Below are 50613 nucleotides of genomic sequence, written 5' to 3' on the forward strand. Positions count from 1 at the left end.
ATCATTTAGGTCGTACTGCTTCTCATAGAAGTGCTATGTTATCTAACATGGCTTGCTCTTTGATCAAGCACAAAAGAATCACTACGACTGTTGCAAAGGCGAAAGCTTTGAAGAAGTTTGTTGAGCCTTTGATTACCAAGTCTAAAGAAGACACTACGAACTCTCGTCGTGTTGTATTTAGCAATTTGCAAGATAAGATTGCGGTAACAGAATTGTTCAAGGAAATCTCTGTTAAGATTGCTGATCGTCCGGGTGGTTATACTCGTATCATCAAGACTGGTAACCGTTTGGGTGACAATGCTGAAATGTGCTTCATTGAGTTGGTTGACTACAATGAAAACATGGCAAAAGAAAAAGTTGCTAAGAAAGCTACTCGTACTCGTCGTTCTAAGAAGAATGTCGAAGCTGCTCCTGCTGCTGTTGAAGCACCTGCAACTGAAGCTCCGAAAGCTGAAGAACCAAAAGCAGAATCAGCAGAATAATTTAATAATTATTCTTATAGATATAAAAAAGGCTATTCCGAATGGGCTAGCCTTTTTTGTTGGGAGCTTGTTTGCTAATACTAAGATAAATTAAAAGATATCCCGAATGAACTTTTCATAAGTAGAATCTGTTATATTTGCAGAAGAATATGGCAAAATTTGTAAAGGTAATATTGTTTCTGTTGCTGACAGTTGCCCTTCACGGGATCGCAGGCAATGTTTTCACTGAAAAAACAGTGGGACAGGCAGAGAATGATATCACATATTCAGTAATACAACATGGGCAGATTAGTACTCCTGAGTTTCCTTGTTCGCCTGTAGCCGAATTGACAAATTTGCAAAGTCATCAAATATCTGTGACACGTATCCAGCGTGTGCAACTTGGTGAGTACTTCACTACATTGAAGAATCTGCTGCAATGCTGTGCTGAGCGTGATAATTCCCTTTCACAACATTTGGGGCGGATCTATGACACTACAACTTCCTATTATTGCCAGCCTTCGAGTGAATACTATGTATTTACTTTAAGGCATATCATTATTTAGCCGTTTATTTATTGGTATTATTTCTTTTATGATTACTAGTGTATATGTATGCTGGTTGTCTTTCTTATCTTTATATTTTTACTAATAAATTAAACTTTATATTATGGCAACTACTCAAGCTATTGATGCTACTATATTTGCATCTTCACATCCCGATATCGCTAAACGTACCAGTGTTTCCGGAGTTTTAATCTCTTCTGTAATGTTATTGGTCGGTATTTTGGCCTTTGGTTCTACCTTTGAGTTGGAAGACAAGTCTTCTACAATTAGTATGGCTTTAATGGTACTTGGAACAGGATTGTTCCTGATGGGTATTTTCCGTCTTTTCTGGAAATCCAAGGAAGTTGTGTATTTACCTACTGGAAGTGTAACTAAAGAACACTGCATATTCTTTGATTTGAAGCATATGGACTCTTTGACGAATCTAGTCAATTCTGGTTCATTTTCAGCCGGAACAGCTATTAAAAGCGCGTCAAGTGGTAATATACGTATGGACGTGATACTTTCTGAAGACAAGAAGTTCGCAGCCGTACAATTGTTCCAGTTTGTGCCTTATAATTATCAGCCGATAACATCTGTGCAATATTTTACAAATGATGGAGCTTCCGCTGTGGTAGCTTTTCTATCAAGATGTAAGCAGAATACGATATAAAATAGAACTTTAATTTTCATGCATAAGATGGGGGGAGTCGTCAACAACGGCTATCCCCATTTTTTTCATCAAGAAACAGGCATTCATATTTTGGGCGACTCCGTCTCTCATTTGGTAAGAAAAGGTAAGTTCGTTATTTGTTATATCTGCTTCGAAACAATAGTTCCGGATATTCTGCGGGAAGGAGTCTATTAAAGTCCCTAACAAAAGATCATGAGTAGCGATAATACCATTAGCGTTCATATTCATGAATTGCTTGATGAGAGCGAAAGAACCTTTTTGCTTATCCATGGAGTTCGTCCCTTTCAGAATCTCGTCGAGGATAATAAAAAGCTCTTCCCTTGCTTCCAGTTTATCTATGATTAGTTTTAACCGTTTCAGTTCGGCAAAGAAATAAGATTCGTTATCGGTCAATGAATCACTGGTGCGGAGACTGGTGACGAGGCGTGCCGGATATATCTCCATTCGGTCAGCCCAAACGGGGGCGCCTATGCATGCTAAGAGATAATTCACACCTACTGTACGTAAGTAAGTACTTTTACCTGCCATATTTGCTCCGGTGATAATAATGAAGAAAGGACGTTTGTCGATATCTATTCCATTGCGTACGCATTTGTTACGCCCCATTAAAGGGTGACCGAGCGCTTTGGCTTGCAGATGGAAAGACTGTGAGGAAATCTCAGGATAAATATATCCGGGATGATTGTATGCGAATGTAGCTAGGGAACAGTAAGCATCTATTTCCCCAATCGTCTCTATCCAGCGTGGAAGATTGCCGGCATGTATTTCTTTCCATTGTTCAATTCTCATTACTTGACGTAGTTCCCAAAATATAAGACCGTTGAGTATGCTGCTTATCAGCAGATTATTCCGTTGGTCAAGAGCATTCATTAATTTGGAAAGCTGCCGGACTGCCTGAGAAGCAGTTTGATTTTGATTGGTAAGTTTCGTCTTTAATTGTTTCAATACAAGACTTTGCATTTCTTTTTTCTCCGTAAGAAGAATCTGATCGGCATATGTGGAGAGAATTTGCAGCTTTTCACCATAGGTCGTTTGCAGTTTGGTGATTCCTTTGGAAAAGATAGAACTGAATATTACAAAGCTTATAAATGCACCACCGGCAACGCTGGCAGGTAAAATGTTCCCAAAAGCAAGGCTTATACATATGAGATTGATGATACTTACTATTGTCGGGATGATACGTAATAATGTATGTTTCCGGTAATAACTCGGACTGTCGGCCCATTCTTTGATTTCAGCAGTATCAGCAGGATTTCCTTTATACAATAATCCAAGCAAACGGATTTGCTGTCGGTATTCCAGTTCTGTTGACAATTCGCGAATAGCTTCTTGACGTTGCTTGATAGCTTCCTTAGCTTCCAAATGGGTATTGAACCAGTTGGCGAGATGCTGTTTGCCGACAGGCGTTGACGTCCGATTAATATATTGGAAGAGAGAACGTTCTCCAAATATGTCCAGATCGAATGTATAGAGATGTCCGGGATCAATATACTCCTCACCAGCATCAAAATCAGAGAAATCATATTGAATGGCTTTCAATTCCTGTTCATTGATTACTATTTTCTTCTTTAGAAAATCCTTCCGTTGAAACCAAAAATTGTGGCGTTTTACCAGCCAAATAAATAAGATAAAAGGTAGGGCAGCAAATACAGAAATATACAGCCATCCGTCAGACCAAAAGACGATGGCACCAGCTATGGCACCAACGAATAAAATCAATCGCAAAAGACTGATATAATAGATACGTTTCCGGGCATCTTGTAATGCCAATTCTGCTTCTTGAATGACTTGTTGATATATAGCAATAATCTGTTCCAGTTTTTCCATGATAAATTCAATACTTTTTCGCAAAGGTAATATAATTCGTAACGGTCAAGATAAGAGCTTGTTTTAGTCGGGAGCAAATTTACCGTTTATTAACGGGTGACGATTGAAATATAGATTCAGCAATAATCATTCGTATATCTCTTCTGATAATGTATGTAGAGTAAGAGTAACGGGGGCAGGAAAGTAAATGTTGGTATCCTGTTCCTTTTTTCGATCTTTTTGTATTTCTCCTTGCATTTCTCCGCTAAAATTTATAACTTTCCACACTAAAATGAGTTTAGGCAGGAAAGAAGGGTGGTCTATGAAGAAAGGATGTATCTTATTGTTGTTGATGAGCGTGGTTAGCTTTCCGTTAATTGCGCAGAATATTATTTATTCCAACTTAAAAGAGTTGCTTGCTCAGGATGGCGATACCGTTGCTGTGTTGCGGGTAGAAAAGCGTTCCCGGAATCAGATAGTGCTGTCAGGCGGGGCCGATTATCGGATAACGGCAGGTAGTGATGAGTCTATGGGGAGACGGTTGAAAAAACGCTGTTTTGCCGTGCGTGATGAAAAAGGAAATTTATATTTGAATTGTCGTAAGTTGCGATATAAAAAGCTGCGTTTTGGAGCTTGGTATGCTCCGGCTGTTCAATTGGATAAGAAAATCTATTTCTGTGCCATGCCTTTAGGTTCCGTTGTCGGTGGAAATTTCGTAGAAGAAGATGATGTTAAGTTGGGTGGAAATATCGGTGATGCCATTGCAGCTTCAAGTTTGGTCACAAAACGCGTCTGCTATGAATTGAATACAGAGACAGGAAAGGTTGAATTTCTAGACAAAAACAAGATGCTTGGATTATTGAAAAAATATCCCGAACTGAAACAAGCCTATTTAAAAGATGCTAGTCCGGAAGCGAAACATACTTTTAAATATTTGCTGGAATTGCAGGATAAACAGGAATAATAACTTTCTGATAATAAAATCTTTGTTTTTCTTGCCTTTTATCTCCTTTTTTTCTATCTTGCGAAGAGTTATACGACGGTGTTACTTACAGTTTGTAATCCTTAATCTGTTTTATTATGAAAATAACTCTTGGCAACACGCTCCCATCTTATCCGGGGTTTGTAGAAGGTATCCGGAGAGCTCCCGACCGTGGTTATACACTTACCCCGGCTCAGACAGTTACAGCATTGAAAAACGCATTGCGTTATATCCCCTCTGAATGGCATGAACAATTAGCTGCTGAATTTATGGAGGAACTGCGTACTCGAGGCCGGATTTATGGATACCGCTTTCGTCCTGAAGGTGATTTGAAAGCAAAGCCGATAGACGAGTATCGCGGTCGTTGCCTGGAAGGTAAAGCCTTTCAGGTGATGATTGATAATAATCTCAGTTTTGATATAGCTCTATATCCTTACGAACTTGTCACATATGGTGAAACCGGACAAGTCTGCCAGAACTGGATGCAATATCGCCTGATAAAACAATATTTGGAAGAACTGACTCAAGAACAAACTCTGGTGATTGAATCCGGTCATCCCTTAGGACTTTTTCATTCCCGTCCTGACGCCCCCCGTGTTATTATAACCAACTCTATGATGATAGGCCAATTCGACAATCAGCACGATTGGCATATTGCTGCCCAAATGGGAGTTGCCAATTACGGTCAGATGACAGCTGGCGGTTGGATGTATATCGGTCCTCAGGGAATTGTTCATGGTACATTCAATACATTACTCAATGCCGGGCGCTTGAAACTCGGCATACCGCAAGATAAAGATTTGCGGGGACATCTGTTTGTATCTTCCGGTTTGGGTGGAATGAGCGGAGCCCAACCTAAAGCCGCAGAGATAGCCGGAGCAGCTTCCATTATTGCCGAAGTAGATAGTTCCCGTATCGAAACACGCTATCGTCAGGGATGGGTGGCACATATCACGGAGGACGTGGCAGAAGCCTATCGGATGGCAAACGAAGCGATGCAACGTTGCGAACCCTGTTCAATAGCCTATCACGGAAATGTAGTCGATCTGCTCGAATACGCCGAACAGAGAAATATCCTCATCGAACTATTATCTGATCAAACTTCTTGCCATGCCGTATACGAAGGCGGTTATTGTCCTGTCGGACTGACTTTTGAAGAACGTACGCAACTTCTTCATGAGTCTCCCGAACAATTCCGGCAGTTGGTAGATGCATCTCTGTATCGTCATTTTGAAGTTATTAAAAAGCTGGTAGCTCGGGGAACCTATTTCTTCGATTATGGAAACTCCTTTATGAAAGCGATCTATGATGCCGGAGTAAAAGAAATATCTCGCAACGGTGTGGATGAGAAAGATGGTTTCATTTGGCCGAGCTATGTGGAAGACATTATGGGACCTCAACTCTTTGATTACGGTTACGGTCCTTTTCGTTGGGTTTGCCTGAGTGGGAAACATGAAGATCTGATAAAAACAGACCATGCAGCCATGGAATGTATCGATGTCAATCGGCGTGGACAGGATTTAGATAATTATAATTGGATACGAGATGCGGAAAAGAACCAACTGGTAGTAGGAACTCAGGCACGTATCCTTTATCAGGATGCTGTGGGAAGGATGAATATCGCACTCCGTTTCAATGAAATGGTTCGCCGTGGAGAAGTAGGTCCCATCATGTTAGGTCGGGATCACCATGATGTGAGTGGAACAGATTCTCCTTTCCGGGAAACATCGAATATAAAAGATGGAAGCAATGTGATGGCGGATATGGCTGTGCAGTGCTTTGCCGGCAACTGTGCCCGTGGAATGAGCCTTGTAGCTTTGCACAATGGCGGTGGAGTCGGTATTGGAAAAGCGATCAACGGTGGCTTTGGTATGGTATGTGATGGCAGTGAGCGAGTAGATGAAATACTCCGTTCCGCCATGCTTTGGGATGTAATGGGGGGAGTAGCACGCCGTTCCTGGGCTCGCAATCCGCATGCGATAGAAACTAGTGAATCATTTAACGAATCTCATGCCGGAGACTATCAAATAACCATGCCATATCTGGCAGATGAAGAATTAATAGAGAAAGTTGTCGCGCAAAATGCGATTCTTTGAGATGTAACCATAAGATAGATATTTATTATGAGCTGGAACAAAATCATTGAATGTGTCCCCAATTTTAGTGAAGGGCGTGATTTGGAGAAAATTGATAAAATAGTAGCTTCTTTCCGTGGAAAAGCAGGCGTAAAACTACTTGATTATAGTAACGATGAGGATCATAACCGTTTGGTCGTCACTCTTGTCGGCGAACCTGAAGCTTTGCGTGACGCAGTGGTCGAAGCTGTTGGCGTTGCCGTCCGTCTGATAGACCTGAATCATCATAGCGGGCAACACCCCCGTATGGGAGCAGTGGACGTTGTCCCTTTCATCCCGATTAAAAACACTACGATGGAAGAAGCAATCACCCTGTCGAAAGAAGTTGCTGCCCGTGTAGCCGAGTTATACAACCTTCCTGTCTTCCTGTATGAAAAGTCTGCCACTGCACCGCACCGGGAGAATCTGGCTGCCGTTCGCAAAGGCGAATTTGAAGGAATGGCTGAGAAAATAAAACTTCCCGAATGGCAACCGGATTTCGGTCCCGCCGAACGTCATCCCACCGCGGGAACCGTAGCCATCGGAGCCCGTATGCCGCTTGTCGCTTATAACATCAATTTGAGCACGGATAATCTTGAAATAGCTACTAAGATAGCCAAGAATATCCGCCATATCAATGGCGGGTTCCGCTATGTCAAAGCGATGGGAGTGGAGTTGAAAGAGCGGAACATAACTCAGGTATCCATCAATATGACCGACTACACCCGTACCGCACTCTATCGTGTCTTCGAATTAGTCCGTATCGAAGCTCGCCGCTATGGTGTCACGATTGTCGGCAGTGAGATAATCGGTCTTGTTCCGATGGAAGCCCTGATCGACACAGCTTCCTACTACCTCGGACTGGAAAACTTCTCGATGCAACAAGTCTTGGAAGCGCGCATCATGGAATAACTAAAAGTAACTATATGAGTGAAAACCTGATTATATTCAATGCCCGTATTGTCACCCCTATCGGCTTTTCTGCCCGTAGAGGTGAAGAGATGTCGCAATTGCAAATCATAGAAAACGGGACTGTGGAAGTAACCAAAGGAATCATCACCTATGTCGGTGAAAACCGTGGTGAAGACCGCGATGGCTACTATCAGAACTACTGGCATTACAACGCTCGCGGCCATTGTCTGCTACCCGGCTTTGTCGATTCCCATACCCATTTCGTATTCGGCGGAGAACGTTCCGAAGAATTCTCATGGCGTCTGAAAGGTGAAAGCTATATGTCCATTATGGAACGTGGCGGCGGTATTGCCAGTACCGTCAAAGCAACGCGGGAAATGAATTTCTTGAGACTTCGTTCGGCGGCCGAAACATTTCTGAAAAAGATGAGCACGATGGGAGTGACTACAGTAGAGGGAAAAAGTGGCTATGGTCTGGACCGTGAAACCGAACTGTTACAACTCAAAATAATGCGTAGCCTGAATAATGACGAGCATAAACGTGTCGACATCGTTTCCACTTTCCTTGGAGCCCATGCTCTTCCAAAAGAATATAAAGGAAGAAGTGATGCCTATATCGACTTTCTGATTCACGAAATGCTTCCTGTCGTCCGTGCAAACGCACTCGCCGAATGTTGTGATGTCTTTTGTGAACAAGGCGTTTTCTCCATCGAACAATCCCGTCGCCTACTCCAAGCTGCCAAAGACCAAGGTTTTCTGCTGAAACTTCATGCAGACGAAATAGTTTCTTTCGGTGGAGCAGAATTAGCCGCCGAATTGGGAGCTTTATCCGCTGACCATCTGTTGCACGCTTCCGATGCCGGTATTCGTGCAATGGCTGATACTGGCGTAGTGGCCACTCTGTTACCTTTGACAGCTTTTGCCCTAAAAGAACCTTATGCACGTGGACGTGAAATGATTGATGCCGGCTGTGCCGTAGCTCTTGCTACCGACCTGAATCCGGGCAGTTGCTTCTCCGGCTCCATCCCTTTAACCATCGCCCTTGCATGCATCTACATGAAACTGAGTGTGGAAGAAACCATCACTGCCCTGACCTTGAACGGTGCTGCTGCCCTTCAGCGAGCCGACTGTATCGGCAGTATTGAAGTCGGCAAACAAGGCGATTTTGTTGTCCTGAATTCCGGAGACTATCACATCCTGCCTTACTATATAGGAATGAACAGCGTAATAATGACTATAAAAGGTGGTATGTTATATCCTGCCAATTAATAACTAACTAAAAAATAGAATACCATGTTAGCAGATTTAACCGTAAAAGATTTCTTAGATAAAGTGGCTGGCAGTGACCCTGTGCCCGGTGGTGGTAGTATTGCTGCGTTAAGTGGTGCATTAGCTTCCGCCCTTTCCACAATGGTAACTAGGTTGACCGTAGGTAAGAAAGGCTATGAAATCAGCGAAGAACTAATGCAGCACGCACAAACAATCACTCTCCGCCTGTTAGGCGAATTTATCGCACTTATCGATAAAGACTCCGAAGCCTACAATGCAGTATTTGCTTGCTTCAAACTTCCCAAAACAACCGATGAAGAAAAAGCCGTCCGAAGTGCTGCTATTCAGGAAGCAACCAAACAAGCTGCTCTCATCCCTTTGGAAGTAGCCCGGAAAGCCCTTGATATGATGGCAATTATCGCTGATGTAGCCCGTTTCGGCAATCGAAATGCCGTTACCGATGCCTGCGTAGCCATGATGTCCGCTCGTTCTGCCGTTTTAGGTGCTTTGTTGAATGTTCGTATCAACCTCGGTTCGCTCAAAGACCGGGAATTTGTCATCCAACTGCAAGCTGAAGCCGATAAGATAGAGCAGGCTGCTTGTCAGAAAGAAAAAGAAATACTGGATGCCGTTAATCAAGATTTGCGCGTATGAGTAAGAATGTATACCATGTCGGTTCCGGTGAATTAACCTTCGAAATCATCGAACGGATTATTAACGAGAACTTAAAACTGGAATTAGCTCCCGAAGCCAAGCTACGTATTCAGAAATGCCGTGACTACCTTGATTGTAAGATAGCTTCTTCCGAAGAGCCCCTGTATGGCATAACAACAGGTTTCGGTTCTTTATGTACCAAGAACATCTCTTCCGGCGAGCTGGGTACACTCCAAGAAAACCTGATAAAGAGTCATGCTTGCAGCGTAGGCGAAGAAATCCGCCCGGTCATTATCAAACTGATGTTGTTGTTGAAAGCTCACGCCCTCTCTCTCGGACATAGTGGCGTACAAGTTATCACAGTACAGCGTATTCTCGATTTCTTCAATAATGACGTCATGCCTATCGTTTATGACCGCGGTTCTCTCGGAGCATCCGGAGATCTCGCCCCGCTGGCTAATCTCTTCCTTCCCCTGATTGGTGTCGGTGATGTCTATTATAAAGGAAAGAAATGTGAGGCTATCAGCGTTCTCGACGAATTTGGTTGGGAACCTGTCAAACTGATGAGTAAAGAAGGGCTTGCATTGCTGAACGGCACACAATTCATGAGTGCCAACGGTGTATTCGCCATGCTCAAAGCTTTCCGCATCTCGAAGAAAGCCGACCTCATCGCCGCCCTTTCCCTCGAAGCTTTTGACGGCCGGATCGACCCGTTTATGGACTGTATCCAACAAATCCGCCCCCATCAGGGACAGATTGAGACAGGCGAAGCTTTCCGTAAACTACTGGCCGGCAGTGAACTTATCGAACGTCATAAAGAACATGTGCAGGATCCTTATTCTTTCCGGTGCATCCCTCAGGTGCATGGCGCCACGAAAGATGCGATTCGTTACGTTGCTTCTGTCCTGTTGACAGAAATCAACTCTGTCACAGACAATCCCACCATCTTTCCTGACGAAGACCGGATTATCTCAGGCGGAAACTTCCATGGGCAACCGCTTGCCATCTCTTATGATTTTCTTGCTATTGCTTTGGCCGAACTGGGAAACATCTCCGAGCGCCGCGTCTCCCAACTGATAATGGGACTTCGCGGACTGCCTGAATTTCTGGTAGCCAATCCCGGCCTGAACTCCGGTTTCATGATTCCGCAATATGCCGCCGCTTCGATGGTCAGCCAGAATAAAATGTACTGTTATGCCGCATCAAGCGATTCCATTGTCTCTTCCAACGGACAGGAAGATCACGTGAGTATGGGCGCCAATGCCGCCACCAAACTCTATAAAATAATGGATAACCTTGAACATATTCTTGCCATTGAACTGATGAACGCTGCACAAGGTATCGACTTCCGTCGTCCGCTGAAAACGTCTCCCGTTCTGGAGCGTTTCCTTCATGCTTACAGGAAAGAAGTGCCCTTTGTGAAAGATGACATTGTGATGTACAAGGAGATACATAAAACAGTTGCCTTCCTGAAAAGGAATCAAATAGAATATTAACCATAAACCCATCCCTTTTTCTATTTTCGTTAATATGGGCGACTGTTATTGCCGGGTAAGCGTCGATTTTTATCGGCGTTTATCCGGCATTTATCGGTCAGAACCCTTCTGATAGCGATAAAACTTTACTCCATATTCTTTTACTTCCTACCTTTGCCGTGTATTTGTTCCATATTACCTCTTAACACTTGTTTTCATATGAGTCCATTGAATGATAATAATTCTCAAATGGACTATAAATACGTGGAAACTTAATTTGTTAATTGAGTTTTCTATTTATCTTTGTTCCGTTTTTCCTCTGTAAATGAAGATAAAACGAAAACTGCATTAAAACAATAAAGAAGAACGAACGATGACAGAGCATGGAAAAGACGCTTCCCAAAGAGCAGAATTAAGAGAACGAATCGTGGTGACGGCAATGGAAGCTTTCAGAACGAAAGGTATCAGGAGTATTACAATGGACGATATTGCGGCAGCATTAGGTATATCCAAACGTACGCTCTACGAAGTCTTTGCGGATAAGGAGTCGTTGTTGAGAGAATGCATATTGAAGGCACAGGCAGACAGAGACAGGTATTTGCAGCAGGTATATGAGGAATCGCACAATGTGCTGGAAGTGATACTTGCAGTGTTTCAGAAAAGCATTGAAGTGTTTCATCAGACGAATAAACGTTTTTTTGAGGACATCAAGAAATATCCGAAGGTATACGAGATAATGAGAGCCCGGCAGGACAGTGATTCGGTGAAAACAATGTCCTTCTTTAAGGTGGGGGTAGACCAGGGTATTTTTCGTTCAGATGTGAATTTTGCTATTGTCAATATGTTGGTACGTGAGCAGTTTGACGTATTGCTGAATACCGATGTTTGCAATGAATATCCTTTTATAGAAGTGTACGAGTCTATTATGTTTACCTATATTCGTGGCATTTCTACAGAGAAAGGAGCAAAGGTATTAGAAGATTTTATACAAGAATATCGTAAGAACCGCATGGGCGAAAAGCAAGAGTGAGGTTCTGTTGACAAACAATTAAAGATTTAATTAGAAACCAGTTTATGAACAAAATGAAAAGACCGACAGGTAAGAAGATTCTTCTGATGGCTGTAGTGTTCTGTGCGTTTGGCTTTGCAAAAGCTCAGGAGACTCAGGTGGCGGGGAATACGCTGACCTTAACCTTAGACAAAGCCTTGGAAATTGCCTTGGATGAGAATCCGACAATGAAAGTGGCGGCAGAAGAGATTGCTTTGAAGAAAGTAGCCGGTAAGGAAGCATGGCAAAGTCTGTTGCCCGAAGCCAGCATCGCCGGCTCTGTGGATCATACAATCAAGGCAGCCGAAATGAAATTGAATGATATGTCGTTCAAGATGGGACAGGACGGTACGAACACCGCCAATGCCGGATTGAGCATAAATCTGCCTTTGTTTGTGCCGGGTGTGTACCGTGCCATGTCAATGACAAAGACAGATATCGAACTTGCAGTAGAGAAGTCGCGCGCTTCCAAACTGGATTTGGTGAATCAGGTAAGTAAAGCCTACTATCAGTTGATGCTTGCACAAGACAGTTACGAAGTACTTCAAGGCAGTTACAAACTGGCAGAAGACAATTATAATGTTGTCAATGCCAAGTATCAGCAGGGGACTGTGAGCGAATATGATAAAATCAGTGCGGAAGTGCAGATGCGCAGCATCAAACCGAACCTGATTTCGGCAGCCAACGCAGTGACTTTGGCTAAGTTGCAGCTCAAAGTGTTGATGGGCATTACTGCCGATGTGGAGATTAAGATTAATGATAGTCTGACTAATTACGAGATGGTTATGTTTGCCAACCAATTGAAGGAAGAGAACGTAAATCTGAACAACAATACCACTATGAAACAGTTGGACTTGAACATGAAGTTATTAGAGAAGAACGTCAAGTCTTTGAAAACAAACTTTATGCCGACTCTTTCGATGAGTTTCTCCTACAACTATCAATCCTTGTATAATCCGAATATCAACTTCTTCGATTATAATTGGAGCAACAGTTCGAGCCTGATGTTCAATCTCAGCATTCCTTTGTATAAGGCAAGCAACTTTACGAAAGTAAAATCCGCCCGTATTCAGATGCGCCAGCTTGATTGGAACCGTATCGATACGGAAAGACAGTTGAATATGCAGATTGTCAGTTGCCGTAACAATATGGCTGCTAACACAGAGCAGGTAGTCAGCAATAAAGAAAATATAATGCAGGCTAAGAAAGCGGTGGTGATTGCCGAAAAACGTTATGATGTAGGTAAAGGTACGGTGCTTGAACTCAACAGTTCTCAAGTGGCACTGACGCAAGCCCAACTCACTTACAATCAGTCAATATATGATTATCTGGTTGCTAAGGCAGACCTCGACCAGATTTTAGGAAAAGAATAAAGATAGACAACTAAAAAATTACAACTAAGGAATATGAAAAAAGGTATCCAATTAGTAGCCCTGCTGTTAGCTGTGTTTATGGGCTCATGTACAGGTGGAAAAGACAAAGCTACTGTGGAACACGTGGACGCGAAACCCATCGTGAAACTGGCAGAGGTAAAAGCTCGTCCCGTAGAGCAGATACAAGATTATACGGCAACGGTAGAAGCAGAAGTGAAAAACAATATCGCTCCTTCATCTCCCGTACGTATCGACAAGATCTTTGTAGAGGTGGGCGACCGCGTATCCAAAGGACAGAAATTAGTGCAGATGGATGCAGCTAACCTGAATCAGACAAAGTTGCAACTGGATAATCAGAGAATCGAATTTAACCGTATCGACGAACTTTATAAAGTGGGCGGTGCATCCAAATCAGAATGGGATGCTTCAAAGATGCAACTTGACGTGACAGAGACAGCTTATAAGAATCTGTTGGAGAACACTTCTTTGCTGAGCCCGATTAGTGGTGTAATTACTGCGCGCAACTATGATAACGGTGATATGTACAGTGGGGGAGAGCCGGTATTGGTCGTAGAACAAATTACTCCGGTGAAACTCCTTATCAATGTATCCGAAACCTACTTTACAAAAGTGAAGAAAGGTGCGCCGGTAGACGTGAAACTGGATGTATATGGTGATGAAGTATTCACAGGAACCATTAATCTGGTTTATCCTACGATAGACGCTGCTACCCGTACATTCCAGGTAGAAATCAGACTGGACAACAGAGACCAGCGCGTACGTCCTGGAATGTTTGCCCGTGTAACGTTGAACTTCGGTACGGCCGACAACGTGGTTGTTCCCGATCTGGCTATCGTGAAACAGGCAGGTTCCGGTGACCGTTATGTATTCGTTTATAAAGATGGCAAAGTATCTTATAATAAAGTAGAGTTAGGTAGACGTATGGGTGCGGAGTACGAGTTGAAATCCGGTGTACCCGATAATTCTCAGGTTGTAGTTGCCGGCCAGTCACGTTTGGTGAACGGTATGGAAGTGGAAGTTGAGAAATAAGTTTATAATGTGATATAAAACCTATTAAACATGAGTTTATACGAAGGTGCGGTTAAGAAACCGATTATGACCTCGCTCTGCTTCCTCGCAGTAGTGATCTTTGGTCTTTTCTCTTTGTCCAAATTGCCTATCGACTTGTATCCGGACATTGATACAAATACGATTATGGTAATGACCGCTTATCCCGGTGCAAGTGCTTCGGATATAGAAAATAATGTGACTCGCCCGCTCGAAAATACCTTGAATGCGGTGAGTAACTTGAAACATATTACCTCTCGTTCTTCCGAGAATATGTCTTTGATTACGTTGGAGTTCGAGTTTGGTAATGATATTGACGTCCTCACCAATGATGTGCGTGATAAACTCGACATGGTAAGCTCGCAGCTTCCGGATGATGTCGAGAATCCGATTATCTTCAAGTTCAGTACGGACATGATTCCTATCGTGTTGCTTTCCGTGCAGGCTAATGAGAGTCAGTCCGCTCTTTATAAAATATTGGACGACCGCGTGGTTAACCCGCTGGCACGTATTCCGGGAGTAGGAACCGTGTCTATCAGTGGTGCGCCGCAGCGTGAGATTCAGGTGTATTGTGACCCGAACAAACTGGAAGCATACCACTTGACTATCGAAACAATCAGTTCTATTATTGGTGCCGAGAACAAGAATATTCCCGGCGGTAACTTCGATATTGGTAGTGAAACCTACGCGTTGCGTGTAGAAGGAGAGTTTAAAGATTCCCGTCAGTTGGCAGATGTTGTGGTGGGTACAAACAATGGGGCAAACGTCTTTTTGCGGGACGTAGCCCGAATTGTCGATACCGTAGAAGAACGCGCACAGGAAACCTATAATAATGGTGTGCAAGGTGCTATGATTGTTGTTCAGAAACAGTCGGGAGCCAATTCGGTGGAAATCTCCAAGAAGGTGGCGGATGCCTTGCCGAGACTTCAGAAGAACTTGCCGAGTGATGTGAAAATCGGTGTTATCGTTGATACGTCCGATAATATTTTGAATACGATCGACAGTTTGACCGAAACCGTGGCATATGCCTTGTTGTTCGTTGTGATAGTCGTGTTCCTCTTCTTGGGACGCTGGCGTGCGACGCTGATTATCTGTATCACCATTCCACTTTCGTTGATTGCTTCATTCATTTACCTGGCAATCAGTGGAAATACGATTAATATCATCTCGCTTTCGTCTCTTTCTATCGCTATCGGTATGGTGGTGGATGATGCGATTGTGGTACTCGAAAACGTTACGACACATATCGAGCGCGGTTCCGACCCGAAACAGGCGGCTGTGCATGGTACGAATGAGGTGGCTATTTCCGTGATCGCTTCTACGCTGACCATGATTGCCGTATTCTTCCCGCTGACGATGGTGAGTGGTATGTCCGGTGTGCTTTTCAAACAGTTGGGTTGGATGATGTGTGCCATCATGTTTATTTCTACGGTCGCTGCGCTGTCATTGACACCGATGCTCTGTTCCCAGTTGCTTCGTTTGCAGAAGAAACCGTCGAAGATGTTCAAACTCTTCTTTACTCCGATTGAGAAAGTACTGGACGGGCTCGATGCCGGGTATGCGAAGATGCTGAATTGGGCGGTACGTCATCGTCCGGTTGTCATCGTGGGATGTATCGCTTTCTTTATTATCAGTTTGCTGTGCGCGAAAGGCATCGGTACGGAATTCTTCCCGGCACAGGATAATGCACGTATTGCCGTGCAACTTGAGTTGCCGATTGGTACACGTAAAGAGATAGCGCAGGAACTTTCGGAAAAACTGACCAATCAATGGTTGACGAAGTATAAGGACATTATGAAAGTCTGTAACTACACAGTAGGTCAGGCCGACTCGGATAATACATGGGCTTCCATGCAGGACAACGGTTCTCATATTATCTCATTCAATATCAGCTTGGTAGACCCGGGCGACCGTAATATCAGTCTGGAAAAGGTCTGTGATGAGATGCGTGAAGATTTGAAAGCCTATCCGGAATTCAGCAAGGCACAGGTAATCCTCGGAGGTAGTAACACAGGTATGTCCGCTCAGGCGAGCGCTGACTTTGAGGTTTACGGATACGATATGACCATGACCGATAGCGTGGCAGCCCGTCTGAAACGCGAACTGCTGAAAGTGAAAGGAGTAACCGAGGTCAATATCAGCCGTAGCGATTACCAACCGGAATATCAAGTCGACTTCGACCGTGAGAAACTGGCTATGCACGGACTGAACCTGTCGACAGCCGGTAATTATTTGCGCAACCGTATCAACGGTGCAGTCGCTTCCAAATACCGTGAAGACGGAGACGAGTATGATATCAAGGTGCGCTATGCTCCCGAGTACCGTACAAGTCTGGAAAGTTTGGAGAATATCCTTATCTACAATGCCCAGGGACAGGCTGTCCGTGTGAAAGATGTCGGAAAAGTAGTCGAACGTTTCGCGCCGCCTACCATTGAGCGTAAAGACCGTGAACGTATCGTGACCGTTTCTGCCGTTATCTCCGGCGCCCCGTTGGGCGACGTGGTAGCTGCCGGTAACAAGGTCATTGACAAGATGGATCTTCCGGGCGAAGTAACCATTCAGATTTCCGGTTCGTACGAAGACCAGCAGGATTCGTTCCGTGATTTGGGAACACTCGGTATCTTGATTGTTATCCTTGTATTCATCGTAATGGCGGCGCAGTTCGAGTCATTGACCTATCCGTTCATTATCATGTTCTCCCTGCCGTTTGCATTTAGTGGTGTATTGATGGCACTGTTCTTCACGGGCAGCACATTGAGCGTCATGAGTTTGCTGGGAGGTATCATGTTGATTGGTATTGTGGTGAAGAACGGTATTGTGCTTATCGACTACATCACCCTTTGTCGTGAGCGTGGACTGGCAGTCATCAACTCTGTGGTGACATCCGGCAAGAGCCGTCTCCGTCCGGTATTGATGACCACGGCTACCACCGTTCTCGGTATGATTCCGATGGCTATCGGTGGCGGACAGGGTTCTGAGATGTGGAGTCCGATGGCGATTGCCGTAATTGGTGGTCTGACGGTATCTACCGTGTTGACATTGATTCTGATTCCTACCTTGTACTGTGTATTTGCGGGAACAGGTATCAAGAACCGCCGTCGTAAACTTCGCCATCAACGCGAACTGGACGTTTATTTTCAGGAGAATAAAAGCACCATTATTAAGAAATAACAGAAAAGAAATATGAAATCAGTATTGATCACATTCGACCAGGCTTATTACGAACGAATCATGGCGTTGCTCGACCGTTTGGGTTGCCGTGGTTTCACATACCTTGAAAAGGTACAGGGACGTGGCTCGAAGACGGGTACTCCGCATTTCGGCAGTCATGCCTGGCCAAGTATGTGTTCGGCTATCATCACTGTAGTCGAAGACCATAAAGTAGATCCGTTGCTTGACACCCTGCATCGGATGGACATGGAAACGGAACAATTAGGCTTGCGCGCATTTGTGTGGAACATTGAGCGAACCATTTGATGACCGGTCTGCCGGATAAATAAACGGAAAGGAGAATCTAATAAATAATGTAGATTCTCCTTTCTTTTTATGGCTTTTATCTATCTTTGCGGTCGTTTTGGGATTTAGGAACATTATGGAGATTATAAAGAATTATTTGAAATATTCGTTGTGGTTTGTGCTGGTTGTGTTTGCAGCCCTGTTGGGGCTGCACTGGCTTCCGGTCATCATCATTGACGGGCACACGATGAGGCGTGTAGACCTTTTAAGTGACCTTCGTTATCCGGACACGGACGCAGCCGTAGCGGATTCGGACAGCATTCCTCTGCCACCCGTAGTAAAGCCGGTTTTTGTAGATACTTGCCGTGCAGGTATGACCTGTATTGAAGATTACAGCGACTCCACCCGTCGTGGCATGGCTCCTTTTTATGAAGCTCTCGACCGTCTCTCTTCCGGGGCTTCCGGCTCCGATGACCGCTTGGTACGTATTGCCGTATTCGGCGACTCCTTTATTGAAGCGGATATTTTTACCGCCGACCTGCGCGAAATGCTTCAGAAACGATTTGGTGGTTGTGGAGTAGGTTTTGTCACCATCACTTCCATGACAAGCGGTTATCGTCCTACGGTACGGCATCAGTTCGGCGGATGGGCGAGCCACGCAGTGACGGACAGTGTCTACTTCGACAGGAAAAAACAAGGCATCTCCGGTCATTATTTCGTTCCCCGGAATGGAGCTTATGTGGAGTTACGCGGACAGAGCAAATACGCTTCGCTGCTTGATACCTGCCAGCGTGCTTCTATCTTCTTTTATAATAAAGATTCCGTTCATCTCTCTGCCCGTGTGAACAAAGGAGACAACAGAAATTATGCACTGGCACCTTCCGGCGGTTTACAGGAAATTCAAGTAAACGGACGTATCGGCTCCATCCGCTGGACGGTAAACCGTACTGACTCCACGCTTTTCTATGGTCTGGCAATGGATGGAAAGCAAGGTATCATTCTCGATAACTTCTCGTTGCGTGGCAGTTCCGGGCTTTCCCTGCGTGGCATTCCGCAACAAATGCTGAAAGAGTTTAATCGCCAGCGCCCCTACGACTTGATAATTCTTGAATACGGTCTGAACGTCGCTACCGAACGCGGACGTAACTACGATAACTATCAAAAAGGACTGCTGACAGCTATCGAACATCTGAAAACGTGTTTCCCCCAAGCCGGAATCCTGCTGTTGAGTGTCGGCGACCGTGACTATAAGAACGAGAACGGCGACTTTCGCACCATGCCGGGCGTCAAGAACCTGATTCGTTATCAACAGAATATTGCCGCCGAAAGCGGTATCGCTTTTTGGAATATGTTCGAAGCAATGGGCGGCGAGGGCAGTATGGCGAAACTGGTTCATGCCAAACCGTCTATGGCAAACTACGACTATACGCATATAAACTTCCGGGGTGGCAAACATCTGGCAGGGCTGCTTTATGAGACATTGATATACGGTAAGAAACAATATGACAGGAGAAGAGATTATGAGAAAGAATAACCTACTGTCTGTCTTTATGCTTATGCTGGCAGGAATTCTTATTGTTCCTTGTTCTCTTTCAAAGATAACAGCACAAGACCGTATCCCTGCCTGCCCGCCATTAGGCAAGACTTTAAAAAAAATCAAACCTTTGCGGGAAATGACCTGGACAAACGATACCATTTCCGCGCAAGTCTCTTTCCCGACAGTTTTCCGCGAAACCGGACGAAATGAGATTATCGACAGTATAGGTTTGTTGTCTCCCGTTTTTGAACATCTCCGCCAGGTGCGTGCCGGATTGTCCGAAGATACGGTTCGTATCGTTCATATCGGTGACAGCCATGTGCGCGGGCATATCTATCCGCAGACTACCGGAGCCCGTCTGGCCGAGACTTTCGGTGCTGTCTCTTATATTGATAAAGGAGTGAACGGAGCTACCTGTCTCACTTTTACCCATCCTGACCGTATTGCCGAAATCGTGGCCTTGAAACCCGAAATGCTGATTCTTTCTTTCGGAACGAATGAAAGTCATAACCGGCGTTATAATATCAATGTGCATTACAACCAAATGGATGAACTTGTCAAGCTTCTGCGCGACAGTCTCCCCAATGTACCTGTTCTTCTCACTACTCCGCCGGGTTCGTATGAAAGTTTCCGGCAAAGAAAGCGCAGGCGTACTTATGCCATTAATCCCCGTACGGTGACAGCCGCAGAAACGATCCGTCGCTATGCAAGGAATAACCGCCTGCTGGTGTGGGATATGTATGATGTAGTCGGTGGCAAACGCCGTGCCTGCACCAACTGGACGGAAGCCAAGCTGATGCGTCCCGATCATGTGCATTATTTACCCGAAGGATACATCCTTCAGGGGAATTTATTATACCAGGCCTTAATCAAAGCATATAACGATTATGTTTCCCATTGATATAGATTTCAGTAGACTAAAAGAGGTATTTACCTACGACCCGCAAGCGCCGATGATATTCAGCAGTGGTATCTTTCTTTGGCTGTTTGCTGCTTTTATGGTAGTGTACGTGTTGTTGCAACATAAATATACCGCCCGTATCTTGTTTGTCACCCTTTTTTCCTATTATTTCTACTATAAGAGTAGTGGCACTTACTTTTTTCTGCTTGCCATAGTCACTGTTGCCGACTTTTTTCTTGCACAACTTATGGCTCGTACCGGGGGACATTGGAAACGTAAAGGATTGGTAACTTTGAGTCTGGGGATTAATCTGGGACTTCTTGCGTATTTTAAATACACCAATTTCCTGGGCGGAGTCATTGCATCGCTGATGGGAGGGGAGTTTACGGCACTCGACATCTTTCTGCCTGTCGGCATCTCTTTCTTTACTTTCCAATCATTGAGTTATACCATCGATGTCTACCGGAAAGATATAAAACCACTGACCAACCTGCTGGACTATGCTTTCTATGTATCTTTCTTTCCGCAGTTGGTTGCAGGGCCTATCGTTCGTGCACGCGACTTTATCCCGCAGATACGGAAACCCCTCTTTGTCTCGCAGGAGATGTTCGGGCGAGGCATCTTCCTGATTTTCTCCGGCTTGTTCAAGAAAGCGATTATTTCCGATTATATCAGCGTCAACTTTGTAGAACGTATCTTCGATAATCCTACTCTCTATTCGGGAGTCGAGAATCTGATGGGACTTTATGGGTATGCTTTGCAGATTTACTGCGACTTCTCAGGATATAGTGACATGGCTATCGGTATTGCTCTGCTGTTGGGTTTCCATTTCAATCTGAATTTCAATTCTCCTTATAAGTCCGCTTCCATAACCGAATTCTGGCGGCGTTGGCATATTTCTCTCTCCAGTTGGCTGAAAGATTATCTGTATATATCCTTAGGCGGAAACCGGAAAGGGAAGTTTCGTCAATACATGAATCTGATAATCACCATGTTTTTAGGCGGATTATGGCACGGGGCATCCTGGAATTTCGTACTTTGGGGGACATTCCACGGTATCGCTTTGGCATTGCACAAAATGTGGATGACAATCACTGGTCGCAGGAAAGGCGAGGAAAGTCACGGCTGGCGTCGTATATTCGGTGTAATCATCACTTTCCATTTCGTATGCTTCTGTTGGATATTCTTCCGTAACGCAGATTTCCAAAACTCGATGGATATGCTGAAACAGATATTCACCACTTTTCGCCCTCAACTATTTCCTCAATTGCTGGAAGGTTACTGGAAGGTCTTTGCATTGATGCTGCTCGGCTTCCTGCTTCATTTTGCACCCGATAGTTGGGAAAATGCGGTATGCCGGGGCGTTATTCGTATGCCGTTTGTAGGAAAAGCGCTGATGATGGTCGTTTTGATTTATGTAGTCATTCAAATGAAGAGTTCGGAGATTCAGCCGTTCATTTACTTCCAGTTCTAAAGTTTCTTTCATGCAGGCTGATCATTTGCTCCATTGACGGGGATTTTAGTTTCCGGTTGCTTGGAACAAAAAGTTTCATATGCGTTTGAAACTAATAGTTTCACACCGAGAAACCAACTGTTTCACACCGAGAAACTAATCGTTTCACACCGAGAAACAAATAGTTTCAAGGCATGAAACAAAAACTTCCTCTAGATGAGTGGATTGGTTAATGTAGGACAACGAGCCATTTCATTGATTAGTTGGGATATTGTTTGGCATATTTTTCCTTTCTTTGTAAGAGGAAATATAAATCGTTAATCATATGGATAATTCATTCACCTATCAACCGGCACCCGACCGTTATGAACGGATGCAGTATAAATATTGCGGCAAGAGCGGATTGCAGTTACCTCTTATCTCTTTGGGATTGTGGCACAATTTCGGCAGTGTGGACGATTTTAGTGTGTCGACTGAGATGATAAAGTATGCTTTCGACCACGGCATCACTCATTTTGATTTGGCAAATAACTACGGTCCTGTTCCCGGAAGTGCGGAAACAAACTTCGGACGGATTCTGAAAGAGAATTTCCAGGGTTATCGGGATGAGATGATCATCTCATCCAAAGCCGGGCATGAAATGTGGGCGGGTCCTTATGGTGGCAATAGTTCCCGTAAAAATCTGATGGCAAGTATTGACCAAAGTCTCCGTCGCACGGGGTTGGAGTATTTTGATATCTTTTATAGCCATCGTTATGACGGAGTAACTCCGGTAGAAGAAACTATCCGGACATTGATTGATATTGTAAAGCAAGGCAAAGCTCTTTATATCGGAATATCCAAATATCCACCCGAACAAGCGCGCGTTGCCTACGAAATGATGGCGGACCCAGGTGTGCCTTGTCTTATCAGCCAGTATCGTTATAGTATGTTCGACCGTGCAGTAGAGGCTGAAACCCTTCCATTGGCTGCCGAATTTGGTTCCGGTTTTATCGCCTTTTCACCTTTGGCGCAAGGCTTGCTGACTGATAAATACTTAAACGGCATTCCGGAAGGCTCACGGGCTGCACGCTCTTCCGGTTTCCTTCAACGTTCGCAAGTAACTCCTGAAAAGATAGAAGTTGTCCGGCAGTTGAATGAAATCGCTCGTCGTCGTGGTCAGACATTGGCAGAAATGGCATTGGCGTGGGTGCTGAAAGATGAACGGATGACTTCGGTGATTGTGGGTGCAAGCTCTGTCAATCAGTTGGCGGACAATCTGAAAGCATTGGAACATTTGGAGTTTACAGCAGAGGAGTTGAAGGAGATAGAACGGATCTTGTAACATACTGCTTAAAAAGTTTTTTATTATCCCAACTACGTATTTAACAGAATATCTGTGTCTTTATTATCAGAACAACCTGAAAAATACCATGCACAAAATTTTGTTAACTACTGTATTGTATAGCATATTGACTATACAAACTCTGGCAGACGAACCTTTAAAAGGTTTTGCTTATGCATCAACAACTGCTCCCAATGGAAACGAATGGGAATCCCCTGAACAATTGGCATTGAACAAGGAGCAGCCGCATGCTTATTTCTTTTCTTTCGCCGATCTTGAGAGTGCTCGGAAAGTACTACCGGAAAACAGTAGATACTGGAAATCTCTGAATGGAGATTGGAAATTCCATTGGGCGCCTGAACCGGATATGCGTCCGAAAGAATTTTATCAGCCAGAATTTGATGTCAGTTCCTGGGATTTGATTTCTGTTCCTTCCAATTGGAATATTTATGGAATTCAGAAAGACGGAAGCCAGAAGTACGGAACCCCTGTTTATGTGAACCAATCAGTTATCTTCGTACAGCATGTCGAAATCGGTGATTGGAAAAATGGAGTAATGCGTATTCCGCCAACTCATTGGACTACTTATAAGCATCGCAACGAAGTCGGCTCTTATCGTCGTGAGTTTGATATCCCGCAAGACTGGGAGGAACGTGAGGTTTTCATCAATTTTGATGGTGTAGACTCTTTCTTCTATCTTTGGATTAATGGCCAATATGTAGGTTTCTCCAAAAACTCCCGTAATACAGCTAGTTTTAATATTACTTCCTACTTGCAAAAAGGTAAAAACGTAGTAGCTGCCGAAGTATATCGTAATTCTGACGGTTCATTTTTGGAAGCTCAGGATATGTTCCGTCTTCCGGGAATCTTTCGCACAGTGTCTCTGCATTCAGTTCCAAAGGTTCACATCCGTGATTTGGTCGCTATTCCCGACTTGGATAAGAATTTGTCGGACGGCTCTTTGACGATTAATGCCGAAATTCGGAATCTTGATAAGAAGATAGCTAAAAACTATAAGATTTATTATTCACTGTATGCCAATAAACTATATTCTGACGAGAATACGCTGGTGGGCGATTGGTTGTCAACGGTCGTTCAAGAAGTTGTACCGGGAAAATCAACAAATGTACAAACTATATTTCAAGTGAAAACGCCTCAGAAGTGGTCGGCTGAGTTTCCCTATTGCTATACATTGGTAGCGGAGTTGAAAGACAAAAAGAACCGGACGGTAGAGACGGTTTCAACAGTTGTCGGTTTTCGTAAGGTGGAAATCAGGGATACGCCGGCTTCGGAAGATGAGTTCGGGTTGGCCGGGCGATATTATTATATTAATGGTAAGACTGTGAAGTTGAAAGGCGTAAATCGTCATGAATCCAGTCCGGCTACAGGACACGCCGTTTCGCGGGAGACAATGGAAAAGGAAATTATGCTGATGAAGCGTGCCAATATTAATCATGTGCGCAACTCCCATTATCCGGACGACCCTTATTGGTATCATCTCTGCAATAAATACGGAATTTATCTGGAAGATGAGGCTAATCTGGAGTCACATGAATTCCGTTATGAAGAAGCTTCTCTCTCTCATCCGATAGAATGGGAGAAAGCTCACATTGCACGTGTAATGGAAATGGTGCATAGTAATGTTAATAATCCGTCTGTTGTGATTTGGTCATTAGGCAATGAGGGCGGTCCGGGAAATAACTTCGTCTCTGCTTATCGGGCGTTGAAGAAGTTTGATGCTTCGCGTCCTGTCCAGTATGAACGAAACAATGATATAGTTGATATGGGGTCCAATCAATACCCTTCCGTAGATTGGGTTAGTGGAGCGGCACAGGGGAAGTATGATATTAAATATCCGTTTCATATTTCCGAGTATGCACATTCAATGGGGAATGCCTGCGGTAATCTGGCCGACTATTGGGAAGCGATTGAATCAACTAATTTTCTGTGCGGAGGTGCTATCTGGGATTGGGTAGACCAGTCTTTATATAACTATGACCCGGCAACCGGAACTCGTTATCTGGCTTATGGCGGTGATTTTGGAGATGTGCCTAATGACGGACAATTTGTTATGAATGGAATCATGTTCGGTGATTTGGAGCCTAAACCTCAATATTATGAAGTAAAGAAAGTATATCAGCATATAGGAGTAAAAGCTGTTGATATACAAAAAGGGATATTGGAAGTTTTTAATAAATACTATTTTAAAGATCTTGCAGACTATCTTGTGACTTGGTCGCTTTATGAGAATGGAAACAAAATAAAATCAGCTATCGTAGACTTGGGAAACCTGGCTCCGCGGACGAAAAAACTTATTACCGTTCCATATGGGAGTCAATATTTGTCAGAACAATCAGAGTATTTTTTGAAGATTCAATTCTGCTTGAAAGAAAAGATGCCTTGGGCAGACAAAGATTATGTGGTAGCGGAAGAACAGTTCCGGATAAAAGAGGCCGGTAACCGTCCGGAGATAAGTAAAGTAGCCTCATTCGGGAAGAACCTGGAACTTTCCGGTGTAAAGTCGGGCGATAATATCGTATCTGTCAAGGGAACCGGATTCGAAGTAGCGTTCGACAAATCTACCGGAAGCATCTATAGCTTGAAATATAATGATGGGTTTGTCATAACAGAAGGGGACGGACCTGAATTAAATGCTTTGAGAGCTTTCGTTAACAATGATAATTGGTTCTTCTCTTCCTGGTTCGAAAACGGTCTGCATAATCTGAGACATAAGGTAATCAGTCATTATATACAAGCGCAGGAAAATGGGGCGGTCATATTATCTTTTGCGGTAGAGTCACAGGCTCCTAATGGTGCGTTTATCGGTGGAGGTATGTATTCCGGCAAGAACCGGATTGAGGAGCGTTCCGATAGACCTTTTGAAAGTGAAGATTTTAAGTTTGTTACGAATCAGATATGGACAGTCTATCAAGATGGCTCTATTGAGTTGGAAGCCAGTATAACTTCCAATCAGCCGAATTTAGTTTTGCCGCGTTTGGGTTATGTGATGAAAGTACCCCGTAAATTTGAAAATTTCACATATTATGGTCGTGGTCCTATTGATAATTATTCCGACCGTAAGAGCAGTCAATTTATAGAAATACATAAAAGTAGGGTTGCCGATGAATTCATTAATTTCCCTAAACCGCAGAATATGGGTAACCATGAAGACGTACGTTGGTGTGCATTGACCGATTCTCAACACAAGGGGGCTGTTTTTATCGCTACCGACCGGTTGTCAGTTTCTGCTTTGCCTTATTCGTCTTTGGATATGGTTTTGGCATCTCATCCATATCAATTACCTGCAGCAGGTGATACGTATTTATATCTGGATTGTGCCGTAACAGGATTAGGGGGAAATAGCTGTGGCCCGATTCCTCTGACGAAAGACTGTGTGTATGCCGGACATCATAATATGGGATTCATCATCCGGCCGTCGGGTGCGGATTTATCCGCTATCGCCTGTGTAGCACCTTCCGGGGAGCTTCCCCTGTCTATAACTCGTGACCGTGTCGGAACAGTGGAGATTACATCCGGTCAGAAAGCAACGGCTATTCAGTATACTGTAAATGGAGGCAAGGTTCAAGAATACGAATCACCGGTTCTTTTGCGTGATGGTGGAACTGTTTCAGCTTGGTATAAACATGCTCCTATGATAAAGAGCAATGCGGTATTCACAAAATTAGAGAGTATTCCGGTGAATGTGATATATGCCAGTAGTCAGGAACCGGGTGAAGGCAATGCTTCTCATCTTGTGGATGGTGATCCGAATACTATTTGGCATACGATGTATTCTGTCACAGTTGCCAAGCATCCACATTGGGTAGATTTGGATGTAGGTGAAATTAAGGAAATAAAGGGCTTTACTTATCTGCCACGTCACGATGTGGACAATGGTAATGTGAAGGATTACACGGTTCATGTAAGTTTGGATGGCAAGAATTGGGGTACTCCTATTCGGGAAGGTACATTTGAGAATAATCTCAATGAAAAGAAAGTCTTGTTTGCCCGGCCGGTAAAGGTTCGTTATATCCGTTTTACTGCTTTGAGTGAGCAGCGGGGACAAGACTATGCTTCCGGAGCTGAAATAACAATTTTGGAGAATTGACAACAAGTTATTGTATAACTGATGAATTATTCTAACCTATTATTATATAACCTTGCCTTTTGAGGCATTTTGAAAAAAAGTGAAATATGAAAAGTACATTTAAACTTTTGACGGTTACCACTGCATTGTGTGCAGTGCTGACTACCACCGGCTTTGCACAGAGTTTTGTACATGAAACGTCTGACGGCTATGTATGGCCTACGGAACCCGCTGTCTTACAGAATCTTGATAAATGGCAGGACCAGAAATTCGGAGTCATTTTCCATTGGGGGATATATTCGGAGCCTGGTATCATGGAGTCCTGGACACTTAGTTCGGAAGATCGTGAATGGATTTCGCGTCCTGATAATATGTCCTATGATGAATACAAAAGGTGGTATTGGGGATTGAAAGATTCGTTTAATCCTACTCAGTTTGCTCCGGAACGTTGGGCGGAGATTATGGAAGATGCAGGAATGAAGTATGTTGTGTTTACAACGAAGCATCATGACGGTTTTTGTATGTACGACAGCAAAGAGACTGATTTTACTATTGCTAAAGGAGCCTTTAAGAATAATCCTCTGAAAGACGTTACTCGTCATGTCTGGGATGCTTTCCGAAAGAAAGATTTTATGATTGGGGCTTATTTTTCTAAACCGGACTGGCACTGTGAGGATTATTGGTGTCCTTATTGGGCAACCCCAGATCGGAATGTGAATTATGATATCAAGAAATATCCGGAGCGTTGGAAGAGATTCTGTGATTATACTGCACGTCAGATTAATGAGTTAATGACGAACTATGGTCATGTAGATATTTTATGGTTGGACGGCGGTTGGGTGTGTGCTCCGGACCAGGATATCAATATGGATGAAATAGCAGATAATGCGCGTCGTGCACAACCGCATTTGTTGGTTGTAGATAGAACTATACCGGGACGGAATGAAAATTATCGTACTCCGGAGCAATCTCTTTTGGAAAAACAAACATTATCTCCTTGGGAAACTTGCATGACTTTGACAAACCACTGGAGTCATGTCGAGGGTTCTCCATGTAAATCTGCCAGCACAATTATTGCTACATTGGTGGAAACTGTGGCAAAGGGAGGAAACTTCCTTTTAGGAGTCGGTCCAACTGCTAAAGGTACAATTGACGATGAAGTGGTTGCTTGCCTTCATCAAATAGGAGCGTGGTTGCGTCCGAATGGTAAGGCTATTTACGGTACACGTCCGACACCTGTTTTTCATGACGGAAATGTTTGGTTTACTGCCGCCAAGGATGGTAAGAACCGTTATGCTATTTATCTGCTACCGGAAAATGGGCAGTTGCCTGAAACGATAGAGTGGACAGGAAATCTGCCAAAAGGTAAAATGATTCTTTTACAGAATGGGCAAAGGATGAAATATAGTATTGAGGGTGAGCGAGTAAAAGTAACTTTACCAAAGGGAATCAAGCAAGAATCACTGGCTATTGCTTTTACGCCTGCGAAATGATGTAGCTGGGAGAGCAAAAGGCAGAAGCGTGAATAAATCGGCGGAGAAGATCGTTTTTCTCCGTCGTTTTTTTATAACTGACAGGACGAATGTACAATTATTTTTTAGGAATTTGCATGGATTTATCTAAAGTATCTTTTTAGACTTTCCGTCAGTCTGCGGATGGCGGTTGTCATGTGTGTGTTGACAGTTCTTTCAGATATATCCAGTGCTTCGCTGATCTGCTTATAGCTCATATGTTCTTCTTTAGCCATACAATAAACGATTCTGGTTTTCTCAGGCAATTGCCGGATAGCTTGCTGCATACTTTCTTCCATATCTTTTTTAAGCAGTTTCTCTTCCGGAGTAAGTTCGTTTCCCGCTATCTCTATTGTAAATTGGTCGATAGAACTTAGATTATCCTGGCGATTCTTTTCCAGGAATGTGATAGCGTGGTTTTTAACCGTTATGAATAAATAAGAATCCCAGTCTTTCACTTCTTTCAGGTTCTCGCGTTTATTCCACAGAGTAAGAAAAACATCAGATAGTACATCTTCGGCTGAAGAAGTCGACTGAACGAAATACAATGCAATGGAATAACACTTTTTAAAATATCGCTTATACATCTTTTCAAAACAGGAAGAGTTTCCTTCACTGATTTGTTGTAATAGATAAGTTATGTCATCTTTCTCTTGAGACATGGCTAACTAATTGGTTATAAAATGATTAAAATGATTTGTTGATATGTAGAAGCGTCTATTAACAAAATTTATCTGCAAAAATAACTTTTTATTTTATTAAAGCTACGTATTTTTAATTTTATTTCTGTCTTTATATATAGAAGCGCTTAATAATACTCAATAAGATGATGAAAGAGAATAGTAATATATGGGACTTGCTTGCTAAGAGGACTGATCATTCCTTGAGCAAAGATGAGGAAAATGCATTAGAACGGCTGTTGAAGGAAGATGCCTCGTTGCATCGTGCTTCCCGGTTAGTGGATGAATCACAGGTGAAAATGGATACTCATTTGCTTGAGGAAACAATGAGTCGGACTTGGGATAAAGTTGAAGCCGGCATGAAAACAGAAAAGAGACATCGTCCGATGTTCATTATCCGTCGTTATGCTGTTGCAGCTTGTATTGCTACTTTATTTGTCTTAGGAGAACTTCTGGGTTATCAGGTATGGAGCAGGCCGGATATGTTGATTGTAATGAATCAGGGAAAAGAAGCCTTGCTCTTTACACTTCCGGACAATTCAAAAGTTTGGTTAGGTGGAGGTTCAAGATTGAAGTATCCGGATAAATTGTCTGCTCGCGATCGGGAAGTATATTTGGAAGGTGAAGCATTTTTTGATGTAAAGAAAGATGGTGGAAGAACTTTTCAGGTAATTACTGATGTAGTGGAAGTAAAGGTACTGGGTACCCGTTTTGATGTGAAGGTATCGAAGTCGGAAAAGATGGCGGAAGTTGTATTGGAGTCCGGTTCCGTTCAATTGAACGAACGCCACGACACAAATAAGGGGGTGATTTTGCGTCCGGGGGAGATGGGACGTGTTAGACAACAGGCCGACATTGAAGTTCATCACGTTGATTTGCAACTTTATACAACCTGGAAAGATAAATATATGAATATAGAATCTCAAAAAATGGAAAATGTGATGTTTATGTTAAGTAAACGCTATCATACAGAGATTCGTATTGAGGGTGAAGATTTGAAAGAGGAAATATTCTCGGGACGTTTTGATATTGAACAAAGCCTGGATGATATTTTTGAAACAATCAATCAAATGACCCCCATTCATTATCAGCAACAACCGGATGGAACTTATTTAGTGACTCCGCAATAAGAAAATAGGCAGCCTAATAGATAATAACTTGAAAAACAATTGCTAACCCTAAAAGAAAGAATGATGAACACTACCTGAAAAAAATGAAGAAAAGGATTGAAAAATTCCCGTTCTCCAATCCTTTAGATTAAAATTAATCTCTAACCTATTATTAATTTTAAATTGCAAATTTATGAAAAATATTTCAATCCCAAAGGGAATGAAGGGCTTTATTTTGCCTTCTTCTTTTTCGGGGAAGATGAGATTTTGCGTCTGGCAAATGTTGTTTTTACTACTTCTTATACCTGTTCAAATTAAGGCGCAACAATCTGAATTACTGACGATAAATGTGAAAAATGTAACGCTGAAGCAGTTTGTGGAGGTTGTACAAAATCAAAGTGCATATTCTTTTCTTTACAAAGATAACCAGGTAAAAGTGAATCGGCCCATTACGGTTTCTGCCAATAAGCAACCGATTAATGCTATCTTGGAGCAGGCTTTTAAAGGAAAAGGGGTTTCTTGGAAAGTGCAAGGAAAGCAAATTCTGTTATTTCCGGCAAAAGAAGAACAGTCAGCAGTTACAAAGAAATCGCATACGATAAAAGGTAATGTTACCACTACTACAGGTGAAGCTATTCCGGGGGCTAGTGTAAAGCTGTTGAATGCTACTACCGGTGTGATTACTGATCTCGATGGATTTTATATGATTACGGTTCCTGGTGGTCAGACAGAATTGGAATATCGCTTTATGGGCTATGAACCCAAAGTAGTAAAGGTTGGAAATCAGACAACAATCAATATCTCTTTGGAAGAATCAACTTCAGCTTTGGAGGAAGTCGTTGTAGTTGGTTATGGTGCTCAGAAGAAAGTAACCATGACAGGGTCGGTGGCTTCAGTAAATATGGGAAGTTTGAAAACTCCGGTAGCCAATTTGAGTAACGCTTTACAAGGAAAAGTTGCTGGTATAATTTCTGTGCAGTCTAGTGGAGAACCGGGTTATGATAATTCTACGTTCACTATTCGTGGTATCAGTACATTTACAGGAAACACTTCACCGTTAGTGATTGTGGACGGTGTGCAGCGCGATGATGTGAACTCTACTTACGGTGGTGCTTACAACAATATTGATCCGGAAGATATTGTAAGTATCTCATTGTTGAAAGATGCTTCTGCTACTGCTGTATATGGTGCTAAGGGTGCTAATGGTGTAATGATTATTACCACGAAACGCGGTACGGTAGGTAAGCCTAAAATATCAATTAAGGCGGAGACTGGCTTTACGAATTTTACGAAAGTGCCTAATATGTTGGATGGGGTAGGTTATATGCAGCTATACAACGAGGCTCGTCGTAATTCGGGACAGAGTGAGGTTTATAGTCGCGGAGATATCTTGAAGACGCAAACCGGCTTGGACCCTTATCTCTATCCGAACGTGGACTGGATTGGTGCTGCTTATAAAGACATGACTTCAGTTTCCAATGTCAATTTGAATATCAGTGGAGGTAGTGACTTGGTGCGTTATTATCTGTCTGCTTCTTTCTATAATCAAGGTGGGCAATATAATGTAAAGAAAGAGAATGGATTCAATCCGAATCTGGATTACAAGCGTTATGATTTTCGTAGTAACATTGACGTAAATATTACTAAGTCTACGCTTTTGCAGATGAATCTGGCTGCTATGATGGTTGATTCACGTTATCCGGGTGTTTCCGCCTCTAGAATCTGGTACGAAGCTTATGCTGCTTCTCCCGTAGCTTTCCCGATACGTTATCCGGATGGACGTTGGGCAGGACCGCCGGCAAATGCTGGTGTCAATCCGATGGACTTGCTCCAGAACTCTGGATATTCGGATACGTTCCGTCCTGCTTTGCAGTCGGTGTTTACATTGAACCAGAAACTGGACTTCATCACAAAGGGACTTTCTGCTTATGTCCGTTTTTCGTTCGACAGTTATAGCGAATTTAATAATAAGCGTACCGGTAGCGTAGACTTGTGGTATACTAACCAGCGTGATGCCAATGGGGAATTGGTATTCAACAAACCCATTAGGGAAGGATCGAATGAATTATGGTATGACCACAGTGATACGGGTGAGCGCGTGATGTATACGGAAGCTAATATTGCCTATGACCGTACCTTTGGTGCTCATAGTGTGAGCGGTATGTTACTTTATAATATGCGTAACCGTATGGTGGCTACGGCCGGCTCTGCAATAGGTGCCATTCCGTATCGTAATCAGGCTATTGCCGGTCGTTTGAGTTATGGCTGGAAAGACCGTTACCTTGCCGAAGTCAACGCTTCCTATACAGGTTCGGAAAACTTCGCTCCCAATCACCGCTTCGGCTTCTTCCCTGCCGCGTCTTTGGGATGGGTTATCTCTAACGAACCGTTCTTTAGGGGAGCTGCCAAGTATATCGACTTATTAAAACTACGTGCATCTTATGGTATTGTAGGTAACGATAATATTGGTGGAACAGGTGACCGTTTTGCATATTTCACTCAATATGGGGGTGGAAATAGTTATGGTTTCGGACCGAATGGTAATAATGTAGGCGGTATCAGGGAAACCTTGTTGGCTTCGGAAAGCCTGACTTGGGAGAAATCCTATAAAACCAATATTGGTATCGAAATGATGTTGGGAGGAAAGTTCAATCTGACACTGGATTATTATAAGGAACGTCGTAAGGACATTTTGATTCAGCGTTCTTCTCTGCCTGCTATGTCCGGTTTCGGAAGTGCTGCTATTTATGCTAACATGGGTGAAATGGACAATCAGGGTATTGATGCTAATATTGAATATCAGACAAGCATTGCTCAGAAAGTAGGTCTTCGTATTTTCGGTAACGCTACTTATAGCAAAAACAAAATCGTATTCAAGGATGAGCCGCAAATGAAATATGCTTATCAAAAAGGCGAGGGTACCAGTTATGGTGAATTTTATGGATATGTAGCTGAAGGTTATTTTCAGAGTTATGAGGAGATAGAGAAAAGTCCGAAGCAGTTGCGTGAATTGGCACCGGGTGACATCAAGTATAGAGATCTCAATGGTGACGGTGTCATTGATCCGAATGACCAATGTTATTTAGGAAAATCACATTTCCCGTCATGGTCATATGGATTTGGGGTTAATGTCAATTATCATAATTTTGATCTTTCTCTCTTTTTCCAAGGAGTGGCTGATGTCTCTTTAATGGCCAATGGTTCTTATATTGATACTGGTGGAGGTAGCTGGGGAGCCAACGGTGTAGGTATTGTACCTTTCGCCGGTATGGGAGCGAACCCGACAAATATCATTTCCAAGGCACTGGACCGTTGGACAGAAGACAATCCCCGTGATGACGCCTGGTATCCGCGTATGACTATGGGAGCCAGCACTTCGGATAACAATTATGTCAATAGCACTCATTGGCTGAAAAACGGAAATTACTTACGTTTGAAACAAGCTTCTTTAGGTTATACGCTTGAGAATAAGACATTGACAGCTAAAGGCATTGATTATCTTTATTTTTATTTATCAGGTCAAAACCTGTTGACTTTCTCTAAATTCAAGTTGTGGGATCCGGAATTGGGATCGAACGGTGCTAAATATCCACTGTCACGTATGGTGACAATTGGAATGAGAGTTGCATTTTAACTAATAAAACGATAAGAACAATGAAAAATATAATTAACCGGTTATTAACCATTGGGTTGTTTTCCGTTGCTGCATTAGGCATGCTTGCTTCGTGTGATTATCTGGACCAGCAACCGGAGAACTTGAAAACAACGGATAAAATCTGGCAGACACGCTCTGATGTAGAAGCATATTTATATAATGTATACGGGTACATAGAGCGTAATACGGATGATCCGACGACTTTAGGATTCTCGGACGAAACGTCTTGTGTACTTTCCGGTGCGTTCGTTCGTAAAATGGTGGAAGGAAACTATGGTCCCGGTGACAATGCTCAGGATCGTTGGGGGCACTATTATCAAGGAATCCAGAAAGCGCTGACATTTGAAGCTAATATTGACCGTGTTCCGGATAATATTGTAAGTGCGGATCTGAAAAATCAGTATAAGGCAGAATCCCGTTTTCTCCGTGGATGGTTCTATTGGAATTTGCTTCGCTTGTACGGACCTTTTGTAATCTGTGAAAAACCGGCGGAATTGGATGAGAACTTCAATATGTATGCACGTACTCCTTTTGACCAATGTGTGGAATATATTTGTGGCTTGATGGAGTCAACATATGGTGTTCTTCCAACGGTTTGGTCTTCTAATGCCAACCTGGGGCGTCCGACTGAAGGAGCTGCCAAAGCAGTTATTTCACAAGTACGTCTTCTGGCTGCCAGTGAATTATGGAATGGCAGTGAAACTGAAGCGCCCCGTTATAAGGATTTTAAAGATAAGGACGGACAGTTATTAGCTCCACAAACTTACGATCCGCACAAATGGGAACTTGCAGCCGATGCGGCAAAAGATGTGATGGATTTGGGAATTTATCATCTTTATCGCAATACGGAAAGCGGTGACAGGAACTTTGACCCCTATTTGTCTTGTCGTGAACTATTCATGAGCGGCACGCATGCAGAAGTAATTTTCGCTACCCACATGGCTGGTGATAATTGGTTGTATGGTCATGATATACGTTGTACACCGGGGCCAAAAGGCTTCTGTATGTCAAATGCCACTCAGAATATTGTGGATGCATTTTTGACTGCCGACGGATATGATATCAATGATGATGATTCTTACACGGAGGTCGGATTTGTTCAAAATGACGATTCACGCCATTTCGGTTCTATTCGCAATGAGATAGAGCGTGGGTATCGCAAAGGAGAGCATAATATGTATGTCAATCGTGAGCCTCGTTTTTATGCTTTTGTACATTATAACGCTCGTCCGGTATTATCGGCTATTTCTGCGGATGACTACAACCATTTTTCTTCTGCGGCCAATCAAGATGGATTTGGAAGGGCAGAATATTATCTTTCCGGTCAATCAGGAGCGACAGGCGGTCGGGTAGACTTTACCGGATACAATGTAGCGAAAAGAGTCAGCACCACTTCGAGCATCAGAAATGACCAGACCTCTTATCGTCCGTATATTCACATTCGTTATGCAGAAATTCTATTGAATTATATTGAAGCGTTGAATGAATACAATCCGGGGCATTCGGACATTCTCTCCTATTTTCAGGAAATCAGAAGCCGTGCCGGTATTACTAATCCGTTGACACGACTTTATCCAGAGGCAGTTGGCAATAAAGCGGAAATGAGAAAATGGATTCTTCGTGAACGCCAGATTGAGTTGGCTTTTGAGGGAGACCGTTTCTGGACTCTTCAGCGTCGTTTGCTGTTTGAGAAGGAAGAGAATCGTAAGATTTATAGCATGAACGTACAAGCAAATGATGGCGGGCAGGGATTCCAGTTCGAAGGTTTCTACGAGCGAAAATTATTCCAGACGCGTTACTGGGATAATAAAATGTATTTGTATCCTATTTTGCAATCTGAAATAGACCGGAATCGTGCGTTGGTGCAGAATCCGGGATGGGGACAGTAATTTTTCCAGGACATAATTCTAATAGAACGAAAAATGAAGAAAATTTCATATTATATATATATGGTTGTTGCTTTGACAACAGCCATATTCACCGGTTGTACCGATGAAGATAAATCAGAACCGCTTTTTACAGGTGAACTGAATATCTTTGACTTTGCGCCGACTACGGGAAAAGGAGGTACACAGTTATTGATTAACGGCGAACAGTTTGCGTTGGATGTAAATGCTGTCAGCGTGAGTATCAATGGAGTAGAATTAGCAGTTTTGCAGTCGAACGAAGAGCAGTTGCTAGTAGAAGTGCCGGACAATGAGCTGGTGGATAATGCACCGTTGACGGTGACTGTGGACGGTAAGGCTGTACAATCCAAAGCTAAATTTACTTTCCAGAAAGCTGCACTTGCCAGTTATTCTCCTGCTATGGGTAAAGTAGGGACGGAAGTAAGTATCTATATCTCAAACTTGCCTCTGGAAATTACGAATCCTACCGCTACTTATAAAGATGTGGAAGCAACTTGTGTATTTGATGCGGAAAAAGCGTGTTTTCTAGTGACAATCCCTGAACTTGCAGAAGAAGGAACTTTTCCTATTGTCCTAAGTTTTAATGGCAGAGCATTCTCGGTAGACTTTACATATGATGATGCGCCTATCTTTGAACGTACAGTTACTACGTTACCGGGAAGCGATGTGCTTTCTGTCAGAAGTTCTATTTGGGAAGGAGCGGACGCTAATCGGTTTGGTAGTATCGCTGTTGATGATAACGGTAATGTGTATGTAGGTGAACTTGGCAATATGTGTATTACTAAGATTACCCCGGACGGTAAGCTGAGTAGAGCTGCCGGTCAAGGTAACTCTAATCCGGATTGGAATATCGACTGGCGGTATACGGAGGGGGGATCTTATGATGCGGATATTCGTCCTGCAGACATAAAGGTAGATAGCAAAGGAAATATCTATGCTTGTGATAGCTGGATTGGCACTTCTGCATTCTTTGAGCCGGACGGCAAAGCTCATTTCTTAGGAAATCCTGCATCCACTATCATTGCCATTGATGAAAAGCATAATCGTTTTTATAGCAGAAATGACAATTGCCTTTTTATGAAAGACTTGGATGATTATGGCACAAGTGTTAAGAGTCAAGGTGATTGGCTTTATGATATATGGGATATTGGAGGAATGGATGTGGATAAGAACACTGGTGATCTTTATGCTGTCAAGAGCCGTTCCAACCAGATTATCAGGTTCCCTTATACCGAGACGGGGTTGGGTGCTCCGGAAGTTGTAGCAGGTTCGGGGGTAGCTGGAAATAGCGACGGGCCTCGTATGGAAGCCACTTTTGCTTCTCCTTGGGGAATTGCGGTTACGCCGGACGGCAATATATTGGTAGCTGGAAATGGTGCTAAAGTTTATGAAGACGGACTGTGTTCACATATCGATCAAAGTATCCGCTATATAGATATGAAGACCGGAATGGTAACAACTTTTGCGGGCTCTGCAACTTCCGGTAATGAAGACGGTATGTTCACTTTACCGGCATATGCGGGAATCAGTTCTGCCGAAGAGATATTGCCGGCTTCGTTCGGTGCGCCTTCTGCCGTATGTGTGGGCAAGGATGGCACGGTATATGTGTTGGATAGGCTGAATAACTGCGTGAAGAAGATTACAACTGTTGAAAAATAACAAACCTTATGAAAACAAATTTTATTCACTATATTGCTCTTGTCCTATTGGTGTGTAGTGTAGGACTGCTGGGCAGCTGTAAAGATGATGACGGGCATAATGCGGGAAGTCCCGTAGTAGTAAATCGTTTCTACCCCACAAGCGGTAGTGCGGGGACTGAAATTCTTATTACCGGTAAGAATTTTACAACTAATGTTGATGAAGTTTCCGTAATGGTAGGTAATATACCTTTAACGGTACTGAGTTGTGATATGAATAACATTATGGCTATAGTCCCTGCCCGTATGGGTGACGGGCGGTTGAAAGTTTCGATTGCCGGACGCGAGCCGGTTACTACAATTGAAAGTTTTGTTTATTCATTTGCCGCGAATGTATCTACGTTTGCCGGAAATGGCGAAGCCGGTTACCAAGACGGTAAAGGTTCTGAAACAATGTTGCATCTTGATGTGACCGAAGAAGATAACGCCAATTGGACGTATGGTCCTTGGCAGAGAGGAAGTATCTGCGTCGACAATGACGGTAATGTATATGTAGGAGAAGCCGGCAATGTATGTATTCGTAAGATTACTCCTGACGGAACGGTTACTACCCTGGCAGGTTTTGCCGGTCAGAGGGGTTATGCTGATGGTACAGGGATGCAGGCACGTTTTTCTAACCTTTACGGAATGGATACTGACGCTGCCGGAAATATTTATGTGACTGAAACTGGTAATAATACCATCCGTCAGATTACTCCTGACGGCGTGGTTACTACATTGGGAAATACGAGCAATCAGCCTTGGGCATTGGCAGTAGACAAACGGAATGGCGATATTTATTATACGCATCCGTCTACGGGTGTTTGGAAATTCAATCAGGATGGTCCGGATACGCAAGTTGGTGTTAATGAAAGTTCTCTTTTGTGTATGGGAATCGTTGTTGATGCCGCTGGTGATATCTATGTGTCGGAAGCTGCTAACAGTGGTGTGCACCGTATTGTGAAATATATGCATGATGGCTCATCATGGCAGCGTTCTGTAATAGCCGGTAATACCGAACAGGCTTATGTAGACGGTTCGTTCAACGAGGCTCGCTTTTCTTTCCCCGGTGGTTTGGCTGTAGGTCCTGATGGAAATATTTATATTGCAGGTAACGGTGCCTATGGTGGTGACATTAATAATGCAGACCAAAGTATCCGTGTACTGGATTTGCAGAATCATGTGGTGCGTACTGTTGCAGGAAGTTCTTTGGCAGGGTATAATGATGCCAATGGTTCTGCTGCGACATTCAGCGGACCGGAAGATGTGGCTGTAGATAAGGACGGATTGATCTATGTACTTGACAGAAAGAATAATGTGGTAAGAAAGATTGTTTACGAGTAAACAGGACAGGAGTTGACAAGGCTTGTGCATAAGCAAGCCTTGTCAGACTATCCAATCACTTTTTAATTTAGAAAAATGTAAACCCTATAATCCTGAAGAAACAATGAAAAAGAATTTTGTTCTATTGCTGTGCTTTATTCTCGCAATGGGAATGGTTTCATGCGGTGATGATAAACTGGATGAGGCTATTGATACTGAACAAGGAGGCGATGACGGAAAAGACGATGGTGATGACGGTGATGACGGTGAAAAACCGGAGCCGGCAAAAGCAGTCAGTTGGTTTGTTGCCCCGAATGGTAACGATTCGTCTAACGGAATGATTGCAACTCCGCTGAAAACAATCTCTAAGGCTTTGCTGAGAGCCAATCCCGGTGATACCGTGTTTTTGCGGGAAGGTGTGTATAATGAGCATGTGACTCCTTCGAAGTCGGGTACGCGCCAAAAGAGAATCACTATTAAAGCCTATAAAAATGAAGTTGTCAAGATTGACGGCACAGGACTGAAAATAGAGGGATGGGGCAATGCATTGGTACAAATTAAAGATGTGAATTTTATCACAGTGGAAAACCTGCATATCTGCAACGTCATAAATACTGCCAAGAATGCCGATCCTGAAGGTATTCATATCACGGGGACATCTAATAATATTGAGATTCGCGGATGTGAAATTTATAATGTCAAAAACACGTGTACACGAGCCGGACAAGATGTGAACAACGGTCTGGATGATTGGCGTAGCGCCCATGCCATTTTGATAACAGGATTTCATACAACTCCTGTCAGAGACATCCTGATTGAGAAATGTGATATTCATGATATTCATAGCGGTACGAGTGAGACATTCTCACTGGTGGGTAATGTGACGAATTTTACCATACAAGACAATAAAGTGCATGATGTGGAAAATATCGGTATTATTGTAGCAGGAGGAGAAAACTTGAATCCTGGTGGCGACTTGTCTGTTAATTTTGCGCGTGACGGTGTAATCCGTCGTAATAAGATATACAGATGTACGCATCAGAATTCGACGGATTATTGGGGAACAGATGCCTATGGTGCTATTGGTATCTATATATGTGGAGGGGCACGTACGATTGTCGAGCAAAATGAAGTGTGGGGATGCGACCGTGCCATCGGACTGGTGAGTGAAAGCGATCAATATTCCACTACGGATTGTATTGTGCGAAGCAATATAATTTACAACAACTATCGTACGGGGATTTATATGGGCAACTATATAGGCTTCTTCGACGAAGTAAGCGGTACGAGAAACTGCCATATACTGAACAATACGCTTTATCATAACAATTTGGTAGGTGGTTCATACAACGGTACAAACAATACCGAAGGTATCAAGGATAATGAAGACAGTTGCGAAGGCGAACTCCGCATGACGAAAAACTGCTATGATAACGTCATTGCGAACAACCTTGTATATGCGGTAACAGACAGGGATATTTTCGTACGCAAATACACTACGAGCGGAACAGGCAACAAGATAAGCAACAATATCTATTATTCCACCAATCCCAAAAACAAGCGTTGGGTATGGGAAAACGTAGAATACACCTCATGGGAAGCCTATAAAGCAGCCAGTGGAGATACGGGTTCCTTGTTCGATATAGACCCTCTGTTGGTCAATCCGAGCTTGAGCAATCCTAACTTCCGGCTGAAAACAGGTTCACCGGCTGTCAATGCGGGATGGTTTATCAGTTCCTACTTTAATGGCACTGAAGATTTTGCAGGAAATGCACGTTACAGCGGTTCCTCTATCAGTATAGGAGCCTATCAATAAAGTTCAATAGGGTATTATTTTTATAGAGAAAACATGAAAAAATATATAAAAGCAATCTACTTTTTATTTATGGGAGCATTACTGTGCGGATGCTCTAATCAGTCGGCTGCAGGGTGGTATGTATCCCCCGGTGGTGACGACCTGGCGGAAGGCGGAAAGAATACTCCGTTGAAGACAGTGGCTAAGGCATTGGAATATGCCCTTCCGGGAGACACCGTCTTTTTGCGTGAAGGGGCATATCATGAGTTTGTCATTCCTACACGTTCGGGCGAACCGGGAAAAGCGATTACTATCAAAAGCTATCCTGGCGAAACAGCCAAGATTGACGGTACAGGCTTGAAGCTGGAAGGATGGTCGGCATTGGTGCAGTTGAGAGATATACAACACTTGACACTGGAAGACTTACATATATGCAATGCGGTGAATGCATCTCCCAATTCCGATCCGGAAGGGATACTCATTAACGGAAAATCGGGTGATATCACAATCCGCAACTGTAAAATATACAATATCAAGAGCGTGTGTCTGGATACGCACGGTAAAGACGATTGGCGCAGTGCCCACGCCATCCTGGTGCTTGGGACCAACGATGAGACACCGATACGCAACCTTACAATTGAGCAGTGTGAGATTTTTGATATGCACACCGGAACGAGTGAATCGTTGACGATTGCCGGAAACGTTGACGGATTTGTTGTTCGGGATTGTGAGGTGCATGATGTCGAAAATATCGGAATCATTGTGGCCGGCGGCGATAATCTTAATCCGGGTGGGGATATCAAGGTGAATTATGCCCGCAACGGAATCGTTCGCAGGAATAAAGTATATAGGTGTACTCATCAATACACCCCTGAGTTTTGGGAAGTGGTTTGTAATAATCCTGCGGCTTACGGGGCTATCGGCATTTATGTCTGTGGCGGAGCGAATACTGTCATTGAGCAAAACGAAGTATGGGAGTGCGACCGTGCCATCGGACTGGTGAGTGAAAGCAACGAACTGTCCACAAAAGATTGTATCGTACGCAATAACTTTGTGTACAACAACTACCGCACAGGCATATATATGGGAGATTATATAGGATATACCAATGGCGGGACTTCCGGATGCCATATTGTGAACAATACTCTATATAACAATAATTTAGTAGGCGGCTCATTGAACGGGACCAACAATTCGGGACAGATAAACGATGCAAAAGACAGTGAAGGAGAAATCCGTCTGACGGAAAACTGCACGGATAATGTAATAATGAATAACCTTATTTATGCATTGAGCGACCGGGATATATTCATACGTAAATATACGGCAACGGGAGACAGGAATGAAATAGGGTACAATCTTTATTTTTCTCCCGGGCAAAAGGTACAGAAATGGTTCTGGGACGGAAAAGAATATACAGACTTCGCAGAATGGCAGAAAGCCAGCGGAGACAAGAACTCTGTTTACAATGTAGATCCGCAACTGAAAAACAAGGAGGTAGAAAAACCTGACTTGCATTTATTGTCCGAATCTCCTGTCAGAAATGTTGGATTTATTATGTCGGGCGCAATAATTGGTGAGTATGATATAGACGGTGATAAACGTCTCGGAGATAACAAGATAAATATCGGTGCCGACCAGTAAATTGTATATTTCTCCTGAGATGGGGACAAATATGCAGGTTCAAGAATTTATGAAACTTAACTATATAAGTTATGAAGAAAATACTTCTATTGTTTATTTTACTTCTCGTAGTAGTCAAAGGTTATGCGGACGTGTTCGACGGTGTACAGGGACTTGTAGACCGCCGGGCGCCGTGGCTTGCCAAGCACATCCGCTTTGAGGCAGTATCCTCTCCGGACGGTGATTGCTTCACTCTGCAAACTATCGGGAAGAATCTGGTAGTAAAAGCTACTGACGCAAACACAGCGGCAGTTGGTGTCAATTGGTATTTGAAATACTATTGTCACCGAAGCATGTCTCATCTTGGTGACCAGCTCGCCCCCGTAACTGAGCTTCCGGTCGTAGAACAACCAGTAACAGTCAAAACCTCTGCTATATATCGCTATGCTTTAAATTACTGTACTTATAACTACACCATGAGTTTTTATACCTGGGATGACTGGCAATGGGAACTCGACTGGATGGCGCTTAATGGGGTGAACCTGATGCTTGTGGCCAACGGCTCGGAAGCCGTATGGCAAAACGTGCTCAGGCGGATGAACTATTCGGAGAAGGAAATAGCCGATTTCATCACCGGTCCGGCTTATAATGCCTGGTGGCTGATGGGAAACATCGAAGGTTGGGGAGGTCCTATGCCCCAGTCGCAGATAGACAGCCGGAAGAAATTGGTTCAGAAAATGCTGGCACGCATGAAGTCGTTGGGGATTGAACCTTTAATGCCCGGTTTTTATGGAATGGTGCCGAGTAACTTGAAGACCAAAAGCAAAGCTCATATTATCCCGCAGGGAAATTGGGGAGCTTTCACGCGTCCCGATATCCTTGATCCCACAGATCCGGAGTTTGAACGTATTGCCGCCATTTTCTATGACGAGACACGCCGGCTGTACGGTTCGGATATCCGTTTCTTCTCCGGCGACCCGTTCCATGAGGGGGGAGCTACGGAGGGAGTGTCTTTGGGAGATGCCGGACGGGCTATACAAAAAGTGATGCAGAAGCATTTCCCCGGTTCTATCTGGGTGTTGCAAGGCTGGCAGGATAATCCTAAACCCGGTTTATTGGAAAAACTGGACAAGAGGTATGTGCTTGTTCAGGAATTATTTGGCGAGAATACCAATAATTGGGAAACCCGTAAGGGATACGAAGGAACTCCTTTTATATGGGCTACTGTCACTAATTTCGGTGAACGGCCGGGGATTAATGGAAAACTGCAACGTTTTGCCGATGAAGTTTATAGAGCTTCCCAAGGCGAATATTCTTCTTATATGAAGGGGGTGGGGATATTGCCCGAAGGCATAAACAATAATCCGGTGGCTTATGAACTGTTGCTTGAACTGGTATGGCATAAGGAACACGTAGATGTCGACCGGTGGATTGACGCCTATATCACAGCACGTTATGGTAAGATAACCAATGAAGTACGTGCAGCTTGGAGATTGATGTTGAAATCAATATACAGCAGTGAGGTAGGTTATCAGGAAGGACCTCCTGAAAATATTCTTTGTGCACGTCCGTCGTTGGAGCTTAAATCGGTTTCCAGTTGGGGGCGGCTGGCGAAGAAGTATGATTTGGAACTTTATAAGGAAGCGGCATTGTTATTTGCCGGAGCATTGCCGGAATTTCGCAATGTCCGTACATACCGCATTGATTTGATTCACTTCCTGCGGCAGATGATAGCTAACGAAGCCGATCAGGTCTTTGCGGGTATCGTAGCCACTTATCAAGCGAAGGATGCGGAGAAATTCGAGAAGGAAACGCGCCGGTTCCTTACGATGATAGATACGGAAAATGAATTATTGTCTCAAGATCCTTTCTTCCGTCTGAGCACCTGGCAACAACAGGCCAAAGATGCAGGCGGCACTTCTGCCGAGAAAAGTAATAATCTCCATAACCTGATGATGTTGATTACTTATTGGGGAGAGCATGTGACTTCGGAGGATAACCTGCATGATTATGCTTACAAAGAGTGGGCGGGTATGATGAATACCTATTATAAAGACCGTTGGATTGTATATTTCGACTATTTGCGTGCACAGCTTCGTGGCGAACAGGCAAAAGCTCCCGATTATTTCCATTGGGAACGTGAGTGGGTGGAGAAGAATCTGAAAATCGCTGACGATGCGCCGCGTATGTCTCTGGAAGAGATTGTGAATGAGATAACTCTTCCGGCTGCCTGCCCGTCATCAGACTTGGCGGAGCTTATCGATACGAAACCGATTGATGAGGCCAAGTGGGAACAGTGCAAATCGGCCTACAACAGTGCATGGGGGGTGACCGATGTCCGTTATAGCCGTACTAACGTGCCGGTGACGGATGTAATGGCTGCCCGCACCTGGAAAGGTACAGCATGGAAGGGGGAAAAGGTCAATGCATTGGCATTGCTCTGGACTACGCGCGACTGCAAAAACATACGGGCGGAAGTCAGCGACCTGAAAGGTTCGGGCGGTGCGGTGATTCCGGCTTCTGCCCTCCGTACTTATTTTTTGCGTTATATCATGACCGATGAGTTGAGTAAAGATGGCAAGTCGGGCTGCGGATATCGCACCAATCATGCGGAGTTTGATTCTTCAATGGTAGCGGATGTGTTGGATATAAAGAGAATATGTGACATCAAAAGCCGTCAGACACAACCGGTATGGCTCAGTTGTCAGGTGCCTTCCGATACCCCCTCGGGAACATATCGGGGCAAGCTGACCTTTCCCGACAGTTCGTTTGCTCCTTTGGATATAGAACTGAAAGTATCCGGCAGGCAACTGCCGCCTGCTGCGGAATGGGCTTTTCATCTTGATTTGTGGCAGAATCCTTATTCGGTGGCGCGTTATCATCAGGTTCCTTTATGGAGTAAAGAGCACTTTGCGGCTATGCGTTCCATTTTTCTGCCGTTGGCAGATGCCGGACAGAAATGTATTACAGCTTCCATTATGCATCAGCCTTGGGGCGGGCAGACTGAAGACCCGTTTGATTCAATGGTGATGCGTGTACGTCAGTTGGATGGAAGCTGGTTGTATAATTATGAAGTATTCGACCGTTGGGTGGAGTTTATGATGTCTTTGGGCATTGACCGTGAGATAAATTGTTATTCACTGATTCCTTGGAAGTTATCTTTCCGCTATTACGATCAGGCTTCTGATGGCATGAAATCGGTGAAAGCTGAAGTCGGAACTGCTGAATACCGTGATTACTGGCTTCCCTTCCTGAAAGACTTCGCCCGCCATTTGAAGGAAAAGGGCTGGTTTGAAATAACAACTATCGCCATGGACGAACGTCCGATGGAGCAGATGCAGAAAGCGATTGCGTTGATACGCGAAGCGGAGCCGGGCTATAAAGTGGCTCTTGCCGGCAACTACCATGATGAAATTGAGAGCGACATTTATGATTATAGCATAGCTTCCGGTCAGGTGTTTCCGGCGGATGTACTGGCAAAGCGGAAGGCGGAAGGGAAGAAAAGCACTTATTATACTTGCTGCACTGAGGCGCGTCCGAATATGTTCACTTTCTCACCTCCGGCAGAATCGAGCTGGCTTGCCTGGTATGCGGCTGCCGAAAACTTTGACGGGTATTTGCGTTGGGCATATAATAGTTGGGTGAAGGAGCCGTTGCAAGATACCCGTTTCCGTACTTGGGCTGCCGGAGACTGTTTCCTGTTTTATCCGGGCGGGCGTTCTTCCGTCCGAATGGAAAAGTTGCAGGAAGGAATCCAGGACTTTGAGAAGATTCGTATACTGAGGGATGAGTTTAAGAATCATCCGGCCAAGTTGAAACGGATTGAACAGATATTATCAGACTTTCGTCTTGAACGCCTAGCAGATGCCCCGGCGGGAAAAATGGTGGACAAAGCCCGGAAAGCAATTAATAATTTTTGAGAAGAATATGACTAAACTAATTTATTATAAGCAATAAGGATTATGAAAAAGATATTTTTCAGTTTAACAATGGTATGTTTGTTTATCGCTTTCTCGGCGTGTAAGCAAAATAAAGGGGATACGGTTCAGCCTATTGTGGTAGAAACGCCGGTGCGTCCTGCCGGACAGGAGGATGTGATTCGGCTGACTGCTCCCAAAATTGATACGGTACGTGTCGGATTCATCGGATTGGGAATGCGTGGTCCGGGAGCTGTCGCACGCTTTACGCATATTCCGGGAACACAGATTAAGGCTTTATGCGATATCCGTCAGGATTGTGTGGAGAAAGCGCAGAATATTCTGCGGGAAGCCGGTCTGCCGGAAGCTGCTGCTTATTACGGGGATGAAAATTCATGGAAACAGTTGTGTGACAGGGACGATATTGATCTTGTTTATGTGGCGACGGACTGGAGACATCATGCCGAAATGGGTATCTATGCGATGGAGCACGGAAAACACGTTGCTATTGAAGTCCCGGCTGCTATGACATTGGAGGAAATCTGGAATCTTATAAATACTTCCGAAAAGACCCGCAAGCACTGTATGCAACTGGAGAATTGTGTGTATGATTTCTTTGAACTCACTACGTTGAACATGGCTCAACAGGGTGTGTTTGGTGAAATTCTGCATGTAGAAGGGGCGTATATTCATAATCTGGAGGATTATTGGTCGTCTTACTGGAACAATTGGCGTATGGACTACAATCGTAACAACCGCGGAGACGTATATGCTACACACGGCATCGGTCCTGCTTGCCAGTTGCTTGACATTCATCGGGGGGATCGCATGAAAACGCTGGTGGCAATGGATACAAAGGCGGTGAACGGTCCGGCATATATCCGGAAAACAACGGGCGAAGAGGTGAAAGACTTTCAGAACGGCGACCAGACTACTACTGTGATTCGTACCGAAAACGGCAAGACGATGCTTATCCAGCATAATGTAATGACTCCGCGTCCGTATAGCCGTATGTATCAGTTGGTCGGCACCGACGGATATGCCAGCAAATATCCGGTTGAGGAATACTGTCTGCGTCCGGAACAGGTGGATACGAATGTGGTGCTCAATCATGAGAACCTGAACGCTCACGGGGCTATGCCCGAAGAGGCAAAAGTGGCAATGATGAACGCATACAAGCATCCTATTCATGTGGAATTGGAAGAGACGGCCAAGAAAGTTGGCGGTCATGGCGGTATGGACTATATAATGGATTACCGGCTGGTTTATTGCTTGCGCAATGGATTGCCGTTGGATATGGATGTCTATGATTTGGCCGAATGGTGCTGCATGGCCGAGTTGACTCGTCTTTCCATTGAAAATAACTCGGCTCCGGTAGCAGTACCCGATTTTACACGCGGTGGGTGGAACAAGGTTACTAAGTATCAACATGCTTTTGTAAACTAAGAGGAGAAACAGATGAAACAACAACAATTTTATAAAAATCTGCTTTGTCTGTTGATGCCGTTTCTACTGAGTGCCTGTTTGTCTTCGAAAGAGCGTATCAAGGCAGATGCGGGAGCTTTTACTATTGACGGCAAGGATGTACAGTTGATTTGCGGGGAGATGCATTATCCCCGCATCCCTCACGAATACTGGCGCGACCGGCTGCAGAGAGCCCGTGCGATGGGGCTGAACACAATCTCGGTTTACGTGTTTTGGAACTTTCACGAGCGTCAGCCCGGTGAGTTTGATTTCAGCGGGCAGGCAGATGTTGCCGAGTTTGTCCGTCTGGCACAGGAAGAAGGTTTGTATGTGATATTACGTCCGGGACCTTATGTCTGTGCTGAGTGGGACTTCGGCGGATACCCTTCTTGGCTGTTGAAAGAAAAGGACATGGTTTACCGCAGCAAAGATTCCCGCTTCCTGCAATATTGTGAACGGTATATAAAAGCGCTTGGCAAACAGTTGGCGCCGTTGACTGTCAATAACGGGGGAAATATACTCATGGTGCAGGTGGAAAACGAATATGGCTCTTACGCGGCGGATAAGGAATATCTGGCAGCTCTCCGCGATATGATAAAAGATGCAGGGTTCAATGTCCCGCTGTTTACTTGTGACGGTGGCGGACAGGTTGAGGCCGGACATATCGATGGGGCATTGCCGACATTGAATGGAGTATTCAGCGAAGATATCTTTAAAATCGTGGATAAATATCATCCGGGCGGTCCGTATTTTGTGGCGGAATTTTATCCGGCATGGTTCGACGTATGGGGACAGCATCATTCGACGGTCGATTATAAACGTCCGGCGGAACAACTGGACTGGATGCTGGGGCATGGAGTATCTGTCAGTATGTATATGTTTCACGGAGGAACGAATTTCTGGTATACGAACGGTGCGAATACGGCCGGTGGCTACCGTCCGCAGCCTACAAGCTATGATTATGATGCGCCTTTGGGGGAATGGGGAAACTGTTATCCGAAATATCATGCTTTCAGGGAGGTTATTCAGAAATATTTGCCTCAAGGAACGGTTCTGCCGGAAGTGCCTGCTGATAATCCTACGACGGCATTTGCAACGATTGAACTGAAAGAAAGTGCTCCGCTGAAAGCTGCTTTTCATCAGACTACCGAATCGGAAAATGTGCTTTCAATGGAAGATTTGGGAGTTGATTTCGGTTATATACATTATGAGACTACTCTCAACAAGGCGGGCAAGCAAAAACTGATAATACAGGATTTGCGTGATTATGCCGTGATTCTGGTCGACGGTAGACAAGTGGCAAGCTTGGATCGCCGTTACAATCAGAACAATGTGATGCTCGATATCCGGAAAGCTCCTGCTAAATTAGAAATATTGGTCGAAAATTCGGGCCGTGTCAATTATGGTCCTGATATATTGTTCAACCGGAAAGGAATTACGAATCAGGTATTGTGGGGAGATGAAAAGTTGACCGGATGGTCTATCACTCCTTTGCCGCTTTACAAAGAAAAGGTCTCCGAAATGAATTTTGGCGGGAGTATCCAGGGGAAACCGGCTTTCCATCGGGGAATATTCACCATTCAGAAGAAAGGCGACTGCTTTGTTGATATGAGCCGTTGGGGGAAAGGTGCTGTTTGGGTGAATGGTAAATCGCTAGGACGGTTTTGGAATATCGGTCCGCAGCAGACTTTATATTTGCCTGCCCCGTGGCTGAAAGAAGGGGAGAATGAAATAGTCGTTTTTGAAATGGAAGATACCGGCAACCGTACTTTACAAGGGTTGGACCGTCCCATACTTGATAGTTTGGGAGTGGACAAGAATTATCGGCAAGGGCAACGCCGCGCCGTTCAGGGAACTCCGATTCTTGAGAAGGGGGATGTTGCACTGGAAGCTACCGTGCAGGAAACCAATGACTGGCAACAATTTGCATTTCCTGTTGCCGCTACTCTCCGCCATTTTTGCATCGAAACGCTTTCTTCTTATACCGATGACAATCAAGCTTGTATTTCAGAGGTTGAGTTGTTGGATGATAAGGGACAGGCGATTGATAAGACAAAGTGGGATGTGGTTTATGTAAGTAGTGAACTGTCTGATAAAAATCTTGGGATAGGAGAGAATTTATATGATGGCGATGTCTCTTCATTCTGGCATACAGACCCGGCTGTTAGTTCTACTCATCCTCATCAGATCATTATTGATATGAAAGAGATATATAAGGTTTCTGCCCTGCGGGTGAAAGTGCGTGAAGGGTCATTCTTATCCGGAAAAGTAAAAGATATCCGGATATATACCCGCCCGCAATTCTTTTTGTTTCGTCAGTAGGTTACAGGATTGAATCACATCATATTTGCCCTTTCCTCACGTTTTCATCTCTCTGCTTATTGAGATTGGTGTGCGGAAAGGGCTTCTCTTTCTAAAAAGTTTTTATTCATTTTTGCCCTCATACCCTCATAAATATCTTGAATCGCTTTGTTCATCGTTGTTTCCTCTATGGTGTCAGGTCGTTTTATCCCCCTGATAGTAACTTTTGCCCTCATACTGATTTTTTACTTTTAACAACTAATAGGCTTGTAACCAGTGTAATATATGTTTCTTGTGCTAAGTCTGTATACTCCATGCCGGCTGCTTTTTGTGCCTGATTTGCTTCATATAGCCTCTAATCTTATGCCTGTTTCGGTTTCAAGTACCCGTTTTTCTTCTTTTTCTCCTATATATCATACGTAAAGCCCTTATATATTATTATTGCTGTCCGATAAAACTCAGAAAACGCGATACAGTATGGCTCGAACGCTGAT

At 43.9% G+C, this 50613-nt stretch carries 33 protein-coding genes; 30 read left to right on the plus strand and 3 right to left on the minus strand.

The annotated features are described in order from the left end of the window. The 3 genes from rplQ to RDN93_RS11400 form a co-directional block, all read left to right on the plus strand. Positions 1 to 482: 50S ribosomal protein L17 (gene rplQ, locus RDN93_RS11390; protein ID WP_308745645.1), on the plus strand; the 482-nt coding region annotated here is incomplete at its 5' end. Positions 483 to 631: 149 nt separating this feature from the next. Further along, positions 632 to 1027 (plus strand): hypothetical protein, encoded by a 396-nt coding sequence (locus RDN93_RS11395; protein ID WP_308745646.1) that lies wholly within the window; start codon positions 632 to 634, stop codon positions 1025 to 1027. Between the two features lie 103 nt (positions 1028 to 1130). Beyond that, the gene (locus RDN93_RS11400) at positions 1131 to 1679 is read left to right on the plus strand and encodes a hypothetical protein (RefSeq protein WP_308745647.1); all 549 of its coding nucleotides are present in this window, start codon (positions 1131 to 1133) and stop codon (positions 1677 to 1679) included. Between the two features lie 9 nt (positions 1680 to 1688). Here RDN93_RS11400 and RDN93_RS11405 read toward each other — a convergent pair whose 3' ends face one another. Beyond that, the gene (locus RDN93_RS11405; RefSeq protein WP_308745648.1) at positions 1689 to 3527 is read right to left on the minus strand and encodes a hypothetical protein; all 1839 of its coding nucleotides are present in this window, start codon (positions 3525 to 3527) and stop codon (positions 1689 to 1691) included. Between the two features lie 301 nt (positions 3528 to 3828). On the opposite strand from RDN93_RS11405, the gene RDN93_RS11410 reads away from it, so the two are divergent. The 17 genes from RDN93_RS11410 (at position 3829) to RDN93_RS11490 (ending at position 28651) form a co-directional block, all read left to right on the plus strand. After that, on the plus strand, positions 3829 to 4470 hold the full coding sequence (locus RDN93_RS11410) for a DUF6563 family protein (protein WP_308745649.1): 642 nt from the start codon (positions 3829 to 3831) through the stop codon (positions 4468 to 4470). A 116-nt stretch (positions 4471 to 4586) separates the two neighbouring features. Next, the gene (locus RDN93_RS11415; RefSeq protein ID WP_308745650.1) at positions 4587 to 6584 is read left to right on the plus strand and encodes a urocanate hydratase; all 1998 of its coding nucleotides are present in this window, start codon (positions 4587 to 4589) and stop codon (positions 6582 to 6584) included. A 27-nt stretch (positions 6585 to 6611) separates the two neighbouring features. Beyond that, complete coding sequence (gene ftcD, locus RDN93_RS11420; RefSeq protein ID WP_308745651.1) at positions 6612 to 7514, plus strand: glutamate formimidoyltransferase; 903 nt, start codon at positions 6612 to 6614, stop codon at positions 7512 to 7514. 14 nt (positions 7515 to 7528) lie between these two features. Further along, a complete protein-coding gene (hutI, locus tag RDN93_RS11425; RefSeq protein WP_308745652.1) occupies positions 7529 to 8782 on the plus strand; it encodes an imidazolonepropionase in 1254 nt (417 codons plus the stop codon). Between the two features lie 24 nt (positions 8783 to 8806). After that, positions 8807 to 9436, plus strand: a complete 630-nt coding sequence (locus RDN93_RS11430; protein WP_308745653.1) for a cyclodeaminase/cyclohydrolase family protein — start codon at positions 8807 to 8809, stop codon at positions 9434 to 9436. After that, entirely contained in the window at positions 9433 to 10932 is a 1500-nt protein-coding gene (hutH, locus tag RDN93_RS11435) for a histidine ammonia-lyase (RefSeq protein ID WP_308745654.1), read from the plus strand. The genes RDN93_RS11430 and hutH overlap by 4 nt, the downstream gene beginning before the upstream one ends. A gap of 352 nt (positions 10933 to 11284) precedes the next feature. Continuing rightward, positions 11285 to 11941, plus strand: coding sequence for a TetR/AcrR family transcriptional regulator (locus RDN93_RS11440; RefSeq protein ID WP_308745655.1), 657 nt, complete (start codon positions 11285 to 11287; stop codon positions 11939 to 11941). 44 nt (positions 11942 to 11985) lie between these two features. Further along, complete coding sequence (locus RDN93_RS11445; RefSeq protein WP_308745656.1) at positions 11986 to 13332, plus strand: TolC family protein; 1347 nt, start codon at positions 11986 to 11988, stop codon at positions 13330 to 13332. Positions 13333 to 13365: 33 nt separating this feature from the next. After that, positions 13366 to 14382, plus strand: coding sequence for an efflux RND transporter periplasmic adaptor subunit (locus RDN93_RS11450; protein ID WP_308745657.1), 1017 nt, complete (start codon positions 13366 to 13368; stop codon positions 14380 to 14382). Positions 14383 to 14412: 30 nt separating this feature from the next. Continuing rightward, a complete protein-coding gene (locus RDN93_RS11455; RefSeq protein WP_308745658.1) occupies positions 14413 to 17571 on the plus strand; it encodes an efflux RND transporter permease subunit in 3159 nt (1052 codons plus the stop codon). A gap of 12 nt (positions 17572 to 17583) precedes the next feature. Then, positions 17584 to 17877 (plus strand): PG0541 family transporter-associated protein, encoded by a 294-nt coding sequence (locus RDN93_RS11460; protein WP_308745659.1) that lies wholly within the window; start codon positions 17584 to 17586, stop codon positions 17875 to 17877. A 115-nt stretch (positions 17878 to 17992) separates the two neighbouring features. Further along, positions 17993 to 19390, plus strand: coding sequence for an SGNH/GDSL hydrolase family protein (locus RDN93_RS11465; protein ID WP_308745660.1), 1398 nt, complete (start codon positions 17993 to 17995; stop codon positions 19388 to 19390). Beyond that, the gene (locus tag RDN93_RS11470) at positions 19377 to 20294 is read left to right on the plus strand and encodes an SGNH/GDSL hydrolase family protein (RefSeq protein WP_308745661.1); all 918 of its coding nucleotides are present in this window, start codon (positions 19377 to 19379) and stop codon (positions 20292 to 20294) included. Before RDN93_RS11465 ends, RDN93_RS11470 begins: the two co-directional genes overlap by 14 nt. Then, on the plus strand, positions 20281 to 21768 hold the full coding sequence (locus tag RDN93_RS11475; protein WP_308745662.1) for an MBOAT family protein: 1488 nt from the start codon (positions 20281 to 20283) through the stop codon (positions 21766 to 21768). Before RDN93_RS11470 ends, RDN93_RS11475 begins: the two co-directional genes overlap by 14 nt. A 304-nt stretch (positions 21769 to 22072) precedes the next feature. Next, positions 22073 to 23071, plus strand: coding sequence for an aldo/keto reductase (locus tag RDN93_RS11480; protein WP_308745663.1), 999 nt, complete (start codon positions 22073 to 22075; stop codon positions 23069 to 23071). A gap of 88 nt (positions 23072 to 23159) precedes the next feature. Then, positions 23160 to 27179, plus strand: coding sequence for a glycoside hydrolase family 2 TIM barrel-domain containing protein (locus RDN93_RS11485; protein WP_308745664.1), 4020 nt, complete (start codon positions 23160 to 23162; stop codon positions 27177 to 27179). Between the two features lie 86 nt (positions 27180 to 27265). Continuing rightward, complete coding sequence (locus RDN93_RS11490; RefSeq protein ID WP_308745665.1) at positions 27266 to 28651, plus strand: alpha-L-fucosidase; 1386 nt, start codon at positions 27266 to 27268, stop codon at positions 28649 to 28651. A gap of 122 nt (positions 28652 to 28773) precedes the next feature. Here RDN93_RS11490 and RDN93_RS11495 read toward each other — a convergent pair whose 3' ends face one another. Continuing rightward, entirely contained in the window at positions 28774 to 29331 is a 558-nt protein-coding gene (locus tag RDN93_RS11495; RefSeq protein WP_308745666.1) for an RNA polymerase sigma-70 factor, read from the minus strand. A gap of 164 nt (positions 29332 to 29495) precedes the next feature. Between RDN93_RS11495 and RDN93_RS11500 the strand changes: the two genes are divergently transcribed. From RDN93_RS11500 to RDN93_RS11545, 10 genes are all read left to right on the plus strand, one after another. Beyond that, entirely contained in the window at positions 29496 to 30479 is a 984-nt protein-coding gene (locus RDN93_RS11500) for a FecR family protein (protein ID WP_308745667.1), read from the plus strand. 328 nt (positions 30480 to 30807) lie between these two features. Then, on the plus strand, positions 30808 to 34092 hold the full coding sequence (locus tag RDN93_RS11505; RefSeq protein WP_308745668.1) for a TonB-dependent receptor: 3285 nt from the start codon (positions 30808 to 30810) through the stop codon (positions 34090 to 34092). 20 nt (positions 34093 to 34112) lie between these two features. Further along, positions 34113 to 36002: a RagB/SusD family nutrient uptake outer membrane protein gene (locus tag RDN93_RS11510; RefSeq protein ID WP_308745669.1), complete on the plus strand. Its 1890-nt coding sequence runs from the start codon at positions 34113 to 34115 to the stop codon at positions 36000 to 36002. A 33-nt stretch (positions 36003 to 36035) separates the two neighbouring features. Further along, on the plus strand, positions 36036 to 37679 hold the full coding sequence (locus RDN93_RS11515; protein ID WP_308745670.1) for an IPT/TIG domain-containing protein: 1644 nt from the start codon (positions 36036 to 36038) through the stop codon (positions 37677 to 37679). 8 nt (positions 37680 to 37687) lie between these two features. Next, positions 37688 to 39040, plus strand: coding sequence for an IPT/TIG domain-containing protein (locus RDN93_RS11520; protein ID WP_308745671.1), 1353 nt, complete (start codon positions 37688 to 37690; stop codon positions 39038 to 39040). 103 nt (positions 39041 to 39143) lie between these two features. After that, positions 39144 to 40835 (plus strand): right-handed parallel beta-helix repeat-containing protein, encoded by a 1692-nt coding sequence (locus RDN93_RS11525; RefSeq protein WP_308745672.1) that lies wholly within the window; start codon positions 39144 to 39146, stop codon positions 40833 to 40835. Positions 40836 to 40868: 33 nt separating this feature from the next. Further along, positions 40869 to 42458 carry a right-handed parallel beta-helix repeat-containing protein gene (locus RDN93_RS11530; RefSeq protein ID WP_308745673.1) on the plus strand — a complete coding sequence of 530 codons (1590 nt, stop codon included), beginning with the start codon at positions 40869 to 40871 and terminating at the stop codon, positions 42456 to 42458. 71 nt (positions 42459 to 42529) lie between these two features. Next, on the plus strand, positions 42530 to 46357 hold the full coding sequence (locus RDN93_RS11535) for a glycoside hydrolase domain-containing protein (protein WP_308745674.1): 3828 nt from the start codon (positions 42530 to 42532) through the stop codon (positions 46355 to 46357). A gap of 69 nt (positions 46358 to 46426) precedes the next feature. Continuing rightward, the gene (locus tag RDN93_RS11540; protein WP_308745677.1) at positions 46427 to 47800 is read left to right on the plus strand and encodes a Gfo/Idh/MocA family oxidoreductase; all 1374 of its coding nucleotides are present in this window, start codon (positions 46427 to 46429) and stop codon (positions 47798 to 47800) included. A 12-nt stretch (positions 47801 to 47812) separates the two neighbouring features. Continuing rightward, positions 47813 to 50140 (plus strand): beta-galactosidase, encoded by a 2328-nt coding sequence (locus RDN93_RS11545; RefSeq protein WP_308745675.1) that lies wholly within the window; start codon positions 47813 to 47815, stop codon positions 50138 to 50140. Between the two features lie 56 nt (positions 50141 to 50196). Here RDN93_RS11545 and RDN93_RS11550 read toward each other — a convergent pair whose 3' ends face one another. Beyond that, positions 50197 to 50355: a hypothetical protein gene (locus tag RDN93_RS11550; protein WP_308745676.1), complete on the minus strand. Its 159-nt coding sequence runs from the start codon at positions 50353 to 50355 to the stop codon at positions 50197 to 50199. Positions 50356 to 50613 lie beyond the last annotated feature (258 nt).

The sequence above is a fragment of the uncultured Bacteroides sp. genome (assembly GCF_902491285.1).
In the GTDB taxonomy this organism is placed as follows: Bacteria; Bacteroidota; Bacteroidia; order Bacteroidales; family Bacteroidaceae; genus Bacteroides.

Excerpts from the sequence above, each read along its gene's own strand:
- RDN93_RS11395 (WP_308745646.1), top strand. The coding sequence starts at position 632 with ATGGCAAAATTTGTAAAGGTAATATTGTTTCTGTTGCTGACAGTTGCC.
- RDN93_RS11400 (WP_308745647.1), top strand. The coding sequence starts at position 1,131 with ATGGCAACTACTCAAGCTATTGATGCTACTATATTTGCATCTTCACAT.
- RDN93_RS11405 (WP_308745648.1), bottom strand. The coding sequence starts at position 3,527 with ATGGAAAAACTGGAACAGATTATTGCTATATATCAACAAGTCATTCAA.
- RDN93_RS11410 (WP_308745649.1), top strand. The coding sequence starts at position 3,829 with ATGAAGAAAGGATGTATCTTATTGTTGTTGATGAGCGTGGTTAGCTTT.
- RDN93_RS11415 (WP_308745650.1), top strand. The coding sequence starts at position 4,587 with ATGAAAATAACTCTTGGCAACACGCTCCCATCTTATCCGGGGTTTGTA.
- ftcD (WP_308745651.1), top strand. The coding sequence starts at position 6,612 with ATGAGCTGGAACAAAATCATTGAATGTGTCCCCAATTTTAGTGAAGGG.
- hutI (WP_308745652.1), top strand. The coding sequence starts at position 7,529 with ATGAGTGAAAACCTGATTATATTCAATGCCCGTATTGTCACCCCTATC.
- RDN93_RS11430 (WP_308745653.1), top strand. The coding sequence starts at position 8,807 with ATGTTAGCAGATTTAACCGTAAAAGATTTCTTAGATAAAGTGGCTGGC.
- hutH (WP_308745654.1), top strand. The coding sequence starts at position 9,433 with ATGAGTAAGAATGTATACCATGTCGGTTCCGGTGAATTAACCTTCGAA.
- RDN93_RS11440 (WP_308745655.1), top strand. The coding sequence starts at position 11,285 with ATGACAGAGCATGGAAAAGACGCTTCCCAAAGAGCAGAATTAAGAGAA.
- RDN93_RS11445 (WP_308745656.1), top strand. The coding sequence starts at position 11,986 with ATGAACAAAATGAAAAGACCGACAGGTAAGAAGATTCTTCTGATGGCT.
- RDN93_RS11450 (WP_308745657.1), top strand. The coding sequence starts at position 13,366 with ATGAAAAAAGGTATCCAATTAGTAGCCCTGCTGTTAGCTGTGTTTATG.
- RDN93_RS11455 (WP_308745658.1), top strand. The coding sequence starts at position 14,413 with ATGAGTTTATACGAAGGTGCGGTTAAGAAACCGATTATGACCTCGCTC.
- RDN93_RS11460 (WP_308745659.1), top strand. The coding sequence starts at position 17,584 with ATGAAATCAGTATTGATCACATTCGACCAGGCTTATTACGAACGAATC.
- RDN93_RS11465 (WP_308745660.1), top strand. The coding sequence starts at position 17,993 with ATGGAGATTATAAAGAATTATTTGAAATATTCGTTGTGGTTTGTGCTG.
- RDN93_RS11470 (WP_308745661.1), top strand. The coding sequence starts at position 19,377 with ATGAGAAAGAATAACCTACTGTCTGTCTTTATGCTTATGCTGGCAGGA.
- RDN93_RS11475 (WP_308745662.1), top strand. The coding sequence starts at position 20,281 with ATGTTTCCCATTGATATAGATTTCAGTAGACTAAAAGAGGTATTTACC.
- RDN93_RS11480 (WP_308745663.1), top strand. The coding sequence starts at position 22,073 with ATGGATAATTCATTCACCTATCAACCGGCACCCGACCGTTATGAACGG.
- RDN93_RS11485 (WP_308745664.1), top strand. The coding sequence starts at position 23,160 with ATGCACAAAATTTTGTTAACTACTGTATTGTATAGCATATTGACTATA.
- RDN93_RS11490 (WP_308745665.1), top strand. The coding sequence starts at position 27,266 with ATGAAAAGTACATTTAAACTTTTGACGGTTACCACTGCATTGTGTGCA.
- RDN93_RS11495 (WP_308745666.1), bottom strand. The coding sequence starts at position 29,331 with ATGTCTCAAGAGAAAGATGACATAACTTATCTATTACAACAAATCAGT.
- RDN93_RS11500 (WP_308745667.1), top strand. The coding sequence starts at position 29,496 with ATGATGAAAGAGAATAGTAATATATGGGACTTGCTTGCTAAGAGGACT.
- RDN93_RS11510 (WP_308745669.1), top strand. The coding sequence starts at position 34,113 with ATGAAAAATATAATTAACCGGTTATTAACCATTGGGTTGTTTTCCGTT.
- RDN93_RS11515 (WP_308745670.1), top strand. The coding sequence starts at position 36,036 with ATGAAGAAAATTTCATATTATATATATATGGTTGTTGCTTTGACAACA.
- RDN93_RS11520 (WP_308745671.1), top strand. The coding sequence starts at position 37,688 with ATGAAAACAAATTTTATTCACTATATTGCTCTTGTCCTATTGGTGTGT.
- RDN93_RS11525 (WP_308745672.1), top strand. The coding sequence starts at position 39,144 with ATGAAAAAGAATTTTGTTCTATTGCTGTGCTTTATTCTCGCAATGGGA.
- RDN93_RS11530 (WP_308745673.1), top strand. The coding sequence starts at position 40,869 with ATGAAAAAATATATAAAAGCAATCTACTTTTTATTTATGGGAGCATTA.
- RDN93_RS11535 (WP_308745674.1), top strand. The coding sequence starts at position 42,530 with ATGAAGAAAATACTTCTATTGTTTATTTTACTTCTCGTAGTAGTCAAA.
- RDN93_RS11540 (WP_308745677.1), top strand. The coding sequence starts at position 46,427 with ATGGTATGTTTGTTTATCGCTTTCTCGGCGTGTAAGCAAAATAAAGGG.
- RDN93_RS11545 (WP_308745675.1), top strand. The coding sequence starts at position 47,813 with ATGAAACAACAACAATTTTATAAAAATCTGCTTTGTCTGTTGATGCCG.
- RDN93_RS11550 (WP_308745676.1), bottom strand. The coding sequence starts at position 50,355 with ATGAGGGCAAAAGTTACTATCAGGGGGATAAAACGACCTGACACCATA.